Annotated in this window: 57 protein-coding genes (1 of these 57 cut by a window edge); 27 read left to right on the top strand and 30 right to left on the bottom strand. The window is 49.9% G+C overall.

What is annotated here, in order from left to right; genetic code table 11:
* The 3 genes in view from fliD to ACW73I_RS17430 are tightly spaced (at most 46 nt apart) and all read left to right on the top strand, a layout consistent with a single transcriptional unit that may run on beyond the window.
* Positions 1–1,828, top strand: the 3' portion of a protein-coding gene (fliD, locus tag ACW73I_RS17440) for a flagellar filament capping protein FliD (protein WP_458030707.1). It extends 170 nt beyond the left edge of the window; only the last 1,828 of its 1,998 coding nucleotides appear in the window; its start codon lies off the left edge, out of view; it ends in the stop codon at positions 1,826–1,828.
* A 17-nt stretch (positions 1,829–1,845) separates the two neighbouring features.
* Complete coding sequence (gene fliS / locus ACW73I_RS17435) at positions 1,846–2,256, top strand: flagellar export chaperone FliS (protein WP_458030706.1); 411 nt, start codon at positions 1,846–1,848, stop codon at positions 2,254–2,256.
* 46 nt (positions 2,257–2,302) lie between these two features.
* Positions 2,303–2,560, top strand: coding sequence for a flagellar protein FliT (locus ACW73I_RS17430; RefSeq protein WP_458030705.1), 258 nt, complete (start codon positions 2,303–2,305; stop codon positions 2,558–2,560).
* A 2-nt stretch (positions 2,561–2,562) separates the two neighbouring features.
* On the opposite strand, the gene ACW73I_RS17425 is transcribed toward ACW73I_RS17430, so the two are convergent.
* Positions 2,563–3,363 (bottom strand): cytochrome C assembly family protein, encoded by an 801-nt coding sequence (locus ACW73I_RS17425; protein WP_458030704.1) that lies wholly within the window; start codon positions 3,361–3,363, stop codon positions 2,563–2,565.
* Between the two features lie 126 nt (positions 3,364–3,489).
* On the opposite strand from ACW73I_RS17425, the gene ffh reads away from it, so the two are divergent.
* From ffh to ACW73I_RS17380, 9 genes are all read left to right on the top strand, one after another.
* On the top strand, positions 3,490–4,845 hold the full coding sequence (ffh, locus tag ACW73I_RS17420) for a signal recognition particle protein (protein ID WP_458030703.1): 1,356 nt from the start codon (positions 3,490–3,492) through the stop codon (positions 4,843–4,845).
* Positions 4,846–4,930: 85 nt separating this feature from the next.
* The gene (gene rpsP / locus ACW73I_RS17415; protein WP_458030702.1) at positions 4,931–5,182 is read left to right on the top strand and encodes a 30S ribosomal protein S16; all 252 of its coding nucleotides are present in this window, start codon (positions 4,931–4,933) and stop codon (positions 5,180–5,182) included.
* 5 nt (positions 5,183–5,187) lie between these two features.
* Positions 5,188–5,697, top strand: coding sequence for a ribosome maturation factor RimM (gene rimM / locus ACW73I_RS17410; RefSeq protein ID WP_458030701.1), 510 nt, complete (start codon positions 5,188–5,190; stop codon positions 5,695–5,697).
* A gap of 6 nt (positions 5,698–5,703) precedes the next feature.
* Positions 5,704–6,465, top strand: a complete 762-nt coding sequence (trmD, locus tag ACW73I_RS17405; RefSeq protein ID WP_458030700.1) for a tRNA (guanosine(37)-N1)-methyltransferase TrmD — start codon at positions 5,704–5,706, stop codon at positions 6,463–6,465.
* Positions 6,458–6,805, top strand: coding sequence for a 50S ribosomal protein L19 (gene rplS / locus ACW73I_RS17400; RefSeq protein ID WP_458030699.1), 348 nt, complete (start codon positions 6,458–6,460; stop codon positions 6,803–6,805). Before trmD ends, rplS begins: the two co-directional genes overlap by 8 nt.
* A gap of 96 nt (positions 6,806–6,901) precedes the next feature.
* Entirely contained in the window at positions 6,902–7,411 is a 510-nt protein-coding gene (locus ACW73I_RS17395) for a methylated-DNA--[protein]-cysteine S-methyltransferase (protein ID WP_458030698.1), read from the top strand.
* Positions 7,408–8,295, top strand: coding sequence for a site-specific tyrosine recombinase XerD (gene xerD / locus ACW73I_RS17390; protein WP_458030697.1), 888 nt, complete (start codon positions 7,408–7,410; stop codon positions 8,293–8,295). Before ACW73I_RS17395 ends, xerD begins: the two co-directional genes overlap by 4 nt.
* 3 nt (positions 8,296–8,298) lie before the next feature.
* Positions 8,299–9,072 carry an acyl-ACP--UDP-N-acetylglucosamine O-acyltransferase gene (lpxA, locus tag ACW73I_RS17385; protein ID WP_458030696.1) on the top strand — a complete coding sequence of 258 codons (774 nt, stop codon included), beginning with the start codon at positions 8,299–8,301 and terminating at the stop codon, positions 9,070–9,072.
* Positions 9,073–9,124: 52 nt separating this feature from the next.
* Entirely contained in the window at positions 9,125–9,544 is a 420-nt protein-coding gene (locus tag ACW73I_RS17380; protein ID WP_458030695.1) for a DNA-binding response regulator, read from the top strand.
* On the opposite strand, the gene ACW73I_RS17375 is transcribed toward ACW73I_RS17380, so the two are convergent.
* From ACW73I_RS17375 to msrB, 5 genes are read right to left on the bottom strand one after another with little or no spacing between them, the layout of a single operon-like run.
* The gene (locus tag ACW73I_RS17375; protein ID WP_458030694.1) at positions 9,541–11,694 is read right to left on the bottom strand and encodes a TonB-dependent receptor plug domain-containing protein; all 2,154 of its coding nucleotides are present in this window, start codon (positions 11,692–11,694) and stop codon (positions 9,541–9,543) included. The two genes, ACW73I_RS17380 and ACW73I_RS17375, sit on opposite strands and share 4 nt — an antisense overlap.
* A gap of 8 nt (positions 11,695–11,702) precedes the next feature.
* On the bottom strand, positions 11,703–14,063 hold the full coding sequence (locus ACW73I_RS17370) for an EAL domain-containing protein (RefSeq protein ID WP_458030693.1): 2,361 nt from the start codon (positions 14,061–14,063) through the stop codon (positions 11,703–11,705).
* Positions 14,056–14,604, bottom strand: a complete 549-nt coding sequence (locus ACW73I_RS17365) for a YfiR family protein (protein WP_458030692.1) — start codon at positions 14,602–14,604, stop codon at positions 14,056–14,058. The genes ACW73I_RS17370 and ACW73I_RS17365 overlap by 8 nt, the downstream gene beginning before the upstream one ends.
* 54 nt (positions 14,605–14,658) lie before the next feature.
* Positions 14,659–15,963: a M18 family aminopeptidase gene (locus ACW73I_RS17360; RefSeq protein WP_458030691.1), complete on the bottom strand. Its 1,305-nt coding sequence runs from the start codon at positions 15,961–15,963 to the stop codon at positions 14,659–14,661.
* Positions 15,964–16,021: 58 nt separating this feature from the next.
* Positions 16,022–16,429, bottom strand: coding sequence for a peptide-methionine (R)-S-oxide reductase MsrB (gene msrB, locus ACW73I_RS17355; RefSeq protein WP_458030690.1), 408 nt, complete (start codon positions 16,427–16,429; stop codon positions 16,022–16,024).
* A 222-nt stretch (positions 16,430–16,651) separates the two neighbouring features.
* On the opposite strand from msrB, the gene ACW73I_RS17350 reads away from it, so the two are divergent.
* Both ACW73I_RS17350 and ACW73I_RS17345 read left to right on the top strand, forming a co-directional pair.
* Positions 16,652–17,929: an NAD(P)/FAD-dependent oxidoreductase gene (locus tag ACW73I_RS17350; RefSeq protein WP_458030689.1), complete on the top strand. Its 1,278-nt coding sequence runs from the start codon at positions 16,652–16,654 to the stop codon at positions 17,927–17,929.
* 9 nt (positions 17,930–17,938) lie between these two features.
* Positions 17,939–18,139: a YgaP family membrane protein gene (locus ACW73I_RS17345; protein WP_458030688.1), complete on the top strand. Its 201-nt coding sequence runs from the start codon at positions 17,939–17,941 to the stop codon at positions 18,137–18,139.
* Positions 18,140–18,261: 122 nt separating this feature from the next.
* Here the strand turns inward: ACW73I_RS17345 and ACW73I_RS17340 are convergent, their stop codons facing one another.
* On the bottom strand, positions 18,262–18,987 hold the full coding sequence (locus tag ACW73I_RS17340) for a UDP-2,3-diacylglucosamine diphosphatase (RefSeq protein WP_458030687.1): 726 nt from the start codon (positions 18,985–18,987) through the stop codon (positions 18,262–18,264).
* Between the two features lie 75 nt (positions 18,988–19,062).
* Positions 19,063–19,575: a peptidylprolyl isomerase gene (locus ACW73I_RS17335; protein WP_458030686.1), complete on the bottom strand. Its 513-nt coding sequence runs from the start codon at positions 19,573–19,575 to the stop codon at positions 19,063–19,065.
* Positions 19,576–19,756: 181 nt separating this feature from the next.
* Here ACW73I_RS17335 and cysS point away from each other — a divergent pair, with 181 nt between their 5' ends.
* Together cysS and fchA are read left to right on the top strand one after the other, a co-directional pair.
* The gene (gene cysS / locus ACW73I_RS17330) at positions 19,757–21,130 is read left to right on the top strand and encodes a cysteine--tRNA ligase (RefSeq protein ID WP_458030685.1); all 1,374 of its coding nucleotides are present in this window, start codon (positions 19,757–19,759) and stop codon (positions 21,128–21,130) included.
* Between the two features lie 7 nt (positions 21,131–21,137).
* Positions 21,138–21,767, top strand: coding sequence for a methenyltetrahydrofolate cyclohydrolase (gene fchA, locus ACW73I_RS17325; RefSeq protein ID WP_458030684.1), 630 nt, complete (start codon positions 21,138–21,140; stop codon positions 21,765–21,767).
* Positions 21,768–21,823: 56 nt separating this feature from the next.
* Here fchA and ACW73I_RS17320 read toward each other — a convergent pair whose 3' ends face one another.
* From ACW73I_RS17320 to ACW73I_RS17250, 15 genes are all read right to left on the bottom strand, one after another.
* A complete protein-coding gene (locus tag ACW73I_RS17320; protein ID WP_458030683.1) occupies positions 21,824–22,579 on the bottom strand; it encodes a CAP domain-containing protein in 756 nt (251 codons plus the stop codon).
* Between the two features lie 338 nt (positions 22,580–22,917).
* On the bottom strand, positions 22,918–23,424 hold the full coding sequence (gene tpx, locus ACW73I_RS17315) for a thiol peroxidase (RefSeq protein ID WP_458030682.1): 507 nt from the start codon (positions 23,422–23,424) through the stop codon (positions 22,918–22,920).
* A gap of 47 nt (positions 23,425–23,471) precedes the next feature.
* A complete protein-coding gene (gene der, locus ACW73I_RS17310; RefSeq protein ID WP_458030681.1) occupies positions 23,472–24,863 on the bottom strand; it encodes a ribosome biogenesis GTPase Der in 1,392 nt (463 codons plus the stop codon).
* A gap of 2 nt (positions 24,864–24,865) precedes the next feature.
* A complete protein-coding gene (bamB, locus tag ACW73I_RS17305; protein ID WP_458030680.1) occupies positions 24,866–26,080 on the bottom strand; it encodes an outer membrane protein assembly factor BamB in 1,215 nt (404 codons plus the stop codon).
* 13 nt (positions 26,081–26,093) lie between these two features.
* Complete coding sequence (locus ACW73I_RS17300) at positions 26,094–26,750, bottom strand: YfgM family protein (protein ID WP_458030679.1); 657 nt, start codon at positions 26,748–26,750, stop codon at positions 26,094–26,096.
* Positions 26,751–26,770: 20 nt separating this feature from the next.
* Positions 26,771–28,069, bottom strand: coding sequence for a histidine--tRNA ligase (gene hisS, locus ACW73I_RS17295; protein WP_458030678.1), 1,299 nt, complete (start codon positions 28,067–28,069; stop codon positions 26,771–26,773).
* 20 nt (positions 28,070–28,089) lie between these two features.
* On the bottom strand, positions 28,090–28,860 hold the full coding sequence (gene pilW, locus ACW73I_RS17290; RefSeq protein ID WP_458030677.1) for a type IV pilus biogenesis/stability protein PilW: 771 nt from the start codon (positions 28,858–28,860) through the stop codon (positions 28,090–28,092).
* Positions 28,850–29,965 (bottom strand): 23S rRNA (adenine(2503)-C(2))-methyltransferase RlmN, encoded by a 1,116-nt coding sequence (rlmN, locus tag ACW73I_RS17285; protein ID WP_458030676.1) that lies wholly within the window; start codon positions 29,963–29,965, stop codon positions 28,850–28,852. Before rlmN ends, pilW begins: the two co-directional genes overlap by 11 nt.
* Positions 29,940–30,371 (bottom strand): nucleoside-diphosphate kinase, encoded by a 432-nt coding sequence (gene ndk, locus ACW73I_RS17280; protein ID WP_458030675.1) that lies wholly within the window; start codon positions 30,369–30,371, stop codon positions 29,940–29,942. Before ndk ends, rlmN begins: the two co-directional genes overlap by 26 nt.
* Positions 30,372–30,426: 55 nt before the next feature.
* Positions 30,427–32,274 carry a protein translocase subunit SecD gene (secD, locus tag ACW73I_RS17275; protein ID WP_458030674.1) on the bottom strand — a complete coding sequence of 616 codons (1,848 nt, stop codon included), beginning with the start codon at positions 32,272–32,274 and terminating at the stop codon, positions 30,427–30,429.
* Between the two features lie 79 nt (positions 32,275–32,353).
* The gene (yajC, locus tag ACW73I_RS17270; protein ID WP_458030673.1) at positions 32,354–32,701 is read right to left on the bottom strand and encodes a preprotein translocase subunit YajC; all 348 of its coding nucleotides are present in this window, start codon (positions 32,699–32,701) and stop codon (positions 32,354–32,356) included.
* A gap of 122 nt (positions 32,702–32,823) precedes the next feature.
* Positions 32,824–33,681 carry an archaetidylserine decarboxylase gene (gene asd / locus ACW73I_RS17265; protein ID WP_458030672.1) on the bottom strand — a complete coding sequence of 286 codons (858 nt, stop codon included), beginning with the start codon at positions 33,679–33,681 and terminating at the stop codon, positions 32,824–32,826.
* Positions 33,678–33,962, bottom strand: coding sequence for an EscU/YscU/HrcU family type III secretion system export apparatus switch protein (locus ACW73I_RS17260; RefSeq protein WP_458030671.1), 285 nt, complete (start codon positions 33,960–33,962; stop codon positions 33,678–33,680). Before ACW73I_RS17260 ends, asd begins: the two co-directional genes overlap by 4 nt.
* A gap of 7 nt (positions 33,963–33,969) precedes the next feature.
* Positions 33,970–34,359, bottom strand: a complete 390-nt coding sequence (gene queF, locus ACW73I_RS17255) for a preQ(1) synthase (RefSeq protein ID WP_458030670.1) — start codon at positions 34,357–34,359, stop codon at positions 33,970–33,972.
* Positions 34,360–34,737: 378 nt separating this feature from the next.
* Complete coding sequence (locus ACW73I_RS17250; RefSeq protein ID WP_458030669.1) at positions 34,738–35,310, bottom strand: methyltransferase family protein; 573 nt, start codon at positions 35,308–35,310, stop codon at positions 34,738–34,740.
* A 55-nt stretch (positions 35,311–35,365) separates the two neighbouring features.
* On the opposite strand from ACW73I_RS17250, the gene ACW73I_RS17245 reads away from it, so the two are divergent.
* The gene (locus ACW73I_RS17245; protein ID WP_458030668.1) at positions 35,366–36,064 is read left to right on the top strand and encodes an ABC transporter ATP-binding protein; all 699 of its coding nucleotides are present in this window, start codon (positions 35,366–35,368) and stop codon (positions 36,062–36,064) included.
* Positions 36,061–38,475, top strand: coding sequence for an FtsX-like permease family protein (locus ACW73I_RS17240; RefSeq protein WP_458030667.1), 2,415 nt, complete (start codon positions 36,061–36,063; stop codon positions 38,473–38,475). The genes ACW73I_RS17245 and ACW73I_RS17240 overlap by 4 nt, the downstream gene beginning before the upstream one ends.
* A gap of 250 nt (positions 38,476–38,725) precedes the next feature.
* On the opposite strand, the gene ACW73I_RS17235 is transcribed toward ACW73I_RS17240, so the two are convergent.
* From ACW73I_RS17235 to corA, 7 genes are all read right to left on the bottom strand, one after another.
* The gene (locus ACW73I_RS17235) at positions 38,726–38,887 is read right to left on the bottom strand and encodes a hypothetical protein (protein WP_458030666.1); all 162 of its coding nucleotides are present in this window, start codon (positions 38,885–38,887) and stop codon (positions 38,726–38,728) included.
* 170 nt (positions 38,888–39,057) lie between these two features.
* The gene (locus ACW73I_RS17230) at positions 39,058–39,273 is read right to left on the bottom strand and encodes a cold-shock protein (protein ID WP_458030665.1); all 216 of its coding nucleotides are present in this window, start codon (positions 39,271–39,273) and stop codon (positions 39,058–39,060) included.
* 350 nt (positions 39,274–39,623) lie between these two features.
* The gene (locus tag ACW73I_RS17225; protein ID WP_458030664.1) at positions 39,624–40,013 is read right to left on the bottom strand and encodes a hypothetical protein; all 390 of its coding nucleotides are present in this window, start codon (positions 40,011–40,013) and stop codon (positions 39,624–39,626) included.
* A gap of 1,055 nt (positions 40,014–41,068) precedes the next feature.
* Positions 41,069–42,559: a phytoene desaturase family protein gene (locus tag ACW73I_RS17220; protein ID WP_458030663.1), complete on the bottom strand. Its 1,491-nt coding sequence runs from the start codon at positions 42,557–42,559 to the stop codon at positions 41,069–41,071.
* A gap of 2 nt (positions 42,560–42,561) precedes the next feature.
* Positions 42,562–44,154, bottom strand: coding sequence for an aldehyde dehydrogenase family protein (locus tag ACW73I_RS17215; protein ID WP_458030662.1), 1,593 nt, complete (start codon positions 44,152–44,154; stop codon positions 42,562–42,564).
* The gene (locus ACW73I_RS17210) at positions 44,151–45,680 is read right to left on the bottom strand and encodes a phytoene desaturase family protein (RefSeq protein ID WP_458030661.1); all 1,530 of its coding nucleotides are present in this window, start codon (positions 45,678–45,680) and stop codon (positions 44,151–44,153) included. The genes ACW73I_RS17215 and ACW73I_RS17210 overlap by 4 nt, the downstream gene beginning before the upstream one ends.
* 92 nt (positions 45,681–45,772) lie before the next feature.
* The gene (corA, locus tag ACW73I_RS17205; RefSeq protein WP_458030710.1) at positions 45,773–46,738 is read right to left on the bottom strand and encodes a magnesium/cobalt transporter CorA; all 966 of its coding nucleotides are present in this window, start codon (positions 46,736–46,738) and stop codon (positions 45,773–45,775) included.
* Positions 46,739–46,969: 231 nt separating this feature from the next.
* On the opposite strand from corA, the gene smc reads away from it, so the two are divergent.
* From smc to ACW73I_RS17160, 9 genes are all read left to right on the top strand, one after another.
* Positions 46,970–50,473 (top strand): chromosome segregation protein SMC, encoded by a 3,504-nt coding sequence (gene smc, locus ACW73I_RS17200; protein ID WP_458030660.1) that lies wholly within the window; start codon positions 46,970–46,972, stop codon positions 50,471–50,473.
* Positions 50,473–51,171 (top strand): cell division protein ZipA C-terminal FtsZ-binding domain-containing protein, encoded by a 699-nt coding sequence (locus tag ACW73I_RS17195; RefSeq protein WP_458030659.1) that lies wholly within the window; start codon positions 50,473–50,475, stop codon positions 51,169–51,171. Before smc ends, ACW73I_RS17195 begins: the two co-directional genes overlap by 1 nt.
* Positions 51,172–51,237: 66 nt before the next feature.
* The gene (lepA, locus tag ACW73I_RS17190) at positions 51,238–53,037 is read left to right on the top strand and encodes a translation elongation factor 4 (protein ID WP_458030658.1); all 1,800 of its coding nucleotides are present in this window, start codon (positions 51,238–51,240) and stop codon (positions 53,035–53,037) included.
* A 12-nt stretch (positions 53,038–53,049) separates the two neighbouring features.
* Positions 53,050–53,826, top strand: coding sequence for a signal peptidase I (gene lepB / locus ACW73I_RS17185; RefSeq protein WP_458030657.1), 777 nt, complete (start codon positions 53,050–53,052; stop codon positions 53,824–53,826).
* A 27-nt stretch (positions 53,827–53,853) separates the two neighbouring features.
* Positions 53,854–54,231 carry a DUF4845 domain-containing protein gene (locus ACW73I_RS17180; RefSeq protein WP_458030656.1) on the top strand — a complete coding sequence of 126 codons (378 nt, stop codon included), beginning with the start codon at positions 53,854–53,856 and terminating at the stop codon, positions 54,229–54,231.
* Complete coding sequence (rnc, locus tag ACW73I_RS17175) at positions 54,228–54,908, top strand: ribonuclease III (RefSeq protein ID WP_458030655.1); 681 nt, start codon at positions 54,228–54,230, stop codon at positions 54,906–54,908. The genes ACW73I_RS17180 and rnc overlap by 4 nt, the downstream gene beginning before the upstream one ends.
* Positions 54,908–55,795: a GTPase Era gene (gene era / locus ACW73I_RS17170; protein WP_458030654.1), complete on the top strand. Its 888-nt coding sequence runs from the start codon at positions 54,908–54,910 to the stop codon at positions 55,793–55,795. Before rnc ends, era begins: the two co-directional genes overlap by 1 nt.
* Positions 55,796–55,801: 6 nt before the next feature.
* Positions 55,802–56,506, top strand: coding sequence for a DNA repair protein RecO (gene recO, locus ACW73I_RS17165; protein ID WP_458030653.1), 705 nt, complete (start codon positions 55,802–55,804; stop codon positions 56,504–56,506).
* 87 nt (positions 56,507–56,593) lie between these two features.
* Positions 56,594–56,827 (top strand): pyridoxine 5'-phosphate synthase (locus ACW73I_RS17160; RefSeq protein WP_458030652.1); only part of this gene is annotated, 234 nt, incomplete at its 3' end.

Raw genomic sequence — 56,827 nt, 5'->3', positions numbered from 1 at the left:
TTTTAGGGCTTCTTTAGCTGGACTCAGAGATAGCGCCAAGTTTTTGTCACTAAAGGCAACGACCAGCGACAGCAGCGTTATTTCCGCATCTGTCAGCAGTAATGCCGATGCCGGCAAGTTTAATCTGGAGTCTAAACAATTAGCGCAAGCACAAAGTCTGGTATCTGCAGGCTTTACCGATGCCAGCGCCACAGTCGGTACCGGGACGTTAACCATCAAGTTTGGCCAAACCGATTACGATGCGGATACGGACACTTATAACGGTTTTAACCAGAATGCCGAAAAAGGCACGCTGACACTGAATTTGGATTCCAGTAATAATACGCTGACTGGCTTGCGTGATGCGATCAACGACGCAGACGCGGGCGTGAATGCCAGCATCGTTTACGATGGAGAAGCCTATCGATTGGTTTTAGCGTCTGAAGATACCGGACAGTCCAATAGCATGCAGATTTCGGTAAACGATGCCAGCTTGGCCGGATTTGAGTTTAATGCCGGCTCTACCAATATGACGCAAACCCAGGTTGCTCAGGATGCGATATTAAGTATCAACGGTCTAGATGTAACGAATTCCAGCAACACCTTCAAGAACACTTTAAAAGGGGTGACGCTGGATTTGGCAACGGCGCAGCCTGGACAAAAAATCAGTCTTGATATTTCGAAATCTTCTGAAGGCGTGGTTGATTCTATACAAAGTTTTGTCGATAGCTACAATGAATTGATTGCCAATGTTAAGCAACTGAGCAGTTACAATCCGGACACGAAAACCGGCTCGACTTTGTTAGGCGATGTGACCTTGAGAACGGCGATGTCGCAGATCCGCGGCGTTTTAGGCGGAGTAGTAAGCGGTCTTGAGAGTTCATCGTTTAGAACCTTGGTTGATTTAGGTTTAAAGACCGAAACCGATGGTTCTTTGAAGCTGGATACCAGCAAGTTAAACGCAGCCTTGAAAGACGACCCGGAAGGTGTCGCCGCAGTATTTACTCAAATGGGGCGGCCGAGTAATCAGAACGTGCATTTCGTGTCTAGTACCAGCGATACAAAAACCGGAAAATATGCTGTAAATATTACGCAAGCGGCCAGTCGGGGCGTGCTATCCGAGGCGAACAATAGTATAAACTCGATGGTTGTTGCCGCGGGTGTCAATGATACCTTCAAAATTAAAGTGGATGGCACAACGTCCGCAAGTATTACCTTGGGCGCGACTACTTATGCAAGCGCGGATGCTTTAGCGGCGGAGATACAGGCAAAAATAAATGGCGATGCGTCGTTGAAGGCAAAGGGGGCCGCTGTCGAAGTTAGTTTTGACAGTGCTAATAATCGTTTTGTGATCAACTCGAAAAGTTATGGTGCCGACTCTAATGTTGAGATCGTTGAATCGACGGCGTCGGATGTCGGGTTGGGGGTTGCTGCTGGAGTAGCAGGCACTGATGTTGCCGGTACGATTGGCGGCATATCCGCCGAAGGCGATGGTCAGTATCTTACCTCGACTACCGGATTAAAGTTGTTGGTAGAGGGTGACGGTATAGGTGATTTAGGCAATATTAATTTTTCTCGCGGCTTAATTGAAAGACTGGATAATGCGTTGGGCGGGGTTCTAAACGCCGGCGGAGCGCTAGCGGCTAAAACGGAAGGTTTGCAGAAAAGCCTTGATTTGATTGATGAAGAACGAACAAAGTTGGATGTTAAGATCGCTGATTATGAGAGTCGGTTGCTAAGTAAGTTTAATGCGATGGATGCCTTGTTGGGGCAAATATCGAGCACCAGTTCTTATCTGACTCAGCAATTGGCATCGCTCCCTTACAATAATTTGTCGAAAAATAAATAACACCAGGGTAAATGATTATGAATTCAGTAGCTTCTCGCGCCATGGGGCAATATAAACAGGTGGGGACTCAAATTGGTGCGGATTCGGCTGATCCGCATCAGTTGATAGTAATGTTGTTTGATGGGGCGCTGGAGAGGATTGCTATAGCAAAAGGCGCGATAGAAAGAGGCGATATAGAGGAGAAAGGCCAAAAAATAGGTCGAGCGATTGCGATTATCGACGGTTTAAGAGCATCTTTGGATAAACAAGCCGGTGGGGAAATTGCTGAAAATCTAGATAGTCTTTACGATTACATGCAAAGAAGGCTTTTTGATGCCAATTTGCAAAGCGATATTGCAGCGCTGTTTGAGGTGGCTGATTTAATCAAGGAAATCAAGTCGGCGTGGATGGAAATACCTTTGGAATTACGTGCAGTTACAAATGGCTGAACAGCAAAGCTTGGCGTTTGCAAGATTGTTGGAATTGTCCGATTTGATGTTGGGCAGTGCAACGCATGGTCATTGGGAGGCTGTGTTTGAATTGCAAAATAAAAGGGATTTATTGATAGGCGAGTTCTTTACGCAAGCGCTGTTTTTAGACCCGCAGGCAGTGAGAGAAGGTATTCAATACATTTTGGATTCGGATGCCAAGCTTGCCGAGTTTGCTGCCGCGGAAAGGAAATCGCTCCAAAAACAAATGCATGCTGTAAAACAAAATCAGCAAGCTGCGCGAGCTTATAATGCGGCGCGTTAGACTCAGGTTTTATTCAATATCAGTTCCAGCACTAATTTGCTGCCGAAATAGGCCAATAACAATAACACAAAGCCGATCAACGTCCACTGGATGGCGGTACTGCCGCGCCATCCGTATCTGAACCTGCCTAATAGTAAGCTTGAAAAAATAAACCATGCGATGATCGATAGCACTGTTTTATGGACTAAGTGCTGGGCGAATAAATCTTCGATGAATACAAATCCGCTAAAGAGTGACAAGGTTAAGAAAAATAAACCTGTTCCTATCATCTGAAACAACAAGGTTTCCATGGCTTGTAAAGGCGGTAGTGCCAGGATTAAGCGTTTTGGATGGTGGCTTCTTAGTTGCTGGTCTTGTATTGCCAATAAAATAGCTTGGATTGCGGCAATATTAAGGAGGCTGAATGACACAATGGAAGAGAGGATGTGTAGGCCCATCTGCCAGTTATGAGCTGAAAGACGATGGGTTTTCTCAGGGAAAATGATGTCTAGAGTCAAGAGGATCGCGGCCAGCGGAAAAATCGCAATACCTAATTTCTCAACCGGTTTGTCAATCGCCGCAAATAGCAGCAGCAACACGATAAACAGAGCTACGAGTGCCGCGGTATTGAAAAAGCTAAAGTTGAATCCGTTCGGGTTTTGTAGAGCTAATATCAGGTAGGTACTGTGTAATCCTGTTCCCAGCCAAGCCAATCGAACAGACCTGATGTGTTGTTCGCTGTGTTTTAAAATTTCGTTGATCATCACAATTGAAGCGATGAGGTAACATAAAACTGATGGAATGCCGACAAAGATGCTGTTCATTGCGTTTTGCTGAAATAATCAAAAGGCGTTGCGGGTTGCTTATGTTAAACTATGAGGTCCGATTGTTCTAACCTGTTTAAGGTTGGTGTCCGTCAGCCTCAATCATAGAAAAACAAAGACGCAGATATGTTTGACAATTTAACCGACCGCCTTAGCGGAACCCTGAAAAAACTGAAAGGCCAAGGTCGTCTGACCGAGGCTAATATTAAAGATACCATGCGGGAAGTGCGTATGGCTTTATTGGAAGCCGATGTTGCATTGCCGGTGGTGACTGCATTTATTGAGCAGGTCACGGAGCGCGCATTGGGGCAGGAGGTTCAAAACAGTCTATCACCAGGTCAGGCTATGATCAAAGTGGTGAATAGCGAGTTGGTTAAGGTTATGGGCGAGGTTAATGAAGAGTTGAACTTGCGTACTCAGCCTCCGGCCATCGTGATGATGGCGGGCTTGCAGGGGGCGGGTAAAACTACCACGGTAGCAAAGTTGGGTCTTCATTTAAAGGCAAAGAAGAAGAAAAAGGTTGGCGTGGTCAGCGCGGACATTTATCGTCCTGCAGCGATCAAACAATTACAAACCTTGGCTGAAGATAACGACTTGAAGTTTTTCGAGAGCGATGCGTCTGAAAATCCGGTAGATATCGTGAATCGTGCGCTCGATTTGGCCAGGCGCCAGTTCATCGACGTCTTGATCGTCGATACGGCAGGGCGTTTGCATATCGACGAGGAGATGATGTCCGAGATCAAAGCGCTGCATGCGGCGATCAAGCCGATCGAGACTTTGTTTGTGGTCGATAGTATGACAGGGCAGGATGCGGCCAATACCGCGAAAGCGTTTCACGATGCTCTTCCATTGACAGGGGTCATTTTGACCAAAGCCGATGGTGATGCGCGTGGCGGTGCGGCGTTGTCGATTCGCCATATCACCGGTAAGCCGATTAAATTTATCGGTGTCGGTGAAAAAGCCGACGCGTTGGAGCCGTTTTATCCGGATCGGATGGCGTCCCGTATCTTGGGGATGGGTGACGTGCTGTCGTTGATCGAAGATATCGAAGATAAGGTTGACAAGCAAAAAGCGGAAAAGCTGGCCAAGAAGATCAAAAAGGGTAAGAGCTTCGATTTAAACGATTTGAAAGAGCAGTTGCAGCAAATGCAGAACATGGGTGGGCTCACGGCCATGATGGATAAGTTGCCGGGGATGGGCAGCGTACCGAAGGAAGTCAAAGAAAAAGTCAATGATAAGGACTTGGCTAGACAGATTGCTGTGATTAATTCCATGACGCCGCAAGAGCGACAATACCCCGGGCTGATTAAAGGCAGTCGGAAGCAGCGCATTGCCGATGGCTGCGGTTTGGATTTGCAGGCGGTAAACCGGGTGCTGAAGCAACACCAGATGATGGAAAAGATGATGAAAAAGTTTTCTAAGGGCAATATTGCCGCCATGATGCGCGGCATGAAATCCAATATGCGCGGCATGAGAATGTAAGCGTTTGTAATTAGTGCTTCACATCTGCGTAAAATCGCGTAGAATAGATCAATTAAATTTTGATTCAATGTTTTAAGGTGTCCAAATGGTAAGCATTCGTTTGTCCAGAGGAGGCGCGAAAAATCGCCCTTTTTACCACGTTGTAGTGACTGATAGCCGAAACAGCCGTGACGGGCGTTATATCGAACGTCTAGGTTTTTTTAATCCGCTGGCGCGCGGCGGTGAGCAAAGACTTGTTTTAGATACTGACCGGGTTCAATACTGGCAAGCAAACGGTGCACAACCTTCTGACCGTGTGGCCAGATTAATCAAAGACGCCGCTAAAGCTGTTGCGTAAGCGACTTGCCTGGTAGTGATTATCTGAACGCTGGTGAAATATCCGGCGTTTTCGGTATTAAAGGTTGGGTGAAAGTTTACTCTTTTACAGAACCGCGCGAGAACATACTGCGATATTCGCCGTGGCTTTTGCGAAAAAATAACCAAACCAGGGAAATCAACGTTTCCAAAGGCCAGCTTCATGGTCATGCGGTCGTTGCCCAACTCGAAGGCGTTGCAGCCCGAGATGAGGCGATGGCATTGATAGGGGCGGAGATTCTGATCCGCAAAGAGCAACTACCCAAGCCCGAGCCCGGTGAATATTACTGGGCGGATTTGGTCGGTTTACGGGTCGAGACTCAGACTGGTGTGTATCTGGGTAAGGTTGATCATATATTGGAAACCGGCGCGAATGACGTGTTGGTGGTACGTGATGCCGGAACTGAACGCTTGATTCCGTTTTTGCAGCAGCAAACGGTTTTGCATATCGATTTGCAGGCGGGAGTTATGATTGTCGACTGGGAACCGGATTTTTGAGTCGGGATGCGATTTGACGTCGTTAGCCTCTTTCCGGAAATGGTACTGGATGCCGCATCTTACGGCGTTACCGGACGGGCGATAGAAAAAGGGTTGGTTGGTTTGTCGGTGTTTAATCCGCGTGATTACACTCAAGATAAACATCGGACCGTTGACGACAGGCCGTACGGAGGCGGGCCGGGCATGGTGATGAAATACCGGCCGATATTGGATGCGGTTGTTGCGGCAAAACGGCTTGGCCAATCCGTAAACAAGCGCGTTGTTTATCTAAGCCCTCAGGGCAAATTGATTTCTCAGCGAATGTTGCAGGAAGCCAGTCGAATCGAGCAGTTGATTTTGGTTGCCGGACGTTACGAAGGGATAGATGAGCGATTCATCGAGTGTGTTTGCGATGAAGAGTGGTCATTAGGCGATTACGTGATCAGCGGCGGCGAATTAGCGGCTTTGGTCGTGATAGATGCAGTTACGCGCTTGATTCCCGGAGTGCTGGGAGACGGGGATTCCGCCAAGCAAGACTCCCATTATCATGGCTTGCTGGACTGTCCGCATTATACCCGGCCGGAACGGAGCGAGTTGGGTGATGTGCCTGAAGTATTGTTAGGCGGACATCATGCCGAAATAGAACGTTGGCGAATGAAGCAAGCATTAGGCCGGACTTGGCTAAGGCGTCCGGATTTATTGAAGAAAGTACAGTTAACCGCAGAGCAAGACGCTTTGCTAAGTGAATTTAAAACTGAAGTTGATACATTAGGGTGTGGCAATGAGTAATATTATTGAACAATTGGAAGCGGCGCAGCTGAAGAACGATGTGCCGGAATTTGGTCCCGGTGACACCGTCGTTGTGCAGGTACGCGTGGTGGAAGGCACCCGCGAGCGTCTACAGGCATTTGAAGGAGTGGTTATCGCTAAGCGTAACCGCGGCTTGAATTCTGCGTTTACTGTAAGGAAAATCTCCCACGGTGTTGGCGTTGAGCGTGTATTCCAAACCCATAGCCCTGCGGTCAGTAGTATCGAAGTCAAGCGGCGCGGCGATGTGCGTCGCGCGAAACTATATTACCTGCGCAACTTGACCGGTAAAGCCGCCCGCATCAAAGAGAAGCTTTCTTGATATTGCGGTGTTGAACCGGATTCGTTTCAATGGCGAATCAATGTTGAAAAGGCAGCTATAAGCTGCCTTTTTTTACGCCTTATATCGGTAGAATTGATGGCGATTCAAATTCTTTGGCGATCGGCGACCGATGGAGAGCGAGTTAGTAATGAAACTCGGTTTTTAGGGGAGTTTTTCGTATTAACCCAGGTTGGTGGGGTCATCGTTGATACTGCCTGGAGACTTCCGCAAGATTGCTTTCAATGTAACGGCTCAGCGTCGATTGAAGCGCTTGTACAAGGTTTAACCGCGCGGGATGCTGATCCCATTCAAATCAGATTATTAGGACGCGGAAGCGATTTTAGCCGGGCCGTATGGCAAGCCTTGATTGAAATTCCAATCGGGCAAGTCAGGACGTATTCCGATGTGGCCCGGCAGCTGCATTCGGGGCCGAGAGCCGTGGCGCAGGCTTGCCGAAATAATCCTTATCCAGGCATAATCCCTTGCCACCGCGTGGTATCCACAACAGGAATAGGTGGATTTGGTGGGCAAAAACAGGGGGCATGGGTGGAATTAAAGCGGCGCTTATTGAGCTATGAGCGAGAAATCATACAGCGAGAACGATGAGCGGCTCGGTAAAAATCATTGAGGCGTTTTTAAACGCATTATGGTTGGAGGATGGACTTAGCGATAATACCGTATCGGCCTATGGCAGCGATTTGAATCAATTCGATAATTGGTTAAAGGGCGTAACGATATCCGAGGTCGGCGAAGACGATATTTCGCGCTATTTATTGCATAGGCAGCGCCAGGGTCATAGTAGCCGGTCTTCCGCCCGGATGTTATCTAGTTTGAGGCGGTTTTATGCTTATCTTCTGCGAGAAAAACAGATTAGGTCAGATCCTACACAGCTAATCGAGGCACCGCATATAGGTCGCTCATTGCCTGACTCTTTATCGGAATCGGATGTCGAGAAGTTGTTGCAGGCGCCTGAAATCGTGCATGCGTTGGGGTTTCGGGATAGAACAATGCTGGAATTGCTTTATGCGGCTGGCCTGCGCGTGTCGGAATTAGTCGAGATTACCTTCCAACAGCTTAATTTTAGGCAGGGCTCCGTTCGAATAAGCGGGAAAGGTGAAAAGGAACGCTTGGTGCCGGTCGGTGAAGAAGCCATGCTATGGTTGGAGCAATATCTCGCCGGAGCCAGACAGGATATCCTTGGTGACAGGCAAAGCGACTTTTTGTTTGTGACTGCGCGTGGAACAGGTATGACAAGGCAAGGGTTTTGGCATATCATCAAGCGATATGGCAAAAGAGCCGGGATCGATAAGCACTTATCTCCGCATACGTTACGGCATGCATTTGCAACGCACTTGCTCAATCACGGTGCGGACTTGCGGGTGGTGCAGATGCTGTTGGGACATTCCGATTTATCGACTACTCAGATCTATACGCATATTGCGCAACACCGCCTGAAGACCTTACATTCAAAATTTCACCCTAGAGGATAATTCATGTCAGATATTATTCACGCTTCCGCCTGTATTGCTGCAGATGCCACACTTGGTAACAATGTCAGGGTTGGACCTTTTGCCGTTATCGAAAGCGGCGCGGTGATTGGCGATAATTGTCAAGTTGGGGCGCATGCCGTGGTGCACGGACAGGTGAGAATGGGTTCTGGCAATATACTACACCCCCACGTCGTATTAGGTGGTTTGCCGCAGGATGTCGGTTTCGATTCGCGGACTGAGTCATGGTTGGAAATTGGCGATAATAATAACTTTCGGGAAGGGTTTACGGCACACAGAGCAACCGTAGCCGGGACGGCAACCAAAATCGGATCCGACTGTTATTTCATGAATAACAGTCATGTCGCCCACGATTGCTCGGTTGGCGACAAGACTATATTTGCCAATAATGTGGCTATCGGCGGACATGTTGAAGTGGGTAATAATGTGTTCATGGGCGGCGCTGTCGTTGTGCATCAGTTCTGCCGTATAGGCTCCTATGCGATTGTGCAAGGCACGACCGGTATCAATATGGACGTCATTCCGTATATGTTAATAGGAGGGCGGCCGGCAAAACATTACCGGCTCAATATCGTTGGCTTAAGAAGAGCGGGCATCGTAGGAGAAAACTATAAGGTGCTGTCACAAGCTTTTCGCTTGCTCAAAAATAAAAAAAGTTTGGATGACTTGCAATTAACCGATCAACTGCTTTACTTAAAGAACTGGTTGGCTAGAGACTCGAAGCGTGGAATACATGGTTTTGTTGAATTAACTAGCTAACTAGCCGATGTTTTTCAAGGTTCGTTAAGTTTGCATATGCGGTAAAGTCAAAATGAAAATCCTTATAATAGATAATGCCGAACAGTCGTCTGCGTTATTCGGTGGTAATGTCGACGCACTGTACTTTTCCGATGAAATTCAAGCGCTCAATGCGGCGGAGCAGTATCAGCCTGAACTGATACTTCTTAACTATGTGGTGCGTGGTGAACAGACGCCGGAATATATTCAGCTGTTACTCGAAGTCACCAAGGCTTCTAAACTAGTGGTGATTGGCAATAATACGAGCGAAGATGAAATTTTTCGTTGTCTACTGACCGGGGCTAAAGGGTTTCAGGACAAAAAACAGTTACCGCGGTACATTAATAAGTTAGTGCAAGTTGTTACACGCGGCGAGGCATGGGTTAGTAGAAAAATGGTTGCGCGTATTGTTGATGCGATCTGGCACCATGATGCGCAAACGATAGCCGCTTAAAAATGTATTGACGCTTCGACGTAAAAGCTTTGGCCCTGAATAGGGATATTGTCGGGATAGGCATTGACAGCAGGTTCTTTGCCTTGGCTATCGAAAACGTTACGCGCGGATGCTTTAAGATCGACATAGCCCATCAAGCGTTTGGCGTTTAAAGTGATGTCAACGGTTTCATAGTCATCTAAGGCCCTAGAATCACCCGGCGCAACGGTTCGGTGTCCTATCCAGTTAACCTGAGTTTGAATTTTCCACTTCGGCATGAAATTCCAGGCTAGTGCGCTATAAACGTGATGTTCCGGGACATAGGGCACCCGATTGTTTGTGTTTTCGTCACGGGCAAATTGCCATGCATAGTTGCCTTGTAAATTCCAGTCGGGGTGGAATTGCCAGTTCCACTCAAACTCACTGCCATAACCATTCTGCCCGGCGGTGTTTTGCACAGTCAAATCATTGCTGTTAATGTTACCTCCAATCAGATCTTGTATTTCATAGTGGTACAGATTTAGAGCGGTTCTTAGATTCTGAGCCGGTCGGTAATCAAATGCTAATTCTGTCGTTTCAATGGTTTCAGGCTGCAACGAAGGGTTGCCGGTAAAAAGCGGCGTGTTTTTTTGATATAGTTCCAGAAAGCTTGGTGCGCGGTAGGCATGACCGTAAAGTAGTTTTCCGGTCAATTTAGTCGTTATATCCCAGACTAATGCTGCACGCGGATTCCAGGTGCTGCCGAAGTCGGAATAGTGGTCGTAGCGCACGCCGGTGGTTAGATGCCAATTTTCAGCGATTTGCCACTCGTCCTGTAGCGCCATCGACCAAATATCGCGCTGGTGGTTACCAATGAACGTGTATGGAGTGTCGGTGACATTCCGCATGTTAGGGGCTAAATTGACATTAGGAGGAGGAAGTAACGCCGCGCCGTCTATTACGCCGACCCCGAAATTTCGAACTTCCGACGTGTCTAATTCTTCGTAGCGAAATCCTGCGACCATGCGTAATAAATGATTCGAAAAACCTTTGTAGATGCTGGTCAGCTCGAAGCTCGGCATGGTGGTTTTAAAACCGGGATTGAAGCGCATGCCGTCAGGAAACAAAACCAGTCCGGCAGTCGATGACAATTCCTCGGTCACATTACCGTTTGCATCGATAGGCAGCAGCGACCCCGCAGGGAAGTTATAAATGTTAGCGGTACTGTCGGTATACAAGAAACTTGCGTGAGCCTGTAGCTCCCAATCTTCAATAGCATCCTCGGTAGAATAGCGGATATCGCCGAGATAGTTGCTACCGTTACCTTGGCCGCGATTATCTAATGCGCCGGCCGCGCCGGCGCGCATACCGTAATCCGTTTCGTTAAAGGCCCAAAAGCTTAAATCCCAATGTTTTCGTTGTAAATTCAGGTGTCCGTTCCAGCGCTGGTTTTGGGTTTGCATTGGACCGGGAGCCAATGATGCATTCGTGCCTAATGCGGCGTCAATTTGGCTTTGCGCATCCGCAGCGATAATACGGTTTGGATCGAAGTCGTTATGGTTGAATTGTAAACTGGCGGCGATATTCCAGCCTTGCCATTGTCCGCCATATTGTCCCCAGGCACTTGTTGTATCGGCGTTGCCGCCACGGGCACCAACAGTTGCGCCATTTAAGTCGGATGCTTTTTTAGTGATAATATTGATTACGCCTACGAAGGCATCGGCACCGTAAAGTGCCGAGCCTGGCCCTCTTATCACTTCTACTCGTTGTATATCTTTAACCGGAATGATCATTCCGGCCATGTGGGTGCCCTGATAAGGTGTCGAAAAACGGGACCCGTCCATTAACAATAGCACTTCCGCATTAGTGTCATTGCTGATGCCGCGCATTGAATAACTGTAATCGTAGGTCACCGGTTGCAGATTGGCATGTAGACCCGGAATGGTTTCCAGAACTTGATACAGTTCGGTTGCCCCCATTTCTTCAATTTGTTCCGCTGTGATGACACTGGTTACGGCAGCCGAATGCGACAGCGTTGTCGCGGTCCCGGACGCAATGCTGACTGAAATGTCTGATAGCTCGGCAGGCGATAATGCCATGAGGTCGTCCATACTCTGCTGAGCATAAACATTACCGGTCATGCAATTCAGAAATAGCAAATGCATAAAGTAATGTCGCTCCAGATTTCGCATGTTATTTCTCAAAGCTCTTGGAGGGGAACTGGTTTTGCGATGCCGTAGCCTTGGGCGTAATTTACGCCTAATTTTTTCAGCAAATCGAAAATGTCTTTGTTCTCGACGAACTCTGCAATGGTTTTTTTACTCATAACATGCCCCACTTCGTTAATTGATTTCACCATCGTCAAGTCGATTTTGTCCTCTAGAATATCTTTAACAAACAAACCGTCGATCTTTAGAAAATCCACCGGCAGGTTTTTCAGATATGCAAACGATGATAAACCGCTGCCGAAATCGTCTAAAGAAAATAAACAGCCCCGTTTGTGTAATGTGTCGATGAAATCTCTAGCATAGGACAGATTGCTAATTGCTGCTGTTTCTGTGATCTCGAAACAGATCTTATGGGCCGGGATTTGCCAGTAGTTGAATTGTTCGCTAATAAATTCCAGCATGTTTTCGTCGGATAATGATAGACCAGACATGTTGACGGAGCAGAGTTCGAGGCGTTCAGTAAATCCTGGAGTAGTACTTAAATATTTGAATAAGTTGGTAATTACCCAGCGATCCAGTGCCGGTGCCATATTGTAGCGTTCCGCAGCGGGTAAAAAAGCGCCCGGAGGAATGATATTGCCTTGTTCGTCACGATAACGTAATAAGCATTCGAAATGCAGACCCTCGTTTCGGTCAATTGTCGGCACGATTAGTTGTCCGTATATTTCGAAACGATTTTCGTCGATACCTAATCGGATTTTTTCTACCCACTGCATTTCACCCTGTCGTTCAGCTAGTTCCTCGTCGGTCGAGCTGAATACGTGAACACGATTGCGACCTTTTTCCTTAGCGGCATAACAGGCGGCGTCGGCTTCTTTTAAGATATCCACCGCGTTACCACTCGTGTGATCGATCAGCGTAATTCCGATGCTGACACTGATACTGAAACTACGGCTTTCCCATGCGAACTGAAAATCGGCAATAGCGTTCCGTAGCTTATCTCCCGTAATTAAAGCTTGCTCTCTGGAACAGTGGGCCATCAAAATACCGAATTCGTCGCCGCCCAAGCGCGCTAATATGTCCGTTTTGCGTACGTGTTGCCGCAGTAACTCGCCAAGTTGTCTTAGTAATTCATCGCCTGCTAAATGGCCGCAAGTGTCGTTGACAACCTTGAATTGATCCAAATCCAAATAACACATGATATGCGAACTTTTGTCCGCGTGTGCTTGTGCTACTAGGTCTTGAACATAAATATCGAACTGGCGTCGGTTGGTTAAGCCGGTTAATTCGTCGTGACTGGCTTGGTAGGCAATTTTATCGGCAAGGCGCTTTGTTTCAGTAATGTCTTCGCAGACCAGCAGGAAATGCTTGTTTTGATGCTTGGTGTTAACTAACCGCGCTGTTTCTCTGACCCAGATGATGTTGCCGTTGTTGCAAATAAAGCGTTTTTCCTGTTTATGGACTTGGCGCGGATAAGTAACGCACTGCTCGAAAAACAACTGGCTGCTGGCGATATCATCCGGATGGGTGAAATTTAATATTGATAAGCCATACAAATCGTCTACGTTCAGACCAATTTGTTTAGCTCCAAATTGGTTAACGGATAAAATTTGTCCCTGCAAATTAAGATCGAAGACCATGGTCGGATTGTTGTCGTAAAGCGCCTGGTAGTTGTTTTTAAGATCGACTAAGCTCTTGTTTTTGCTTTCGACGGTTTCCAGCATATCGTTGAAGGCATCGACTAAAATCCCGATTTCGTCACGACTATATTTTTTTGCACGTAACGAATAGTCGTAGTTCTGGCTGATTTTTTTTGTGGTTTTCACCAGCGAGGTGATTGGTTTTGCAACCTTGTTGAGCATCGGTATGGTTAGCAGAAATGCTGCGCATAAAGCGATGAACAACACAATCAAGACTAGGCCGACAAGTTTTAATTGGCGCGTGAGAGCCGAGCTTAAGTCGGAAATGATGAAAACCGAGCCGATCTTATCTTTGTCCGCAATCATGGGTTGATGGACAAAGAGTGTTAATTGATCGACTTCGGTGCGCAGTCCGGTTGAATCATTTGGACAGGCCGTTTGAGTAATATCTAAACTGGCAAACAAGTCGCCTTGTCTGTCATAGACGCAGGCATTTTGCAAATTCGGCAAATTTGTTAGCGAATTGAGGTTTTCCTTGGCAAGCAAAGGGTCGTCAAACATTACCGCTGCAACACTGCGATTCGCAATCAGATTTGCTGCGGCTAATAAGTCGTCATGAGCCTTACGTTTAACTTCGCTAACATTGATCACAACTAGGATTAAAAAAGACACTAGCATAGCGAAGAAACTGGAAGCCAGAACAATCGCCAGCAATTTGGATTTGATGGAAACAGGCGAGAATAAGTTACTCATTTCCATCCCCTTCGACTAGCGTCGCTACTTCGATCAGTTTAGCGCTAATTCCAAGGCCATTCTGTTTTAAGGCTTTAAGGTTGATTTGTAATTTGACTTTTCCATTTTCCAATACGAAACCAATCATTCCGCCTGATTCGGCAAACGAAGGTTGACTACTCACGGTTAAGCTACCAAATACTAAAGTATTAGCGGGTGCGGGCGACGTATCGAAATAGACGATATGGCAGTCTGCTGTCTGTTTGGCATCACTATAGCGAAACACACGGATAGGTTTACCCTGCGCCGTTTTGGTTTCCAGGCTGTCTAGTAAATTTTGAAATGGATCTTGGCCGACGATGCAAATATTGAACGTCGTAGTATTCTTATCCGGCCAACTAATGAATTTGGTAAAGTTATAAAGATAGGCTGCTTTGATTTTGTATTCGAGATTTTCGCTAGCGTAAGTTATGCCAAAACTGAGGGTGAGCAATAAAGCTATTTTAGTAGTAGCGGCTATTGGTCTAGCAAATAAGCCAAAGCGCTGAAAAAATACCAACATAGCTCCCTATCAGACTGAATCATCCGACAATAATAGTAGAAAATTTCTTTTAAGCTAGTCTGTGCAAAAGAAGTGATTCAGTACTTTGATCATATAACTATGGTCCGTTGTGCCGGCACTTTCTCTTGCACTGTGCATGGCCCACATGGGGTTGCCGACATCGACGGTCGGAATGCCTAATTTGGCGGATGCGATAGGCCCTATGGTACTGCCGCAAGGCAGGTCGCCTCGGTGAGCGTATTTCTGGAACGGTATTTCAGCCTGACGGCAAAGATCCGCGAATACCGCTTCCGAAATGCAATTGGAAGTGTACCGATGGTTGGCGTTGATTTTAATTACGGGACCCTGGTTGACGAAAATTTTATGATTGGGTTCGTAAGCACTTGGGAAATTTGGCTGATAGGCATGCGCCATATCGGCGCTGACCATCATGCTGTTGGCTAACGCGCGTCTATAGCCCTGCTGATCCAAGTCCACGGCCAACGCAATACGCTCTAATACGTCGGGTAAAAAACTACTTGCTGCGCCTTTGCAACTTTCACTCCCGATTTCTTCGTGATCGAAAAAAGCACAAACCAATGTGTTGCCACTTTTAAGTGCCGATTCGTCCAGCAGCGCAGTCAGTCCTGCATGGCACGACGCTAAATTATCCAATTGACTATCGGCAATAAATTCTTGGTCGGCGCCCCAAAAGGCTCCTTTTTGTGTGTCATAGACATTAAGCTCCCAACTTAAAATTTGTTCGGAACTCAACCCGGAGACTAGCTCCAAGAGTGCTTGGAAATTGTCGGCAGCCAGTTGCTGCTCGGTTGCTGTTGAAAACAACAAAGGTAATTCGGTTTGCTTATTTAATTTAAGGCCCTCTTCGTTGACAGTCCGGTTCATGTGAATCGCAAGATTGGGTAAACGCAACAGAGCCTGTTCAAACCGTAATATCCGACTACTTATGCCGCCTTCCTGTGATCGGTACGCAATACGTCCGGCCAGGCTCAGGTCGCGATCGGTGAAAGTAGCCAGAATGGGACCGCCATACACTTCTACTGACATGCGTATCAATTTGTCGCTGTTTAAAACCGGATTCGGTTTAATGCGCAAACCGGGAGAGTCGGTATGAGCGCCAAGAATTTTAAAGCCGGTTTGAGCTAAATCTTTTGAGCCTGCCACAAAAACAATGATGGATGAGTCATCTCGGATGACGTAATAGCGTCCTCCCGAGTCGAGTGACCAGACCTCTTTTTCATTCAATTGATGAAAGGACGAATCCTGTAACCATTGCTCTAAACTGGCAACTGCATGCCAAGGACTTGGACTGACGTCGATAAAATCCAGTAAATCTTGGGCTTGTTCTTTAGCACTCATGTTTCATTTTTCAAGTTATTGAAAGTAATAGGCGTTAAGTTTGTGGTTGAAGTGTGATCTACGTGGATGATAATGTTTCTTTTAGAATTAAAGATACAGAATTGATGCAATAGCGCAGACCGGTTGGCGGCGGCCCGTCGGGGAATACATGGCCCAAATGGGCTCCGCAACGACTGCATGTTACTTCTATTCGGTGCATGCCATGGCTAAAGTCTTCATGTTCCCGCAGGGTTTCCGGGGCGATAGCTTGCCAGAAGCTCGGCCAGCCGCAGCCCGAATGAAACTTATGCTCCGATGAAAACAAGGCTTGTTCGCAACAGACACAATGATAAATTCCCGGCGTGGTACAGTCAGTGTATTTTCCGGTAAATGCCGGTTCAGTGCCTTTCTGACGGCAAACGTAATATTGATCGGGCGTTAACTTTTCCCGCCAATTCGGTTGTTCGTTATCTTTTTGTTCGGGCATGGTCTTTTCCCTCGTTAAAATGATGAAGATATAAGGTATTGTACGCGCAAGGACTTTTTCTTACTAACGAGGTATTATTGAAAAGCAAGAATATTTTAGTTGCAAATATTAATAAATGCTAATATTCTTGAGTCGCGGGTTTTGAGGCCGAGTAAAATAAAAAAATAAGTGAGGGACGCACAGCTTCAAAATCAATCTTTAAACATCAAAGAGGTAATGGTCATGGCTAAAATTGTTGTATTGGGAGCAGGTATCGGTGGCGTTCCGATGGCTTTTGAAATGAAGGAAACAGTAGGCAAGAATGATGAAGTCGTGGTGATTTCCGACACCCCCACCTTTCATTTTGTACCGTCTAATCCTTGGGTGCCACCCAAATGGCGCAAGCCTGAAGATTTGAAAGTCGAGTTGGCACCCGTAATGAAGAAAAAGGGTATTACTTTCATCCAACAGGCCGCTACCAAGGTCGATCCGCCGAATAATAAAGTTGATCTGGAAGACGGTTCATCCGTCGAGTACGATTATTTGATTATTGCTACCGGTCCACGTTTGGCTTTTGACGAAGTGCAAGGTTTGGGACCTCATGGCGGTTATACTTCTTCCGTTTGTCATGTCGATCATGCGGCGGTGGCCGCTCAGGATTGGGATAAATTCATGGAAGAGCCCGGGCCGATTGTTGTTGGTGCGGTGCAAGGCGCGTCTTGTTTCGGTCCCGCTTACGAATATCTGATGATTCTGGAAACGGAATTGCGGAAACGTAAAATACGCGACAAAGTTAAAATGACTTTTGTGACTTCCGAACCTTACATAGGTCATTTGGGGCTGGGTGGTGTCGGTGATACCAAAGGTTTGTTGGAAAGTGCGTTGCGTGACAAAACGATCAATTGGATCACCAATGCCAAGGTCGATCGTATCGAAGAGGGCATGATGTATGTTACCGAACTCGACGAAGATGGCAACGAAAAGAAAAAACACGAAGTGCCGTTCAAACATTCAATGATGTTGCCGGCGTTTACCGGCGTCGATGCCGTACGCAACAGTGGCGCCGAAGGCTTGACTAACCCGCGCGGTTTCGTGATCGTTGACCAACACCAACGTAACCCGACCTATAAGAATATCTATTCGGTGGGTGTTTGTATCGCTTTGCCTCCATTCGAGAAGACTCCGGTTCCGGTTGGTATGCCCAAAACCGGTTATATGATCGAGTCTATGGTAACCGCTACCGCACACAATATCCGCGATGAACTGGCCGGAAAAGAACCGTCGGATGTGCCGAGTTTGAGCGCATTGTGCCTGGCTGATATGGGGGATACCGGAATAGCCTTCCTAGCCGTGCCGCAAATCCCGCCGCGCAACACCACGTGGTCCGCCAAAGGCGCTTGGGTGCATATGGCGAAAATCGGATTCGAAAAATATTTTATGCGCAAAATCAGAAAAGGTATCAGCGAGCCGTTTTATGAGCGCATGATGCTGAAGTTGATGGGTGTGGTACGTCTGAAATAGGAGGTTATTATGTCGATCGACCGCATGGTGATGGCCTTCGCCGGCAGTTTTATATTGATCAGTTTGGCGCTAGCTCACTGGCATTCTCCGTATTGGCTCTGGTTTACCGCATTCGTCGGCGCGAATCTGCTGCAAGCGTCGTTTACCGGGTTTTGTCCTTTGGCAATGATATTAAAAAAGTTAGGCGTTAAACCCGGTAATGCGTTTTAAAAAGTTGTTTTCCGACTGAACTTCTGGGTAATTTCAGCGTCCATTTTAGCGGAGATAGTAACAGATCCGGCAGTGCAAAGAGGCGACTTAATGGGCTGCCGGATTTTTTCTGCTCTGTGTTTTCAGACAGACTCAATTTGAAAAGCGTTGCCGTTCCAACACAAACATTCCGCACTGTCTTTTTTCCAATCCGCTAACACGATGCGCTGTGCCGGATGGCCGGCTATGGTCAAGTCATGAATAGCCGGTCTATGCGTATGGCCATGTATTAAGGTATGGCATTGATAGCGCTGCATGGCGTCTTTCACCGATTGTTGGTTGACATCCATGATGTCTTGCGTTTTCTTGCGCTTATGAAAATGGCTGCGCACACGATACCAGCGCGCCGCAAGCAAGCGCAACCACAAAGGTTTAGCCAACACATTTTGTTGCCATTCCGGACTGTGCGATTTGATTCGGAAGGCTTGATAAGGCAAATCGTCCGTGCATAACAAATCCCCATGCGTCAGCAAAACCAGTTTGCCGGCTAATTCTATCACTGCGTATTCATCCAATAAGGTCACTCCGGTTTCCTCGGCGAAGCGTTGGCCTAATAGAAAATCGCGGTTACCTTGCAGCAGAAAAATCTCTGTGCCGGCATCAGACAACGTTTTTAACGCCTTTTTAACGGCTTTATTGGGTGGGGTATTGTCATCGTCGCCTATCCAGGCATCGAATAAATCGCCCAGTATGTACAACGCTTGGGCCTGGCGAGCGCGGCCATTCAGAAAATTAAGAAAACGCCGGGTAATCTCGGCCTTTTCCAGCGAGATATGCAGGTCGGAGATGAATAAGATGTCTGGTTTCAACGGAGCGCAATTGCTTTAAAGAAGGGCAGTTGGTAGGTCGGGTTAGCCCAACGGGCGTAACCCGACAACCGGTTTTTATTCGACGATTTCGGCCTTTTCGATGACGATGTCGGTTTTAGGCACATCCTGATGACCTCCGCGGTTACCTGTCGGTTGTTTGGCCATTTCGTCGACCACGTCCATGCCTTCGACGACTTTGCCGAATACCGCGTAGCCCCATCCGCTAGGGGTCGGGCTGGTGTAATTCAAAAAGCCATTGTCTTTATAGTTGATGAAAAACTGCGCGGTGGCTGAATTGGGATCGTTGGTGCGGGCCATCGCGATGGTGCCGCGATCGTTTTTCAAGCCATTGTCGGCTTCGTTTTTGATGGGGGCGTTAGTGGCTTTTTGATTGAAGCTGGTATCGAATCCGCCGCCTTGCGCCATGAAATCGGGAATCACCCGGTGAAAAATGGTGCCGTCATAAAAACCGCTCTTGACGTAATCGGCAAAATTGGCCGAGGTAACCGGGGCCTTGGCGTTATCCAGTTCGATGACGATAGTGCCCAGCGATGTGGTCATTTTTACTTTGGTTTGGGTGTCGGACATTGATTTTTCCGTTGCAAATGAAAGGGTTGAAAACAAAAACAGCATTAAATAGACAAAGGCGTTACGCATAAAAGCTCCTTAAAATCGCTGCAAGCCCTAAATTCTAGGCGTTTTCAGCTTGAAAGAGAAGCCGAAATCTTGATAGATTGCTTAGTCTTTTGCAGTATTTATTGCCATTCCCATGCTGAAAATTTACAACACCCTGACTCGAAGCAAACAAGAATTCGTTCCCAGGCAGCCCGGTAAAGTCGGGATGTATGTCTGCGGCATGACGGTTTACGATTATTGTCATATCGGTCATGCCAGGGTGATGGTTGTGTTCGATACCGTTGCTCGTTATTTACGCCATGCCGGTTACGAACTGACCTATGTGCGCAACGTGACGGATATTGACGACAAAATCATCCAGCGTGCCAACCAGAACGGAGAAGATTTTACTCATCTTACCGAGCGTTTCATCGATGCCATGCACGAAGACGAACGTGCATTGTCGGTATTGCCCCCGGACATCGAGCCGAAGGCGACCCATTCGATTACCTCTATCATCAATATGATTCATAAGCTGATCGAGCGCGAATACGCCTATATCGGCAGCAACGGCGATGTGTTCTACGCGGTGAACCGGTTTGACAACTACGGCAAGCTATCCGGCAAAAACATCGATGAGCTGAATGCCGGCGAACGCGTCGATGTCGACGGTGCCAAACGCGACCCCTTGGATTTCGTATTATGGAAAATGGTCAAGCCTGGCGAGCCGTATTGGGATTCGCCGTGGGGTAAGGGCCGTCCCGGCTGGCATATCGAATGTTCGGCCATGTCGACCTGCTGCCTGGGCAACCATTTCGACATACATGGCGGCGGCATGGACTTGCAGTTTCCACATCACGAAAACGAAATCGCCCAATCCGAGGGGGCTACGGGCGAACCCTTCGTCAATTACTGGATGCATAACGGCTTCGTGCGGGTCAACGAAGAAAAAATGTCAAAGTCCTTGGGCAATTTCTTTACCGTGCGCGAGGTATTGAAGCAATACCGCCCCGAGATCATCCGCTTCTTCATCCTGTCCAGCCATTACCGCAGCCCGTTGAATTACTCGGACGAACATTTGGATGAGGCCGCAACGGCTTTAACGCGTTTATATACGGCGCTAAGAGGCGTTGAAATGGTCGAGGCCGAAATCGATAAGGCGTTCAAGCAACGTTTTGAACAAGCTATGGACGACGATTTCAATACGCCGTTGGCGATTTCCGTGTTATTCGATTTAGCGCGCGAATTGAACAAAGCGGACGATAAAACTGTGTTGGCGGCGAGCTTGAAACAACTGGCCGGGATTTTGGGTTTGTTGCAGGATGATCCGGAAAATTTCCTGAAAGGCGGTACAGGAGAGGGTGTCTTGGCTGAGGCTGAAATCGAACGATTGATCGAAGCCCGCAAAAATGCAAAAGCCAATAAAGACTGGGCTCAAGCCGACAATATTAGAGACCAATTAAAAGAGCAAGGCATCGTGTTGGAAGATGTCGCCGGCGGCAAAACCATCTGGCGCCGCGAAAATTAGAAAGACTATGACCGAAATCAAAGACAAATCGATAACCGATTTTTTAGACGAACTTGCCAGCAAGCAAGCAACGCCCGGCGGCGGCAGTGCGGCAGCCTTGATGGGAGCACAGGCCGCGGCCCTGGTCAGCATGGTTTGCAATTTGACGATAGGCAAGCCTAAATATGCCGGAGTCGAATCAGACATGCGGGCGTTGTTAGCCGAAGCAGAAGCGCTACGCCAAACTTTGACCGGCATGATCAAAGCCGATGTCGACGTGTTTAACCGCTTAATGGCTTGTTACGGCTTGCCTAAGGCAACGGACGAAGAAAAAGCCCTGCGTAGCGCCCAAATCCAGCGAGTATTGCGCGAAGCGACCGAGGTGCCGTTAGACTGCGCCAGAGCCTGCGCCAAGGCTATAGTCTTGAGCCGGATCGCGGCGGAGAAAGGCAATCTAGGCGTCATCAGCGATGCCGGTGTAGCGGTGATGTCGGCTTATGCCGGTTTAAAAAGCGCGGCACTGAATGTTTACATCAATGCCGCCGGTTTGAAAGACCGCGAATTTGCCGGCGCAAAACTAGCCGATTTAGACGGCATCATGCAAGCCGCCGATTCTGAGGCGGCGGCGATTTACGATATCGTCAAAAATAAGTTATGAAGCAAACAGCCAAGTCGGCCGTTCTCCCCGGAACATTTATCCGGCTTCGCTGCGACTCATGACCGAAATAAATGGCGCTTGCTGCCGTTCAGACCCAGTACGCCGAGGCCGCTGACGAATAGCCACAATGCCGCCGGCAAGGGTACGGCGGCGGCCGTGTCACCTGCCGCGAAATTTTGGGTCCAATAAGTAAAGAATGGTCCGGAGCCGTCGATGAGCACTCCATCGTTTTCATCGATAAACAAGCCGACTCCGATGTCGGTAAAATGCGTGGAGAGAATATTTTCCCGGTGACCGCTGCTGCCCATCCAGCCTTTGTCCCACATATCCCATAACGCGCCGTCCCAAGCGGTTCCTACCGATCCCCAGGAAGCAAAGGCGCCTTTGCCGTGAGTGACGGAAAAGTCGCTGATTGTTGTCAGCGACGTGGTGCCGAACATCACGTCTCGCGCTGCATCTATGTCGGCTAAGTTTTGGCCGTATCCGGCAGCTATGTTTTCACCCCATGCACCGCCCGGTTGATTCCAGTTATATCCGGCTGCTTGTTCGCGCTGACCGGCGTTGGAGCCGTCGCTGCCGGTATGAGAAAAATAATTATTGATTCCCATGTCTTCGGAATGAGATAGCGCCGATTGGTGCAGACGATCATCGGTGGTCAACGCCGCAACGTTGTGTATAGCGCGTTGCTGATTGACTAACTGGAAAACCTCAATTTCGGCATCGGACCAGACCGAGCTAATCGATGCTGAGGCTGAAATACTGAAGGTGGATACGAAAAGTAATAAGACTGGTGTAAGGGAATTATTTTTCATGCCTGATTATGTCCTCGAAGTTTTCAGATAAAACCGTTTTATCAATGTCCCTGTGTAAAAGACTAGCAGCTTTTCCACGCCGGTTCTGCTGAATTATGATTTGCCGCCGGGATTTAATCATTTCTTAACTTTTGACGGAACCAGTAATAATGAACTGTTTAGGATTTGACCAAAAACAACTTTCCGTTTTGCCGGTGCGAACCCTGGGGCATACCGAATGAGGAACGCCGTGAACCCTTCCATGGGGGCTTGACGGCAGCGTCCTTGCTGCCGACATCCTCACTCGGTACGTCCCCAGTGACTATGGCCATATCGGGAAGTTATTTTGGACGATATCCTTATTTATTCTGAGTAAGTATGGCCAAAGCGGACGCATAATCCGGCTCATCGGCAATTTCCTGGACCAGTTCGGTGTAAATCACGTTGTCGTCTTCGTCTATGACGACGATGGCGCGGGCGGTCAGGCCGGCTAGGATGCTGTCCAGTAGTTCGACGCCGTAATCGCGGGCGAAGCCGGAGCGGAAGGACGATAAGGCCGTGACATGCTTGATGCCTTCGGTCTCGCAAAAGCGGGCTTGGGCGAAAGGCAGGTCGGCTGAGATTGCCAGCACCACGGTGTTATCCAAGCGCGTCGCCTTTTCGTTGAATTTGCGGGTCGAGGTCGCGCAGGTCGGCGTATCCAGGCTAGGCACGATATTCATGACTTTGCGCTTGCCGGCAAAGGCGTCTAAGCCGACATCCTGCATTTTGCGGTTGGTCAACTTAAAAGCGGGGGCTTTGCCGCCGACGGCGGGCAGTTCGCCGCAAGTATGAATAGGTTTGCCTTGGAAGGTGATGGTGGCCATGAATTCCTCCGAAATATATTGGGCGAAAGCCGGTTTTCCGCTAAGTTTTATTTTTTCCGCTTGCTGAACGCTATCAAGCGTTTGCGTTTTTTGACCTGGCGTTCGCTGAGTTTGTTCTTCTGCCCGTGGAACGGATTTTCCGGCGACTTGAATACCAATCGTACCGGCGTGCCTTTCAGCTGCAATTGCTCGCGGTAATAATTCATCAAATAGCGTTTATAGGCGCCCGGAAGCGAGTCGGTTTGCACGCCGTGGACCACGACGATAGGCGGGTTACGTCCGCCCTGGTGGGCGTATTTCAGTTTGATGCGGCGGCCGGCCACCAACGGCGGTTGATGGGCGCGCACCGCATCGTTCAGGATGCGGGTCAATTCCGGCGTCGACATGTCTATCATTGCCGAATCGTAAAGACTGTGTACGACATCGAACAGCTTGCCGACGCCGCTGCCGTGCAAGGCGGAAATGGGGTGTTTCTCGGCGAAATCGAGGAACGACAACTTCATTTCGATTTGCTTTTTAACGAAGTCGCGGTGCTCGGCGCTGAGTCCGTCCCATTTGTTCAGTCCGATGATCAAGGCGCGTCCGGCTTCCAGAATCAAACCCAGTAGATGGGCATCCTGGTCGGTGACGCCTTCCCGAGCGTCGATCAGGTAAATCACGACATGGGCTTTCTCGATGGCCTGTAGCGATTTGATAATGCTGAATTTTTCAACGGCCAGAGATACCTTGGATCGGCGCCGCATGCCGGCGGTATCGATCAGGGTGAATTTTTTGCCGTCGCGCTCGAACGGAATGTAGATGCTGTCGCGGGTGGTGCCGGCCTCGTCGAATACGACGACGCGTTCTTCACCCAGCAATCGGTTGACCAAGGTCGATTTTCCGACATTGGGGCGACCGACGATGGCGATGGCGATGCCGGGGTCTTCCGCTTCGATTTCCTCGGTAGCGGGCGGTATCAGTTCGTCGATACGGCCCAGCAATGTATGGATGTTACGCCCGTGCGCGGCGGCGATGGCAACCGGCTCACCGAGCCCTAAGCCAAAGAAATCCGCCGTCACCGTGTTGCTGTCGATACCGTCGATTTTGTTGACGACCAACACCACCGGTTTGCCCAGTTTGCGCAGCATATCGCCGATCGCTTCGTCGGCGGCGTTGATGCCGTCACGCGCGTCCACCAGAAAGAACACGACATCCGATTCTTGCAATGCGATTTCCACTTGTTTCTTGGCGAACGCGTCTATGCCCGCCAATTCATCGGTGATGCCGCCGGTGTCCACGACCAAACAGTCGCGTTCGCCGCGCTTGACTCGCCCGTATTGGCGGTCGCGGGTGAGACCCGGATAATCGGCGACGAGCGCCTCGCGGCTGCGCGTAAGATAATTGAATAAAGTGGATTTGCCGACATTGGGGCGGCCGACCAAAGCAATAACAGGTAACATGGTTATCTCGCTCTCAAGGCCGCTAGAGTGCCGTCTTTTGCGTATATATACACAGTGCCGTCAACGATGACCGGATTGGCTACGATAGGCGAACTGCTCACTTGGGTACGGCCCAGCTGCCTGCCGTCAATGACGGATAACCAATGCACGTAGCCTTCAAAGTCGCCGACTACGACATAATTGTTGTAAACCATGGCGGCCGTCAACTGCCGATTATGCAAGTCTTTTTGCTTCCATAACGAAGCGCCGTTGCGTTGATCCAACTGAGATACTTCGCTGTGAACGTCGGTAACGTATAAATAACGGTAATCGGCGCTAATGCCGGCATAAGACGAAATTTCCGGGTTGCGCCAGATGACATCGCCGTCGACTTCGGATATCGACGAGGTGCCGCCGGTAAAACTGGAAATAAATAGGGCACCACGGCTTTGTATCGGGTCGACGTCTAAATCCACCAAGCGCTCGACTTCCGAGCGGCCAGTGGGTATGGCGATGGTCGATTCCCATAAATTTTTGCCGTCGCTCAGTTGCAATGCTTGCATTTTGCCATTGGCTTCGCCGATAACGACGGCATTATCGGTAACCAGCGGCGAACCCGCGCCGCGTATGCTCAAAGCCGGCACACTGTTTTCGGAGAGCCATATACGCGAGCCGTCGGCTTCTCGCAGTGCGATGACCTTGCCGTCGGTGGTGCGGATGATGACGATGCCCTTGGCGATGACCGGTACGGCTTGCACCTCGCTGGGTACATTGCTTAGCCATTTTTGTTCGCCGGTCGCCAGATCGTAGGCGACCACCTCGCCGGAAGTGCAGCCCATCACCAGAACATCGCGGCCTAGCCCCGGCCCCGCCGAATAAGCAAGATCGTTATCTTGTTCCCAAATCAAGTCGCCGTCGGCTGTATTACGAGCCTGCAATATGCCGTAGCGGTCGGCTGCATAGACACGGTCGGTTTGAACGGCGGGAATCAGTTTCAAGAACTGTTTGTCGGCGCCGTCGCCGACGGACTTGCTCCATATTGTATCGATTTCTACTTCGGCTTGATACTCGGTCAGTTGAGCCGGCGGATCGGCGCTATCTTCATCGCCGAAAATCGATTCCGACAGTCCGGACATCAAATCGCGAGCGGCATCCAATGCGGTACATCCCGACAGTAACGGCAGGCAAATAAGCAAATTCGCTAATGCGCGAAAATTTTTTGACGAAACTGTCAACATGCAATCTATGAGTTTAAGGAGTGGCGGCGGTTGGATTGAATGCCGGCGCGGCAATGTCGTCCAGCTTGAATTGGGTCAGGGCAGTGGCTTGTCCGGTTCTGATCGCATTTTGATACGCGTTGCGCGCTTCGTCCAAACGATCCATTGCTAGGTATAAGTCGCCTTCCAACTCGTCATAACTCGCGGCGAATCCCTCCAGTTTAGCGGGGTCCACGGCCGCTATTAATTTCAAGCCTTCTTCGTATTGGCCGGTTGCCAGCATCAACTGTATTAAACGCAGGCGAGCAACGTGCTGTAACACCCCGCCGCCGGAATTCTGTACTTGCTGCTGCAAAATGGCCTTTGCGGCCTCCGGATCGCCTTGTTGCACCTTGCTTTTGGCTTTTTCCAATGCAGCGAAGCGGGCATAAGCTAAGGAACCGTAGTCGACCGCTAATTGATCGGCCAATTTTTCAACGGCCGCGTTGTCGTCCTTGGAAGCACTGTCCAGCAGATTTTGATAAAGCCTGGAAGCTTCGTGGCGTTGCTCCAAACGATGGTTTTGCCAGAGATTCCACCCGGTTACCAGTACGATAGCGGTGATTACGCCGGCAATTAGCGAAGTGTTATTGGCATCCCACCATTTTTTAAGCTGTTCGAGTTGTTCTTCTTCGGTATCGTAAATAGCCACGGTATTTCTCGGGTTAGGGTTTATACAAAAGGTTTGTTGTTGCGCCAATCGGTCAGAGTCCGGATAAGAGCGTCATGACTCAAGTTGATTTGTTCCTGCTCGGCGCGTAGCGGCTTTAACGCGACTTCTCCGCGTTGCGCCTCATCGTTGCCGATGATAATCGCAAATTCGGCGCCGGATTTATCGGCCTTTTTCATCTGGCTCTTGAAGCTACCGCCGCCGCAATTAACCTGTAGTTTCAAGCCATCGATCCGGTCGCGTAATTTTTCGCTCAACATCAGGCCGGCTTTTTCGGCTTCGTCGCCGACGCGTACCATGTAAACGTCTACGCCGGGTGCTATGTTCACGCTGTCGAGTTGTTCGACCAAAGCCAGAATGCGCTCCATGCCCATCGCAAAGCCGATCGCGTGGTTTGCTTTGCCGCCTAGTTGTTCGATCAGGCCGTCGTATCGGCCGCCCGCGCATATGGTGCCTTGGGCTCCGAGCTCGTCGGTGACCCATTCGAACACGGTTTTGCCGTAATAGTCCAGGCCTCGAACCAGGCGGGTGTTCAATTCGTAGGCTATGCCCAAGTCGCCCAGCATGGTTTTCAGCTTGTCGAAATGGTTCAGGCTGTCTTCGCCCAAGTGTTCCAACAGAACCGGCGCTTCGCTGAGCATCAATTGCATGTCCGGATTCTTGCTGTCGAGAATGCGCAAAGGATTGGATTCGAGGCGGCGCAAGCTGTCGTCGTCCAAAACGTCGATATTGCGCTTGAAATACTCGACCAGATGATCGCGGTAGGCGGCGCGTTCGTCGGTAGTGCCTAGCGAATTTAATTGCAGCACGACTTTGTCGCGTATGCCGAATTTTTTCCATAGCCTGTCGGTCAGTTGGATCATTTCCGCATCGACATCGGGGCCCGGCATACCGTAGGTTTCGACACCCAGTTGATAAAACTGGCGGTAGCGGCCTTTTTGCGGACGCTCGTGCCTAAACATCGGGCCGTAATACCATAAACGGTGGCTTTGATTGTGCAGCATGCCGTGTTCCAGACATGCCCGAAGACAGCCGGCCGTGCCTTCCGGACGCAAAGTTAAAGAGTCGCCGTTTCTGTCGTCGAAGGTATACATTTCCTTCTCGACGATGTCGGTGACTTCACCGATAGAGCGTTTGAAAAGCTCGGTTTTTTCAACGATAGGTAAGCGGATTTCCTGGTAGCCGTATGCGGCCAAGACTTGACGTGCAAGATGTTCCAGCCACTGCCAATACGGGGATTGTTCGGGCAGAATGTCGTGCATCCCGCGGATGGCTTGAATAGCCTGTTGATTTTTTGCCATAAATATTTGTTGCCGCTAAGTTACTTGCTAATTGCGGATTTAACTTGCATCGCCTCGGTCGAGGTCGGGAAGGCGTAAATTAAGCGTTCTTTGTAATCCTCGGCGTTTTGCTGATTGCCCAAAGCGCGTTCTGTTTGAAAACCGAGCCATAACGTTTCGGGAGTGTGTTTGGCAGTCGCCGCGTAACGTTCCAGAAAAGCGCGTGCCGACATGAATTCCTGATTGTTATAGCTGATCTTTGCCATTTCCTTCAGGGCGAGCGTATAGCTTGGATTTATCTGTAACGCCTTGCGGAAATAGAGTTCGGCTTGAGCCGGGTCGTTTCGCTGTAATTGACATACGCCTATATTGCTCAGGGTCAACCAGGAGCGTTTGTTGTAGGGCGACTCGAGCGATTCCTGCAGTAGAGTTAAACCTTTTTCTTGCTGGCCGCGTTCACACAGAAAACGGCCGTAATTATTTTTGGTGTCATAGTTGTCGGGCGCGCGTTTAATGGCGGATTGATAGAAATTCGCCGCTTCTTCGTCGTTCTTCACGCGCTCATTATAGATCGCCAAGGCATTCAGGATTTCCGGGTTGCCGGAGTCGAGGTCGTAAGCCTTTTCGAGTTTTTCCTGAGCCACGTCCAGCAGGTTTAGTTCCATGTAGCGCACGCCCATTTGCAAATTCAGGTTGGCTTCTTCCTCGTTGCTCATGCCATCGCCGCCGAAGTCGGGTAGAAGAGCGCACGAGCCGGTAGTGACGCAAGCGATTACAAAAACCAGAAAACGCAAACGACGTTTAAACAGCATGGTTCGGATTCCTTGCCGCTTGCAATTTTAACTGGCGGCGGCTTTTATCCCGGACCTGGCCGACCAGTTGGCCGCAGGCCGCGTCTATATCTTCGCCGCGGGTTTTGCGTATGGTCGTGACGATGCCGGCATTATGCAATATGTCCCGAAATTTCAATATCGTTGCCATATCCGAACAGCGGTATTGCGACTGCGGGAACGGATTAAACGGGATCAGATTGACTTTTGACGGCACGTTTTGTAACAGCTTGACTAAGGTCTTGGCGTCCTCCCGGCTATCGTTGACGCCGGCAAGCATGACATATTCGAAAGTGATATGTTTGCGCGGACCTATTTTGGCGTATTCGCGGCAGGCTTCCATCAACTCCGATAGAGGATATTTTTGATTGATCGGCACCAGTTGGTTGCGCAAGGCGTCGGTTGGCGCATGCAACGATACGGCCATACTGACGTCGCAGACCTCGCCCAGGCGGTGCATGGCGGGCACGACGCCGGAGGTGCTGACGGTTACCCGGCGTTTGGACAAGCCGAACGCGAAGTCGTCCATCATCAGATTCATCGCCGCAACCACGTTGTCGAAATTCAACAGAGGTTCACCCATACCCATCATCACAACGTTGCTGATGCGGCGTTCCGGGCCCAAGCGCTGCTGGGCCAGGTAAAGCTGGCCGATGATTTCGCCGGTCGTCAGGTTGCGGTTGAAGCCCTGCTGGGCGGTGGAGCAAAAACTGCAAGCCAATGCGCAGCCGACTTGCGATGAGATGCACAGGGTGGCCCGGCGTTCTTCCGGGATGAAAACGGTTTCGATCCGATTGCCGCAATAGGTTTGCATGGCCCACTTGCAGGTGCCGTCGGACGCCAGTTGTTCGGCCACGATTTCCGGCGTCTTGATTTCACAGTGTTCTGTCAAATGCGTGCGCAACGTTTTGCTCAGGTTGGTCATCTGGTCGAAATCGGTGACGCCTTCCTGATAAAGCCACTTCAGCAATTGCGTGGCGCGGAACGGTTTTTCGCCGAGTTCGACAAAAAAGGCCTGCAGGCCTTTTCTGTCGAAATCCAGCAGATTAATCAACGCCGGTTTAGCGGATGCGGTCGCAGAGTTCATCGGCGGAGAAGAAATAAGCGATTTCCCGTGCGGCGGATTCAGGTGCATCGGAGCCGTGAACGGCATTTTCGTCGATGCTGACCGCAAAGTCGGCGCGGATGGTACCGGGAGCGGCTTCTTTAGGGTTGGTAGCGCCCATCAGGTCGCGGTTTTTCAATACCGCGTTTTCGCCTTCCAACACTTGTACAACAACAGGGCCGGAGATCATGAAGCTGATCAAGTCTTTGAAAAAACCGCGTTCTTTATGCTCGGCATAAAAGCCCTCGGCTTGTTCTTGGCTCAGTTGCATCATTTTCGATGCGACGACGCGCAAACCATTTTTTTCGAAGCGGCTGACAATTTCCCCAATCACGTTTTTAGCGACTGCATCAGGCTTGATGATTGAGAAAGTGCGTTCAATTGCCATTAGTTAAACTCCAGTTATTAAGGTTAAGGATAAAAATCGGTACATTATAACGCGTTTAGATAGACAGTTTTTCCACGCGTTTGTCGCCGCCGTAAAACCAGTTTACCAACATGCGGGAGCCGGTAATCGCGGAGAACATCGAGGTCAAAATACCGAGCGATAGGACTACCGCGAAGCCTTTAACCGGACCGGTGCCGAAACCGAACAGGAGCAGGGCGACCAGCAGCGTAGTGACGTTGGAATCCAAAATCGTTCCGAAGGCTTTTTCATAGCCGACATAGATACTGGCTTGCGGGCTGTTACCGTTACGCAATTCCTCGCGTATGCGTTCATTGATCAGCACGTTGGCGTCCACCGCCATACCTACGGTCAATACAATGCCGGCCATGCCCGGCAGGGTGAGGGTGGCTTGCAACAGCGACAGAATGGCGATCAACATGACCAGATTCAAAATCAGGGCAAAGTCGGCGATCAAGCCGAAGCTACGGTAGTAAATCGCCATGAATATCACAACCAGCAGGAAGCCGATATTGATCGACAACATGCCTTGGTCGATATTTTCTTGGCCTAGGCTGGGGCCGACGGTACGTTCTTCGACGATTTCAACCGGGGCGGCCAAGGCGCCTGCTCTCAGCAGCAATGCCAAGTTGCGGGCGTCGTTGGTGCTATCGAGGCCCGTAGTTTGAAAACGCTTGCTGAAAGAGTCGCGTATCGTGGCGACGCTGATGACTTTTTCGATTTTTTCTTTGTGTTGGACTTTTTGGCCGTCGACGACGCGGGTTTCCGATTTGTGTTCGATGAACACGACCGCCATCGGCTTGCCGATGTTTTCTTGGGTGATTTTGCCCATCTTCTTGGCGCCGACGCCATCCAGCGTGATAAATACAGCAGGATGGCCGTCCTGATCCAGGCCGGAGGACGCATCGGTGATTTGGTCGCCTGTTACGATGACCGAGCGTTTCAATAGCACCGGCAGGCCGTTTTTGTCGTAATACAAGCGGCTGCCGACCGGCACGCGGCCATTGACGGCGGATTGAACGTCATGCTCTACATCTACCAGCCGGTATTCCAATGTGGCGGTGGTGCCCAACAATTCTTTTGCGCGGGCGGTGTCCTGTACACCCGGAAGCTGCACGACAATGCGGCTACTGCCTTGTTGCTGAATGATGGGCTCAGCCACACCCAACTCGTTGACTCGGTTGCGTAATGTCGTGATGTTTTGTTCCAGCGCCGACTTTTTGATCGCGGCGATTTCGCGCTCCGACATAGTCAACAAAAATTCGTTCGGTCCGCTTTCCACCATGTCCAGATTACGAAAGTCCTTGTTCAACACCTCGGCGGCAGCGGCCCGGTTTTCTTCGTCCGGCAGTACCACTTTAATACCGTCGGCTTCTTTGCTGACGGATTGATAACGGACTTTGGCTTGGCGAAACGCGCTACGTATATCGTTGTTATAGCGTTCGTCGGCTTGTTTCAACGCGGTATCCATGTCCACTTCCAACAAGAAGTGCACGCCGCCGCGCAAGTCCAGGCCCAGATACATGGGCTCCGCGCCCAGCGCTGCAAGCCAGCTTGGGGTAGAAGGGGCTAGATTTAACGCGACAGTGGCTTGACCGGACGTTTTGTTCCTGAGCAAGTCGGCTGCCTTTAACTGATCATCCGTGTTATTAAAGCGGGCCAGGATTTTTCCATTTTCAAATTCGATGGCTTTCGCGGTTAAACCCGCTTGCTTTAAGTTGCCGGCCACCTCATCGGCTTGGCTTTGCTGTAATGGGGTGGTGGTGCTGGATGCCAGCTGCACTGCCGGATCGTTACCGTAAATATTGGGGAGGGCGTAAAGAATACCGAATATCAAAACAGTCAGGACCAGGATATTCTTCCAAAGCGGGAAATGATTTTGCATAGGACTATATTAAAAAGCAGTGACAGCTTTGCGGTAAGCAAAGATCAGAATGTTGAGTGTCTAAGCGTATAGCTGCAGATTAAACTTTAGGTTTTTTATTAAGCGTTTTGTATGTGCCTTTCGGCATCATGTTTGCTATCGCGTGGCGCTGAACCTGAATGAAGCTGTTTTCCGCGACTTCCAGTTTGACGAAGTTGTCGTCTAATTCGGCAACTTTGCCCAAAATGCCTCCGGTGGTGACTACTTCGGAACCTTTAGTCAGCGCCGCGAGCATTTGTTTTTGTTCTTTGTTGCGTTTGGATTGAGGGCGAATGAATAAAAAATAGAAAAAAATCAAAATACCCAATGGGAATAACATGCCCTCGAAACCTGGTTGTTGAACGGCTGGTGCGGCTTGGGCCATTGCATCAGAGATAAAAAAGCTCATCGTTAACCTCTTAAAATTATTATCGTCGTGTTGTAATAGATGTTTGGCCGGCGGCCAGAGAGTTGGCCATTATGCCATACTCGCAAGGATTCTCGCATGTCGGTTTGATTTTTAAGTTGTCATCAAAAACAATGACCTATGTGTTCGCCTAGTTTTACCGGCTTGCCGGCAGTCAGATTCCGATCCCAAGCGCATTTATCCTCGCCGAATAGCATGATAACGGTCGATCCCATATTGAATCGCCCCAGCTCCGCGCCTTTTTCCAAAACCGGTGGATTTTCTTGGTAATGCCAGGTTTTCGTTTTGCTGATGGTCGGCGGCGTTACGACGCCATGCCAGACCGTTTCAACGCTGGAAACGAAAATCGCGCCGACTAGCACCAGCGCCATAGGGCCGGCCTCGGTATCGAACATGCAAACGACGCGTTCGTTACGGGCAAATAGATTGGGTACGCCTTCCGCCGTCGCATTGTTGACGCTGAACAGACGGCCGGGGATATGTACCATTTCCTTTAATGTGCCGGTCAGCGGCATGTGTATACGGTGATAATCTTTCGGTGACAGATAGATGGTGGCAAACAAGCCGTTTTCGAATACTTTAGCGCGTTCGGCATTGCCGCCTAGCAATTCCAATGAGCTGTAGCTGTGACCTTTGGCTTGAAAAATCCGGCCGTTTTCGATTGGCCCGGCCTGGCTGACGGAACCGTCGGCGGGGCAGGCAATGGCATCCGGGGCCGGCGCAATTGGACGAAGGCCGTCTTTTAATTCGCGAGTAAAAAAGTGGTTAAAGCTGGCATAGTGGTCCGGATTTGGATATTTCGCCTCGTCCATGTCGACACCGTATAGGCGGATGACGCTCTGAATAAACAGATTTTTCCACAGGGTGTTTTCGCAATGGGTCAATTTGGACATCAGCGCGGATAAGGCATGATGCGGTAAGGCGTATTGCGGTAGAACAGTCAAAAGATGTTTTAAGTTCATAGTTCAGAGTCGGGCGTTTTCCCGCTAATAAAATAAGCAAAGGCAATGACTTCGGCGACGGCTATGTAGAGTTCCTGAGGGATTTCGTCGCCAAGGGGTATTTGCGCCAAGACCCGCGCGAGTTCCGGCTCATTTTGCAGCGGCACGCCGTGTTTCTCCGCGATGGCCAGGATTTGCTGAGCGGTAAAGCCTTCGCCTTTGGCGGTGACTTTAGGGGCGTTCTTGCCGTCGTACTGCAGGGCGACGGCGATATCGGCGTTATAAAAGGTTCTGCCGCTCACGCTTGAATCAAGGGAGGTTGACTAAAACCGGTGCCTGCCAACCGGGATTGCGGTGCTCGGCGACCACAGTGGTATAAATGCCTCCGCGCACGTTGAAATCAGCGCGCAGGCGCATGAAATTGGGTGAAATCGCGGCGGCGATGTGATCCAAAATCTCGTTGGTGACCGCTTCGTGAAAGGCGCCGCGTTCGCGGAAGGTCCACATATACAGTTTCAAGGATTTCAACTCGACGCACAGTTTGTCGGGCACGTATTCGATAAGCAATTTCGCGAAGTCCGGTTGACCGGTCATCGGGCATAGGCAGGTAAACTCCGGAATGTCGATGCGGATCGTGAAATCGCGTCCGGGTCTGGGATTTTCAAAAGTGGTGAGGTCTGAACTAGGTTTTGTGGTCATTGCATTGTTTGTTAACTCGAATGGTGTCGGCCGCTCAATTGTGCATCGGCGGCCTCAGAGCCGGAATTTTACCAGCTATCGGCGCGGAAGAAATTAAAGTTTGATTTCCATGATTTGTGGAAAAAGCATATCGCTGTCGAGCCTGGCGCTTTCATTCGAATGAATTGAGATCGCCTATGGATTCGTCCCCGATCAATAATCAAGTCCAAATTCGCAGCCGAGATCAAGCCGAGGAGGCAGGCGGTAAAGAATATCAGGGTAAGCCAACACCGGACAAAGTTAGCCTTCGTTTTGTATCTTCGCCAGATCCGGGGTGAATGTTGAACGAAAATGTCGCGATCGCGTAAATAAAGCCAAAAAGAAACGGAACCGATCGTCCTAAAATATCCAGGGCAGCAGGTTCCAGCTTCTGTTGCAATAGTCCAGATAATCAGTTCCGAATGCCCGTAAAAGCATTTTCTCCTCGATGTCGATACGGGTTTTGATCGACCAAAAATTAGCGGCGGTCAGCGACAACATGCTAAGGACATCTCCCATCGCCAAACCGGCTGCCGTTAATGCCAGTAATAATCCGGTGTACGTCGGATGCCGGATCCGCCGGTAAAGTCCTTCGGTGATCAAACGGTGTTGCCGATGTATCGTCACATCGGTCGAAAAAAAAGATCCAAGCTGACGAATTGCCTGGTACCTTATTGTCAGGCCTGCGGCGAACAACAGTAAGGCCACCAGTTGCCGCGGTAGGTAGTCTATCGGAATCGGCAGCCAAGCTCGCTGTTTAAACCATAAAGCAAAGCCTAAACTGATCACTATGCTGAACCGGATTCGTGTTTGCGAATTTTCCTCGCGCTGCATCCAGTTTGGCTCATCTCGGCCGGAATTAAGCGACAGCTTAATTTCCGAAAATATCCAAAGCAGACAAAGCGTAAGCCATAGTAAGCGTATCGAAGTCATGTAATACCCGGATCCATGATAAGCCTTCCATAACATAACCGATTTTGCCGGTGCCATGAAAAAGATCATCGAGTTAAAACATGTATACAAACATTATCCGCAGGCCGGCATTATGCAAACCGTGTTGCACGACATCAACCTGGACATTTTTGCGGGCGAATTCGTTGCCATAGTCGGCCCCTCAGGAAACGGCAAGTCAACCTTGTTGAATCTGATGGCAGGCATCGATCATCCCAACCGGGGTGCGGTCATCGTCAACGATTCGGCCCTGCAAAGCCTTGGCAACGAAAAACTGACCCTGTGGCGCGGCGCCAATGTCGGTATCGTGTTCCAGTTCTTTCAATTATTGCCGGCCTTGAATCTGCTGCAGAACGTTGTGTTGCCGATGGATTTTTTGGGTAAGTTATCTAAACGCCAGCGGCGGGAGAGAGCGCTGCAATTACTGGATCGAGTCGGATTGGCCGAAGCCGCCGACCGTCTACCCGGCCAAGTTTCCGGCGGTCAGCAGCAGCGGGCGGCGATCGCCAGAGCGTTGGCCAATGATCCGCCCTTGATCGTCGCCGACGAACCGACCGGTAACCTGGATGCGGCCACGGCCGGTACGGTATTCGATTTGTTCACGCATCTGAAAGACCAAGGCAAGACCTTGGTCATGGTGACGCATAATGAAGATTTGGCCGATGCCGCAGACCGTAAGCTGGAGATTCGCGGCGGTAGAATTCATGCCGACATGGCGGCTGGAGAAATCGGTTGAATGTTTTGCGGCATAAATTGTGGGCCGACCTTTGGCAAGACAAGGCCGGAAGTTGGCTGGCGATCGCCAGTATCGCAGCCGGCGTGTTCTGTGTCGGCACCTTGTTCGGTATGATCGATCTACAGCTCAGCCAAATGGATGAGTCGCACCGCCTGTCGCAGCCATCGCATATCAGCCTGATTTTGCGTCGGGATGCGGAAGTAACGCTGCTGGATAAAATAAAAGCCTTGCCCGGTGTGGCCGGGGTCGATTATATGACGCAGCTGAGCGTGCGTTTTCGTAAACCCGGCGGCGGCGATTGGCAATTGGGCACCTTGATCGTGCGGCCGGATTATGGCGGGCAGCATTACGATATCAGCAGCTTAGAGGAAGGAAACTGGCCGGATAAGGGGCGAATCGCCGTTGAGAACCTGTCGGCGAGTTATGCCGGCATTGTTATCGGCGACGAATTTGAGTTCGAAACCAATCAAGGCTCAAGCATCTTAAAGGTAAACGGCATCGTGCGGCATCCCTTCGTCAAGCCTCCGAAATTCGGCGGCCAATTGCATTTTTTCGCCGATGCTGCGACAGCCGAAGCTTTCGGTGTTCCTGCCGAAAGTTTTAGACAACTATTGGTACGCGTGCTTGAACCTTATGGCGAAGATAGGGCCAGAAAGCTTGCAAGCAAAATTCGGCTATTACTCAGTCAGCACGGCATCGCAGTTAACGTGACTTTATTGCAAGACCCGGAGCGGCATTGGGGCAGGCCGTTTATGGCCGGCATCAATTTTGTGTTGCAGGTCATGGCGGTAGCGTCCTTGGTTTTAGCTTGCGTGTTGATCTTCAATACCGTGTCCGCACATGTCGTCCGACAAACCGATCAAATTGGCGTCATGAAAGCCTTGGGGGCTCGTTCGATTACCGTTGCCGGTTTATATTTGTCGGAAACCTTGCTGTTGGCGTTTTTGGCGATTGTATTGGCCTTGCCTGCAGCATTGTTTGCCGCCCATTTCAGCTCCTGCAAAGTGCTGAGCCTGTTCAATGTCGCTTGCGATAATTACAGCTATTCGGAACGTGCCGTCGCATACACGGTGTTCGGAGGCCTGTTAATGCCTCTTTTTGCGGCAATAGGCCCTGTCGTGCGAGGGGCTTCGATGACGGTCAGGGTCGCGATTGCCAGTTACGGCTTGGGCGGCGAATTCGGCCGAAGTCGGTTGGACAGGATGGTCGAGTGGTTCGGCATGCGTTTCTTGCCGACCATCTACGCGGCGGCACTCGGCAATCTGTTCCGGCGGAAAGCCAGGCTGCTGCTGACCCAAAGCGTATTAATCGTGGCGGGCGGCGCGTTTTTGTTGTTGACCAGTCTCGTCGCATCGTTGAATTTGATGCTGGATAGGGAAATGGCCCACAGCCGCTACGCGGTGCGCCTGGGGTTTAGTACGGACCAATCCGCGGCCCGAATCGAAGATGTGCTTGATGATGTCGATTCGTCCGCGACGTTCGAAACCTGGCTGCGTCAGCCGCTGGAGTTAAGCAAAAACGGCGAACAGCTGAGACAGAAGGGTAGCCTCGGTTTGCAGTTGATGGCTTTGCCGGCGCAAAGCCGGCTGTATGAGCCGCTGATTCAGCATGGCCGTTGGTTTCGGGCCGGCGATATGGGCGACAAAGTTTTGATCATCGGAGCCGACACCGCCGCGGCGAACGGCATCCGGCCCGGCGATGAGGTCGGGCTACGTATCGGTTCCTCGTGGCAAACTTGGAAGATAATCGGTCTATATCGCTGGCTGGCCGGCAACGGTTACGCAGTGGAACCGGTTTATGCGCCGCTGGAAACCGTGCAAGCGCTTAGCGGACGCGCAGATCAAGCTTCTTTTGCGTTGATAGCCGCGGACGTAAACAATCCGGCGGACGAAGCCGACTATTTGCGTCGACTGCGGCAAGCCTTCGAAAAGCAAGGCGTCAAGCTTGACGCCTACACGACCCAGGGCAAGCTGGAACAACGGCAATTCGTCCGCAATCAATTCGATTCGGTCATCGGCACCTTGTTAGGGTTGGCGGCGATGATAGCGGCTGTCGGCGGCATAGGTCTGTCCGGTACGCTAGCGATAGGCGTTTTGCAACGCCGCCGCGAGATCGGCGTACTACGCGCGGTCGGCGCGCCGGCCAGAGCGGTATTTAGTTTGTTTTTGTTGGAAGGCTTGTTACACGGCGTCGTTGCCTGGTTGATCAGCGTGCCGCTGGCTTACTTGGCGGCGGAACCGATTGCCAAAGAATTGGGCAAGATTTTGTTTGGTATAGCATTAGATTTCGTGTTCGATTTCAATGCTGTTTTTTACTGGTTAGGCGTCGTCTTGCTGCTGGCTTGGGGTGCGTCGTACTGGCCGGCACGGAAGGCTGCTCGGATGACGGTTAGAGAGAGTTTGAGGTATTGAGTCGGTTTTGCTTTACAACGGAATATGTAGAACTCCAGTGAGCAGTATGCCGCCGTTTGGGGGAGTGTAGGCACGAAAAGCCGGGAGCGCTGGTCTAGTGATCTGGGTTCGGATGTCCGATGAAACCATCTGCGGCCAACAGCAGATGTAAGCCGGGTAACTTTGCCCACCATTTCAATCCGCACGGGTACAAGCAGCGGTGCCTACCGGGCTTTATGGTTTTCCATGCGATACCTTCGTCAGGACACGGTCAGTTGGTTTTTAAAGGGGCGCCGTTTTTGTCTTGGTGTTTTTTCTTGTTTTTATTGATTTGAGCCAGGAAATATTGATCGTAGCTCCAGTCTTGGCGCGGTAAGGGTGTTGCTGGTGTTTGTAAGGTCATTAGCATGCCTTTTTGGGATGGATGTGTCATAGATAAGATGTTTGAATTGGCTTTTGGACTGACGCCGAAATGGGCGATAGGATGTTAGATTTATTGGTCCGTCATCTGTTCGGCTAACGTTTAAGTTAGTCATCGATGGGTGCGCGGTTCGGAATTAGGTAGGCCGGAATCTTTGCGATATAAGATTCCGGCCTTCACATTTAGATTATGGTGACTTCTTCAGCCTGCGGGCCTTTAGGGCCGCGGCCCAGTTTGAATTGTACATGTTGACCTTCATTCAGCGTTTTGTAGCCGCCATTGGAAGCCAGAATATTTCTGAAATGTACGAATACGTCCGGACCTTGTTTTTGTTCGATAAAGCCGAAGCCTTTGTCTGAATTAAACCATTTAACGATACCGGTAGTTGTTGTAGACATAATAAGTCCTATAAAAATTAAATATTTGGATAAACCTTAACTCAATTAAGGCGAATAAAGCTGGTAAATGCGTGAATTACGAAATGAAAAACAGGACGAACAACTACAGACGAGAGATCGAATTGGTAAACAAAGGTAAAGCGTATTTTCTAGCCGAGTTCCATTGTAGGCTAATTCGCATGGTTGTCAATCTAATCTATGCAAATGCCGGCATTCCTTTATTCTCGACGCAGAAACGCCGACATTTTTTGTAAGCCGCGAAATAACTTAGGTTCATAGCCTAACCATAAAAATGGTCAAATCCAACGCATGCATTTCAGATGGGTGCTGCCGTCAAAAGCGCTAAAAAACTATTTTTTAGTAAAAAAGTAAATGTCACCATATTTGCCTTTTAGCGTCATGCTTTTATCGTCTTTTTCTATTAAAGTAAATGTGTCAAATTTATCCGACCGTCCTAACAACGCTACCTTTAACTTACCGTCCTCAATCTCATAATTGACGGGTGGTTGGTCATAATAAGTTCCGTCACGAGGAATATGGGTAATGGTGACCGAGCCATTCTTGAAAGTCCAAGTGTCCTCGCGCTTGATGATTTCAGTGCTGGTCGTTGATTTTTTAGTGTGGTCCAATTTCCAAGAACCGATAACATCCTCTGTGGATTTCAAAAGGCTTTCGGCTATTACGGAAGAGGTTAAGAAAGATAAGCTAAGGAAAAGTAAGGCAAAATTTATTTTTTTCATTATTATTCTCCAAATGCCAAAATAGGCTTATCCGATTCTACTCTCTAATTAAGGGTGCTAAAGGAAATTTGTTAAATCCTTATTTAACGGTGTTTCTGATGGGAGTAGGGTTGAGGGTTGGGCGAATGCCGTTAGGCGTTCCGCCTTGCGAGGATTATGTATTTGTGTGAAATAACACACCATATGGGTTATTCACATATATTTGCCGAATTGCCTTCTCCGTTAAGATCAAACCATAGGCGTATTACGTAATTGTTGTTGGCATATTATTAGCTTCGTTTGGACATCGAGCCTGACGAGTGAGAGCAATGCAGATGTTGCGCGACCGCTGTTTGGAACGGTTAATAATTTTACTCTGATGAACGGTGACATTCCACGACACAGTAACGTCTGGGCCGTTGCGCCTGGTAATGTTGCTGCGGTAACCATACCTTCACCTATCTGCTTGTTCGGTGGTGTCATTGCCAGCCTCATTGGATTTGGCCGTCGTAAATCCGCCTGATTATCAAAGGTACGCGCATAGCAATTGCCAAGGACGGTTACCTTCCATAACTTTCAATTCATTTCGTTTCGACCGTCGTTGGAATCGTTTGGTCTCCAACGCGCTTGATCGCAGACACTGGATTACAAAGTTCGGCGACTACTAAAGTTCGTTTTTTGCAATTGCTGGTCAAAATTAGAAAGTCCCCGTTTGTCGAAGCACCGGGCGCCGGATGTTTGACAGGATAACTTTTTGGGGCGATGCAAACATGCATGGCGTTCTACTTACGGGTTGGGAAGTCTATTCGAAATCTCCGTTCAAATCTGACGAGCGCAAATTTGCCGGGAGCGAATTTAACGGTTAACGGCTGGCTAGGGTGCGGGAACTAGTAACGGTTTTCGTAATGAAAGTATCCAGGCCGTTGGCCCGGCAGATTGTCAGAACAGATGCTTTGCATGTGACGGAGTGAGAAGTATGGATGTTTTGTTGAAAACCGACTCAAACATCATCGCGATAGTTACACAAACCTCGCCTTCGCTCAGGCCTCTTTCCTCAGCGAGAGGGGTTGTAAAGGTTATTTCAAATCCGCCAAAATCTTGTCCCTGACCAATTGCCCCGACAGCACCACCATGGGCATGCCGCCGCCGGGATTCACGCTTCCGCCAACGAAATACAGGTTGGAAAACCGGCTGCTGCGTTGCGGGGCTTTGAAGCCCATATTTTTCCAGCGGTCCGCGACGACGCCGTAAATCGAACCCAGGTTGGAATAGTATTTGGACTGAATATCCGGAGGCGTCCAGCATTCCTCGCTGACGATGTGTTTGCGTAAATCGCTCAGGCCCATGCGCTCCAATTTGATCAGCACTCGTTCGCGCAAGGCCCGATAATCGTTGGCCGCCAACGGTTTTTCCGGGTCGATGTGCGGGATGTGCGGCAGGATTTTGATGATTTCGTGGCCTGCCGGGGCTTGGGTCGGATCGGTCTTGCAAGGAGCGACGAGGTAGATGGTCGGATCGTCGGACAGGCGATGGTTTTTGAATACCGCATCGAAATGTTCGCGCGGACGGGCCGAATAGAAAAAGTTGTGGTGGGCCAGCTGCGGGTAGATGCGGTCCACGCCCAAATGCAGCACCAGGCCCGAACAGCTGGGCTCGAAGCGGCGCATTTTTTTCAGCTCGCTTTGCGGGCTGTGCAGCAGGTGTTGCATGGCCGGAATGACTTCCATGTTGGATACGACGATGTCGGCTTTCAGCATTTCGCCGTTTTGTAACGCAACGCCGCTGACGCGTCCGCCATCGACTTGTATTTCGGCGACTTCGCTATTCAATCGAATGCTTATCCCCAGTTCCAAAGCCAGTTTTTCCAGAGCCTGGGCCAAGCCGTACATGCCGCCTCGCACGTACCACAGTCCGTATTCGTATTGGATATAGGGTAGCAGGTTCATCAACGCCGGCGCGTCGTAAGGCGAAGAGCCGACGTATTTGATGAAGTAGTTCAGGATGTCGACCAGTTTCGGGTTGGAGATGAAACGCCGGACGCCTTGATCCATGCTGCGGAACACGTCGAACTTCAGGCTGCGCAAGGGGCCGTAGAATTTGAACAGTTCCCAAAAGGAATCCAGGCCCTTGGCGAAATAGCCGGCTTCGGTTTCCTGGCCGAGTTTTTTCGCATAAGCCATGAAACGTTCGAATTCGGCGGCGGTATCGGTGCCGAGTTTTTCCAGTTCCAGCCGCTGCCTGACTGAGTCCGTGCACAAGTCGACGACCGTGCCGTCTTCGAAGAAATTGCGCCAATGCGGTTCGACTCGTTGGATTTCGACGTAATCGGCCATGTTTTTGCCGGCGCGTTCGAACAGCGCCTGGAATATGTGCGGCATCGTCAGGATGGACGGTCCCAAGTCGAAGGTAAATCCGTCCTTGCAAAGGACGTTAAGTTTGCCGCCGACTTTATCGTTTTTTTCCAGCAGATCGACCTTAAAACCTTCGCTTGCCAACGAAATCGCAGCCGACAGGCCGCCTAGGCCGGCACCGATCACGACGATTTTAAGCGCTTCGGATTTTGGCATTTTCATTCTCTCCATTTCCAAGGCAGCATCAGTTGCAGGTTATGCCAGGCCTGATTCCAATCGATGGCGGAATATTCCCTAAAGGCTTGCAAGGTTTGCGAATTGCGGCGGGCGCGCTGCAGCCAGATACCGCCGCCGTAGACGAAGTCCAAATAACTCTTGAATTGTTGGTAACGCCGGCCGCTATAAGGAAACCAGTTGGGCTCCTTGGGCAGGCGGCTGCGGTTGGTGACGCCCGCTACCGGATAGGTGAAATTGAGTAGGCCTTCGGCGCCGTGATAACGGCCGAAGCCGCTGTTTTTGACGCCGCCGAACGGCAGGCCGGCGTGACCTATGTTTTTCAAAACGTCGTTGACCACCCAGTTGCCGGTTTCGATGCGCTTGGCGACTCGCTCCGCCTTGCCGATGTCTCGACTCCAAATGCTGGCATTCAAACCTTGTTCGCTATCGTTGGCCAGTTGCACGGCCTGGTCCTCGTCGTCGAAGGCCATGACCGGCAGCAAGGGGCCGAAGGTTTCCTCGCGCATGACTCGCATGCCGTGGTGCACGTTCCGCAGTACGACCGGTTGAACGTACGAACCATTGCATAGCAATGGCCCCGAAGCCACGGCGCCTTGGGCAAGGGCGTCGTTGTAATGAGCCCTGACCACCTCTATCTGCCCACTGCTGGTCATGGCGCCCAAATCGCCGAACTCGCCGTGTCCGACACGTAATTCGGCGACACCGTTAAACAGTAATTGCAAAAATTCTTCGTGGCATTCCCGCTGCACATACAGGCGTTCGACCGAAACGCAGGCTTGGCCGCTGTTGGAGAAGGCGCCGTACAACGCCGCATCCGCCGCCCGGTTTAGGTCCGCATCGGCAAACACGATCATTGGATCTTTGCCGCCCAATTCCATGATGACCGGTATCGGGTGCCGGGCTGCTCGTTTCATAACGGAGCGGCCGGCGGTCAGAGTACCGGTAAACAATACCAAGTCGGGTCTTGCGTCTATTAACTGCTGTCCGGTTTGGCCGTTGCCCGCGGCCCATTGCACCAGATCGGGCGGGAGATTCAGCTTGCTGAATAAATCGATGATTAATTGTCCAAGAGGCAAGGACAGTTCCGAAGGTTTCAATATGACCGCGTTGCCGGCGAATAAGGCCGTCAATGCAGGTGCCAACGACAATTGAAACGGATAATTCCACGGCGAAATGACCGCGACGACGCCGTAGGGTTTGCGATCAATCCGGGCAGTCGAGGCCGGAAAACTCTTGGGAGAGGTAGCGACATTGGCCGGAGCCAGGATGGTTGAGGCGTGTCGTTGGTAATAACGACATAAATCCAAAATCGGATAAATTTCGCCTAACAAGGCTTCGGTGCGGACCTTGCCGGTGGTTTGTACGATCAGATCGCAGATATTGTCCGTTTCCGATAACAGCAGGGGGATCAATCCGGCCAATATTTTCGATCGACGTTTGACCGGCACTTCGGCCCATTCGACGCTTGCTTGGCGAGCGGCCTGCATTTTTTGCCGTATCGCCTCGGCCGACGTGATTTCGAATTCGCCGATCAATGAGCCGTCGATAGGCGAGATGGCTTTGATTGCGCTCATGTGTTCTTCAGCCAGCGGCTTTGGCCGATTTCCTTGAACGCCACGCGATGTTTTTTGCTGATCAAATTACTGGAAATCCGCGCCGATTCGTAGATAGTCGGCAGGCCGCTGCCGGGATGAGTTCCGCCGCCGACCAGATAGCAGTTGGCCAGCTCCTCGAAACGGTTATGCGGCCGCCAGTACAACATCTGGCTGAATTTATGCGACAGGCTGAAGGTCGCGCCTTTGTAGACGTTTTCTTTCGTTTCCCAGGTTTGTGGCGTGATGATTTTTTCGCATTCGATATGCCGGCGAATGTTGTTGAGTCTCAGGCGGATACTCAGCATGTCCAACACGCTTTCGCGTACGGCCTCTACCCGGGTAGGCCAGTCCAAACCGCTGTCGTTGTTCGGCATAGGCACCAATACGTATAAGGTGGATTTGCCGGCTGGTGCCAAGCTCTGGTCGGAAACGCACGCGTTTTGCACGTAAAACGAAAAATCGGAGCTTAAGGTTTTGTTTTTGAATATGTTTCGGATATTGGTGTGGTAATCCTTGGCGAAAACGATGCTGTGATGCGGGAGATCGAAAATCTTATCCAGACCGAGATACAGCATGAAAGTAGAACAGGAATATTCGAGTTTTTTCAAACGTTGATGGTCGTATTTGTTCAGCGTGCCGGGGATCAACAAATGGCTCATGGCATAGGCAAAGTCGGCGTTGATCACAACTTCATCGCCGCGAACCTGATCGCCGTTCGTTAACGTAACGCCTTTGCACGCATGGTTCTCTACGATCAACGATTCCACCGGACTGTCGGTGTGAATATTGCCGCCGTTTTCGACTATGACCTTGGCCATCGCGGCCGAAATACGGTTCAAGCCGCCTTTGACGTGATAAATGCCGTAATCATGCTCAAGATAAGGCAACATCGTGAACAAGGCCGGACACTCCCACGGCGACATGCCTAGGTACTTGGATTGGAATGAAAATGCCAGGCGCATTTTTTCCTGATTAAAATATTGTCCCAAATTGTCGAATACGGTTTTGGGGAATGCCAGCCAAGGCAATGCCTTGATCAAGTCCAGCGACAAAAACGACGCCAGGCTCGAGTAATCGCGGGTGATGCAGGGATAAAGATGGCTAAAGCGCCTACGTTCGTTGACAATAAAATGATCGTAGCCCGAGCTGCCTTCGTCGAACACCCGGTTCAATTCTGCGCGCATTTGATTACGGTCGGAATAGACCGACAAGGCTCTGTCGTCATAGACCAGCCTATACATCGGGTTCAAGGCTTGAAACTCCAGATAGTCCTCACTGCGCCGCTCGCATAATTCGAACATTTCGTCGAGGACGCCCTTCATCAATAGAAAGGTCGGACCGGTATCGAAGGTGAATCCGTTTACCTTTATCGCGCGGTTGCGGCCGCCGACTTCGGCGTTTTTGTCGAATACTGAGACTTTAAAACCGCGCTGGCTCAACAGCATGCCTGCGCAAAGACCTCCGGGGCCGGCGCCGACGATGATGATGTGTTTCGAGTTAGACATGATGATTATTGTATCTGGAGGGCTGCTCAAATTGCCTTAATCTACCAGCGAAAGCGGAAATTACGATGTCTTTTTTTGGCAAGCCGTTTTGGTTACAGCCAGCCAGCATGCTTCAAGCGCCAATACAGTAATAAACTAATTAAGGCGACGCCGCCGACCACGGTCGGATAGGCATATTCGCCGCCCAATTCGGGCATATGTTTGAAATTCATGCCGTATAAGCTAAACACCATGGTGGGTATGGCCAGAACCGCTCCCCATCCGGCCAAACGTTTGACGACTTCGTTCTGGCGCACGGTTTCGAAGGTCAAATGAACTTGCATGGCCGCCACCAGCATTTCCAGCATGCTGTGAATGGAGCGGTTTATGCGGCTGATATGGTCGGCGACGTCGCGAAAATATACGCGCACGTCTTTGGGAATGTTGATGTCGGCTTGATGCATCAACACGTTACAAATGTCGGCCACCGGTAATATGACGGCCTGCATTTGGATCAGCGAGCGCTTCAATTCGTAAAGACCTTCCATAGTCTGGCGGCCGGGGTGGTTTGCAAAAATAGCCGACTCCAGCTCGTCAAAACGTTCCTGCAAGCCATCCAAGACCGGCATATAGTTGTCGACTATGAAGTCCATCACCGCATATAGTGCGAAACCGGGACCTTTGGCCAATTGCTGCGGTAAGGCTTCGCAATGGGCGCGGACCTTTGTCAGGCTGTGCGAAGCGCCATGACGAACCGTTACCAGGAATTGATTGCCGACGAAGAAATGGGTTTCGCCGAATTCGATGCCGTGATCGGTCAAGGTTGCCGTATGCAATACCAGAAACAATGAGTCGCCGTATTCGTCCAATTTCGGTCGTTGATGTGCCGAGCGGGCGTCTTCGATCGCAAGCTCGTGCAGGCCGAAGGCTTTTTGGATCTCGCTGAGCAATTCGGGGTCGGGTTCGCGCAAGCCCAGCCAGACAAAAGTATTGGCTTGTTTGATGACGTCGACGACGTCTTCTATGCGAATGTCGCCTTGGCTTTTGCCGGATTTATAGGCGACGCCTTTCATGATCATGTTGTGGCCGGCTGCTTTCGTCAAAGTGGTTCTCCTAATCGGGCAGACTGCCGCCAAGTTGTTTAGCGTAAAAGATGGAAAAATTCTATCAGTCGCTTATTTTTGACAAAAAATAAAATGGTTTGCACGGTTACGAAGAAGTGCGCTTAAAATAAAAACCATTCCAAAATTATCCCGATTTCGTTAATAATAACGGATTTTATTAAAAGGCACCGAGCGCGTTCAGTCTTTATGAAGCTGGAAAAAATTAAACTGTCTGGTTTCAAATCCTTTGTCGATCCTACCACAATACCGATCAACGGCAACCTAACCGCGATTGTCGGCCCTAACGGATGCGGTAAATCCAACATCATCGACGCGGTGCGTTGGGTGATGGGGGAAAGCTCGGCAAAGCATTTACGCGGCGGCAATATGGCCGACGTCATTTTTAACGGATCGTCCGGGCGCAAGCCGGTCAGTATGGCGTCGGTGGAACTGGTATTCGATAACAGCGAAGGTAAAGCCGGCGGGGAGTATTCGAAATACGCTTCGATTTCGATCAAACGTCAAGTCAGCCGCGACGGACAGTCCTTGTTTATGCTGAATGGTTCTAAATGCCGACGCAAGGATATTACCGATTTGTTTTTGGGTACGGGGCTGGGGTCTCGAAGCTACGCCATTATAGAGCAGGGTACGATTTCGCGTATGGTTGAGGCCAAACCGGAAGACCTGAGGATACATATCGAGGAAGCGGCCGGTGTGTCCAAATATAAAGAGAGGCGCTCGGAAACCGAAACCCGCATGCGCCATACCCGCGAGAACCTGGAACGTTTGAACGATTTGCGCGATGAGGTCGAAAAGCAATTAAAAAATCTGGCTAAACAAGCCGAGAAGGCTGAAAAGTACACCGATCTAAAAAAACAGGAACGCCAATATAAGCAGGAATTGCTGGCGATGCGTTGGCAGAGTTTCCAACAAAATGCCCAGCAATTGGAAGCCAAGTTGCAGGCTATCGCCGAAGAACACAATCGTCTGTTCGTGCAGTTGCGCGACACGGAAAAAGCTATGGAATTGGAGCGCGGCGAACAAAAAGCGCAGCAGCAGCATTTGGACGCGGCCCAGGCCGAATATTATGCGGTGGTCGGTGAAGTTAGCCGTTTGGAACAAGCCATCAAGCACAGCGAAAAAACGCAAGAGGAAACCGCAATCGAGATTCAGCGCTTGAAGCAGCAGGCCGAGCACGCACAAGAGGAATGCGAGCTGGATAGGCAACAACTCGAAGAGATTCGGTACACTTTGGTGGAAGCCGAAGAGACCTTAATTGCAGCCAAAGCCAGAGAAGAAGATTTGCTGGGCCTACAGCAGGACGCACGCGACCAGAAACAGCAATGGCAGCAGCAATGGGAAGCTTTTTTGGCCGAGAATGCCGGCTATCGGGAACAGGCGGAGGTGCAGCGCACCAAGCTGGCTCATCTGCAGAACCAGAACCGGCAATTGCAAATACGCTTGGATAAATTACAGGGCGAACGCGGCGGTTTGGCGGATGAGCAAATGAAAATTGAGCTGGAAGCCTTGGAAGGCAGTATCGAAGCGATAGAATCCGAACGCGATCAATTACAACAACAGCTGGACAATGTATTGCAGCGTATTGCCGATCTCAGGCCCGAAATTAAGCGCTTACACGATCAGTTGCACGATAGCCGCGCTCAGTTGCAAAAGATAAACGGCAAAATCAGCTCGTTAGAGCTGCTGCAGCAGCATGCGATGGGCAAGGATAAAAAGGAGCTGATCGCTTGGCTTGAGCAGGTCGGCCTGGAGCAGCAGCCGCGGCTTGCGGAGTTTTTGGAAGCTGAAGAGGGCTGGGAAACGGCGGTGGAAACCGTATTGGGTAGTTATCTGGAAGCGATTTGTATCGATAGTGCCGAAAGTATTTTGACCGAGCTGCAGGAGCTCAATAAACAATCCTTGGTCGTATTCGAGACTAGGGCGGCTGCAAAAACGGGTGGGGTCGCGGATAAGGTAACTCTGGCCGGCAAGCTGCGCAGCGCCTGGGATTTATCCAGCCTATTGGACGGAATTTATTGCGCCGAATCGATGAAAACGGCCCGGCAAATGGAACTACGGGCGCATGAGTCTGCGGTATTGGCCGACGGTACTTGGGTTGGCCGAGACTGGATTAAGATTAGCCGAGGCAGCGACAGCAAAGCCGGCGTGTTGCATAGGGAAAAAGAATTGCGCGAGTTGAAACAGTGCCAGAACGATTTGCAATTGCTTATAGGCGAAGACGAACAGCGCTTGGAAGACTGCGAACACGCATTGAAAACGGCCGAAAGCAGCCGCGAGCATTACCAGCAGCAGGAAAAAAGGCTGGCGGCGGAATATTCGGCCAAAAGCGCGGAATTCAGCGCACAGTCGGCCAGGTTCGAACAACATAAGCGAAGATTGGAACAACTGGATCATGAAATCGCCGAAATCAGCGAGCATCTGGCCGAAAACGCCGAAAACATATCGGAATCTGAATTGCTTAAACAGGATGCCGAACTGTCTTTGGACGAAATGGCTGAAAAAAAGCGGCAATTGGAACAATTGAGCCAACAGATCCAGTCGCAGCAGCAAGATACCGATGCGTCGGTAGATGAAGCCAGACAGCATTTGCAGCGCTTGCATGCTCAGATCGAATCGTTGAAGACTTCGGAAGGGTTGACGCTCAAACAGATAGAGCGATTGCAGGTGCAACATCAACAATCGGCCGATCGCATTGCTGAACTGAAAAATAAATTAGAATTTACACTATCGCCGCTTGACGACGAAAAAATGTTGCTGGAACAATTGCTGCAAAAAAGGCAATTGTTTGAGGCCGAGTTAGCGGCCGAACGTCAGGCCCAACAGGCCAGCGAGCAATCCGTTAGCCAGTTGGCCGATCTGTACGCGACCACGCAACGGGAGTTGGAAAAACAAAAAGAAGCGCTGGATAAGATTAGATTTGAACAGCAGGATAGCCGAGTTCGACAACAGACCATGGCCGAGCAATTGACCGAAATCGATGCGGAACCGCAGGCTATTCTAGCCAACCTGCCGGAACAGGCCAATGAATCGTCATGGAAGCGCCGACTGGACGAGATTGACGACCAGATCGAAAAATTGGGTTCGATCAATCTGACGGCAATAGAAGAATATAAAACTCAATCCGAACGGATCAAGTTTTTAAATGAACAACATGACGATTTGGTCGAAGCGCTAAACACCTTGGAACAGGCAATCAGTAAAATTGATCGAGAGAGTCGTCAGCGTTTTCGCGAAACTTTCGATAAAATCAACAGCGGTTTGCAGGAAAAATTTCCGCGTTTGTTCGGCGGCGGCCAAGCCTATCTGGAGCTGACCGAACCGGACGTGCTGGAAGCGGGTGTTAATATCATTGCTCGACCGCCCGGCAAGCGGAATAGTTCGATACATTTGTTGTCGGGCGGAGAGAAGGCTTTGACCGCCGTGGCCTTGGTGTTTTCTATCTTCGAACTCAACCCCGCGCCGTTTTGTCTGTTGGATGAAGTGGATGCGCCACTGGATGATGCTAACGTGGTACGATTTTCGAAAATGGTGGAGGATATGTCGACGGCGGTTCAGTTCCTATACATTTCCCATAATAAGGTCACTATGGAAATTGCAAAACATTTGGCAGGTGTTACCATGAGAGAACCCGGGGTATCTAGAATGGTGGCGGTGGATATTGATGAAGCGGTGAGCATGGCGGAAAGCTAATGGATAAAGAATTATTGAGAGTCGTGATTATTTTGATCGGCATGCTGGTGATGATCGGCATGTTGATATGGCATTTCTTTAAATCCTTGCGCGAGCGTCGCGACGCCGATGACTACTTTGAGGACTCTGAGTATGATTTTCCCGGTGGAGAGTTTGAAGTAGACGAAGACGAAGACGAAATGGATCTTTTTCCATTGGATAACATAGTCGATGGCGACGCCTTGCTCGATGAAGAGACGATTAAGCCATTACATAAAGAATCGCCTAAGGCGGCCGCTCCCAAACCGGCGCCGGCAAAAAGAACCTTGCCTGCGCTGATCGAGTTCAGCCTCGTCGCTCGCGCCGATGAAGGATTTAACGGAGAGGATTTGTTTGAGGCATTTGAAAGAGTCGGCCTGGTCTACGGCAGCGTCAAGGTGTTCGAGCGAATCGATGACAACCGTTTGGTTGATTTCGCAGTTGCCAGCATGATCGAGCCGGGCACTTTTCCTGATACCGGTCTCGACCGGTTTTATTGTCCCGGCATTGTGTTTTATATGCAGCCGCGCGAAGTCGATGATCCGCTGACCGTGTTTGATGATTTCATGGAAACCATCGATATTTTAGCTACCGAGTTAGACGGTGTGGTTTGGGATAATCAACGGCAACCGTTAACCGCCGAAACCATAGCCCAGTTTCGCCAAATGTTGGCTGAGTAAGGCCCATTTACGGAATCATCGAGAGCAGTCCGCTCTCCTAATCACAGTCACAATAGTAGTCAATCAGTGGATCAAAAACATATTAGAAACTTTTCGATCATCGCCCACATCGATCATGGAAAGTCGACATTGGCGGATCGCTTCATTCAAATCTGCGGAGGATTAAGCGAAAGGGAAATGGAAGCGCAAGTGCTCGATTCGATGGATTTGGAAAGGGAGCGAGGCATTACGATAAAAGCTCAAAGTGTTACACTCAATTACAAAGCCGCTGACGGCGAAATCTACCAACTCAATTTCATCGATACGCCGGGCCATGTGGATTTTTCCTACGAAGTTTCGCGTTCTTTAGCCGCTTGCGAAGGGGCGTTGCTGATTGTTGATGCGGCGCAAGGCGTAGAGGCGCAAAGCGTGGCCAACTGTTATACCGCTATCGAACAGGGATTGGAGGTCTTACCCGTCCTTAATAAAATCGATTTGCCGTCGGCGGAGCCGGAACGGGTCATGTCTGAGATAGAAGACGTGATCGGAATTCCTGCCGACGAGGCCTGTCAAATCAGCGCCAAGACCGGGTTGAATGTGGAATCGGTTCTCGAGCAGTTGGTACGTAAGATTCCGCCGCCGACCGGCGATGAAGACCGGCCTTTGCAGGCATTGATCATAGATTCATGGTTCGACAACTATCAGGGAGTGGTGTCGCTAGTGCGCATCGTCAACGGTAGTTTGCGGCGCAAACAAAAGATTACCGTGATGTCGACCGGCAAATCTTTCCTGGTCGAAAAGTTGGGCGTCTATACGCCCAAGCAAACGGAAAAGCAGCGATTAGGTACCGGTGAGGTGGGCTTTATTATTGCCGGTATAAAGGATATTTTCGGCGCGCCGGTGGGGGATACGATTACGCTTACCGACTGCCCGGCTTCTGCGGCATTGCCGGGCTTTGAAAAGGTGCAGCCTCGGGTATTCGCCGGGCTATATCCGGTCAGTTCCGACGATTTCGGCGACATGCGCGAAGCGCTGGACAAATTGAGGCTGAACGATTCGGCGCTGAATTATGAAGCCGAGACGTCGCAGGCTTTGGGTTTCGGTTTTCGTTGCGGCTTTTTGGGTATGTTGCATATGGAAATCGTGCAGGAGCGATTGGAGCGCGAATACGATATCGATTTGATCACGACTGCGCCGACCGTGGTGTACGAGGTGGAAACCAATAACGGCGAAGTGATCATGGTGGACAACCCGGCAAAACTGCCTGATCCGGGCACGATAAAGGAAGTTCGCGAACCCATCATCTTGGCCAATATTCTGGTGCCGCAGACTTATCTGGGTAATGTCATTAACTTGTGCGTCGAAAAGCGAGGCGTACAGAAAAACATGCATTATGCAGGCGCGCAAGTTTCGCTGAATTATGAATTGCCGTTAAGCGAGGTGGTGTTGGATTTCTTCGACCGTCTAAAATCGGTCAGTCGCGGCTATGCGTCATTCGATTACGAGTTTTTGCGCTTTGATCCGGCGCCGTTAGTCAAATTAGATGTCTTGATCAACAGCGACAAAGTGGATGCGTTATCGATTATCGTGCATCGTGATCAAAGCCAGAGCCGTGGTCGGGATTTAGTCGAAAAAATGAAGGACCTGATTCCGAGGCAAATGTACGAAGTGGCCATTCAAGCGGCAATCGGTTCCAAGATTATCGCTCGCTCGACGGTCAAAGCGATGCGCAAAAACGTCACGGCCAAGTGTTACGGCGGCGATATCACCCGTAAGAAAAAATTGTTGGAAAAACAGAAGGCGGGTAAAAAGCGTATGAAACAGGTCGGAAGTATCGAAATTCCGCAGGAAGCGTTTCTGGCGGTGTTACAAGTCAACAAAGAATAACGGCAGTCAAACATGGATTACGATTTTTCTTTTTTTCTAGTGGCGGCCACAATGGTGACCGGTGTGGTTTGGGGCGCCTATTGGCTTTATTTGAAATGGGCGCACCAATCGTATGAGCTCGAGAAAGAGCCGTTGTTGGTTGAATACGCCCGCTCATTCTTCCCGGTAGTGCTGATCGTGTTGTTGTTGCGTTCCTTTTTGGTTGAACCGTTTAGGATTCCATCGGGATCGATGATGCCTACTTTATTAATCGGCGATTTTATACTGGTCAACAAATTCAGCTATGGCGTACGGTTACCGGTGCTTAACGATAAGATCATCGAGCTTGGGGAGCCGGAACGGGGCGATATCGTGGTCTTCCGCTTTCCGAAACAGCCGACGGTCGATTACATCAAAAGAGTCATCGGTTTGCCCGGCGATCGAATTGCTTATTTCGATAAGAAACTCTATGTAAACGGTCAACCGATTAAGCAAACGTCTTTAGGCCGTTATCAGGGCGTGGGCCAAGGCACAAGCATGACCGGGGCCGAACTTTTGGAAGAGAATTTGACCGGGGTTAATCATCAGATTTTGATTAGCAACGGTGTTCCGACCGTCGAGGACGTATTTGTCGTACCTAAGGGACAGTATTTTGTCATGGGCGACAATCGCGATAACAGCAATGATAGCCGCTATTGGGGTATGGTGCCCGAAGCTAATCTGGTCGGCAAGGCATTCTTAATTTGGATGAATTGGGATTGGCAGAATAACGGCATTGCTTTTAATCGGCTTGGGACTATTCTGCAATGAGTAATTTAGCTGACATGGGAGGGCCGAATGCAATCTTTGCCGAATAAACAACGCGGTTTAACTTTTATTTCTTTGGTTTTTATATTAGGTCTAATCGCTTTTTTTACGTTGCTGGTGCTGAAAATTGCGCCGATCTATTTCAATAACAGCAAAGTAAAAAACGCCTTGGCAGCGGTCGAGCAAAGCACGAATATTACCAGTAAAACCAGGCAGGAGATTTTAACCAGCATCGATAAGCGCTTTAATATGAATTACGTTGAATATGTGACCCACGACGATATCAAGATTGTCGCTCAGCCGGGTTATGTCAAAGTGAATGTCGATTACGAACGGGTCGAACCAATTATGGGTAATCTAAGCGTATTGGTGGAGTTTCACGAGGGGTTTGAAGTTGGTGATAAGTGATTAAAAAGCCGGAAGTACTTGCCGGAAAGTTGGGGCTGACATTTAGTCAGCCCCAATTGTTTAGGACGGCATTAACTCATCGCAGCGCGAGTGGCCATAATAACGAACGCTTGGAATATTTGGGCGACTCGGTACTGGGCTTTGTTATTGCCGAGAAGCTATATGCACAATTTCCGGAGGCTGGGGAAGGCATTTTAAGTCGTCTGCGTGCCAGTCTCGTCAACCAGAGCTCGCTAGCCGAATTGGCTAGGCAGCATAATATAGGCGATTACTTGATCCTAGGTTCGGGAGAACTTAAGAGCGGCGGCTACCGGCGCGACTCCATTTTGTCGGATGCGCTGGAAGCAATTATGGGTGCCCTGCTGTTGGATCAAGGGGTGGATGTCTGTCGGCAGTGGATATTGGATTTGTTTGCCGACAAATTAGCCGGTATTAAGCTGGATAGCTGGAACAAAGATCCCAAGACTCGCTTACAGGAATTGATGCAAGCCCGGAAAAAGGAACTACCTGTGTACGAACTGATCAGCATGTCGGGTGCCGATCATGCCCAAATTTTTGAAGTTAAATGCCGTGTACCGCTTATTATTGAAACTACGGTCGGTACCGGTATTTCGCGTAAAAAAGCAGAGCAGGCGGCCGCAGAGAACATGTTAATTCTGTTGGAAGATCAAGACTAATGCATTGCGGATATGTCGCGTTAATCGGTAGGCCTAACGTTGGTAAGTCGACCTTGATGAATCATCTATTAGGACAAAAGCTGAGTATTACCTCGAGGAAGCCGCAAACGACTCGGCACCGGGTCTTAGGGATCAAAACCACCGAAGCAGGCCAGGCGGTTTTTATGGATACGCCAGGCATGCACGGCGACGAAAAGCGGGTGTTGAACCGTTATTTGAATAAAACCGCCGAAAGCACTTTGCTTGGAGTGGATGTGGTCGTATGGTTGCTCGACGGTTTATTTTGGGATGAATACGATGAGCGGATTTTCGAAAAATTAAAACGCGCCGGTTTGCCTGTGATTTTGGCCGTGAATAAAATCGATAAAGTTAAGGATAAGGACGCGGTACTGGCGTTTTTTGCGGGAGCCAAAGAGAAATACCCGTTTGAACAGATCGTACCGATTTCGGCATTAAAAAATATCAACCTGGATGTATTGGAGCGCCATATTATGGCACTGTTACCCGAAGCGGAACCCATCTATCCGGAAGATCAGATCACCGATAGGCCCGAGCGCTTCTTTGTTGCCGAAATCGTAAGGGAAAAGCTTACGCGCCGATTGGGAGACGAACTGCCTTATGCGCTCACCGTCGAGATCGAGATGTACGAAGAGCACCCCAACCTGACCAAAATATACGCCAATATCTGGGTCGAGCGTAGCAGTCAGAAAAGCATCGTCATCGGTAAACAAGGTGAGATGCTGAAAAAAATCGGTATCGAGGCGCGTGCCGATATCGAGAAACTACTCGACCAAAAGGTTTATCTGCAATTGTGGGTGAAGGTAAAAAAAGGCTGGTCCGACAGCGAGCGCGCCCTGCAGAGCTTGGGGTTTCTCGACAGCGAGTAACACGCAATGGTCGAATCTGCGGTGTATCTGCAGCCGGCATTTATTCTGCAACACCGGCCGTATCGAGAGAGCAGTGTGCTGCTCGATGTATTTACCCGCGACTTTGGTATCGTTTCTATCTTGGCTAAGGGCGTGCGGAAAAACAAGTCGAAGACAGTTGGGCTACTTCAGCCTTTTTCATTATTGCGGCTTACCTACCTCGATAAAAACGAGCTAAAAGTCCTAACACATGCCGAATATGTCCTCAGCTATTCCTTGGAAAGGCTCGGCTTGTATTGTGGCTTTTATGTCAACGAATTAGTGCAGAAGTTTTTGCATAAACACGATCCGCATCCACATCTATTTTGTTGTTATCAGGGTTGTCTACAGGCCCTGCTGGACCGGGAATGTATAGAACAAAGCTTGCGTTATTTTGAATTAGATTTGTTAAATGAAACGGGTTATGGTGTTCAGTTGGATATAGAACAAGTCGGCAATAGTAAAGTCGGCGTTTATCGTCGCTATAAATTTCTTTCCGGCGTTGGTATAGTCGAAGATAGTAACGGCTATGTCGGAGGAAATACCTTGCTGGCGCTGAGCGCTAAACGGGCTTTGGTCGGAGAAGCGTTGGCCGAGACGAAACGTTTGCTGCGCGAAATGTTAGATGTGCATTTGCAAGGGCAGCCATTGAAGAGCCGCGCGGTTTTGGCGAGGATCGTAAAATATCTATGAGGGTAAGTCAGCTGTTTAGCGGGGCCGAGCTTAGTTCCTTGCCGCTATATTCGATTATTTAAACATCCATTTGTGAATCAGGATTCAATGGAAAAACAAATTATTTTATTGGGTGTAAATATTGATCATGTTGCGACCTTGCGTCAAGCTAGGGGCACCCGTTATCCGGATCCGATACAAGCGGCTCTGATTTCGGAACAGGCGGGTGCCGACGGCATTACCGCGCATTTGAGAGAAGATAGGCGTCATATTCAAGATAGGGATATCCATTTGTTGAAAGATCTTTTGCATACCAAGCTGAATTTGGAGATGGCGGTTACC

Source organism: Methylomonas sp. MgM2, from assembly GCF_054172045.1.
The sequence above is the reverse complement of the archived record's forward strand: the minus strand, read 5'-3'. Positions and strand labels throughout refer to the sequence as shown.

What these genes read in the sequence shown, in the direction of transcription:
- fliS (WP_458030706.1), top strand. Translation starts at nt 1,846, where the DNA reads ATGAATTCAGTAGCTTCTCGCGCCATGGGGCAATATAAACAGGTGGGG.
- ACW73I_RS17430 (WP_458030705.1), top strand. Translation starts at nt 2,303, where the DNA reads ATGTTGGGCAGTGCAACGCATGGTCATTGGGAGGCTGTGTTTGAATTG.
- ACW73I_RS17425 (WP_458030704.1), bottom strand. Translation starts at nt 3,363, where the DNA reads ATGAACAGCATCTTTGTCGGCATTCCATCAGTTTTATGTTACCTCATC.
- ffh (WP_458030703.1), top strand. Translation starts at nt 3,490, where the DNA reads ATGTTTGACAATTTAACCGACCGCCTTAGCGGAACCCTGAAAAAACTG.
- rpsP (WP_458030702.1), top strand. Translation starts at nt 4,931, where the DNA reads ATGGTAAGCATTCGTTTGTCCAGAGGAGGCGCGAAAAATCGCCCTTTT.
- trmD (WP_458030700.1), top strand. Translation starts at nt 5,704, where the DNA reads ATGCGATTTGACGTCGTTAGCCTCTTTCCGGAAATGGTACTGGATGCC.
- rplS (WP_458030699.1), top strand. Translation starts at nt 6,458, where the DNA reads ATGAGTAATATTATTGAACAATTGGAAGCGGCGCAGCTGAAGAACGAT.
- ACW73I_RS17395 (WP_458030698.1), top strand. Translation starts at nt 6,902, where the DNA reads ATGGCGATTCAAATTCTTTGGCGATCGGCGACCGATGGAGAGCGAGTT.
- xerD (WP_458030697.1), top strand. Translation starts at nt 7,408, where the DNA reads ATGAGCGGCTCGGTAAAAATCATTGAGGCGTTTTTAAACGCATTATGG.
- lpxA (WP_458030696.1), top strand. Translation starts at nt 8,299, where the DNA reads ATGTCAGATATTATTCACGCTTCCGCCTGTATTGCTGCAGATGCCACA.
- ACW73I_RS17380 (WP_458030695.1), top strand. Translation starts at nt 9,125, where the DNA reads ATGAAAATCCTTATAATAGATAATGCCGAACAGTCGTCTGCGTTATTC.
- ACW73I_RS17375 (WP_458030694.1), bottom strand. Translation starts at nt 11,694, where the DNA reads ATGCGAAATCTGGAGCGACATTACTTTATGCATTTGCTATTTCTGAAT.
- ACW73I_RS17370 (WP_458030693.1), bottom strand. Translation starts at nt 14,063, where the DNA reads ATGAGTAACTTATTCTCGCCTGTTTCCATCAAATCCAAATTGCTGGCG.
- ACW73I_RS17365 (WP_458030692.1), bottom strand. Translation starts at nt 14,604, where the DNA reads ATGTTGGTATTTTTTCAGCGCTTTGGCTTATTTGCTAGACCAATAGCC.
- ACW73I_RS17360 (WP_458030691.1), bottom strand. Translation starts at nt 15,963, where the DNA reads ATGAGTGCTAAAGAACAAGCCCAAGATTTACTGGATTTTATCGACGTC.
- msrB (WP_458030690.1), bottom strand. Translation starts at nt 16,429, where the DNA reads ATGCCCGAACAAAAAGATAACGAACAACCGAATTGGCGGGAAAAGTTA.
- ACW73I_RS17350 (WP_458030689.1), top strand. Translation starts at nt 16,652, where the DNA reads ATGGCTAAAATTGTTGTATTGGGAGCAGGTATCGGTGGCGTTCCGATG.
- ACW73I_RS17345 (WP_458030688.1), top strand. Translation starts at nt 17,939, where the DNA reads ATGTCGATCGACCGCATGGTGATGGCCTTCGCCGGCAGTTTTATATTG.
- ACW73I_RS17335 (WP_458030686.1), bottom strand. Translation starts at nt 19,575, where the DNA reads ATGTCCGACACCCAAACCAAAGTAAAAATGACCACATCGCTGGGCACT.
- cysS (WP_458030685.1), top strand. Translation starts at nt 19,757, where the DNA reads ATGCTGAAAATTTACAACACCCTGACTCGAAGCAAACAAGAATTCGTT.
- fchA (WP_458030684.1), top strand. Translation starts at nt 21,138, where the DNA reads ATGACCGAAATCAAAGACAAATCGATAACCGATTTTTTAGACGAACTT.
- ACW73I_RS17320 (WP_458030683.1), bottom strand. Translation starts at nt 22,579, where the DNA reads ATGAAAAATAATTCCCTTACACCAGTCTTATTACTTTTCGTATCCACC.
- tpx (WP_458030682.1), bottom strand. Translation starts at nt 23,424, where the DNA reads ATGGCCACCATCACCTTCCAAGGCAAACCTATTCATACTTGCGGCGAA.
- der (WP_458030681.1), bottom strand. Translation starts at nt 24,863, where the DNA reads ATGTTACCTGTTATTGCTTTGGTCGGCCGCCCCAATGTCGGCAAATCC.
- bamB (WP_458030680.1), bottom strand. Translation starts at nt 26,080, where the DNA reads ATGTTGACAGTTTCGTCAAAAAATTTTCGCGCATTAGCGAATTTGCTT.
- hisS (WP_458030678.1), bottom strand. Translation starts at nt 28,069, where the DNA reads ATGGCAAAAAATCAACAGGCTATTCAAGCCATCCGCGGGATGCACGAC.
- pilW (WP_458030677.1), bottom strand. Translation starts at nt 28,860, where the DNA reads ATGCTGTTTAAACGTCGTTTGCGTTTTCTGGTTTTTGTAATCGCTTGC.
- rlmN (WP_458030676.1), bottom strand. Translation starts at nt 29,965, where the DNA reads ATGAACTCTGCGACCGCATCCGCTAAACCGGCGTTGATTAATCTGCTG.
- ndk (WP_458030675.1), bottom strand. Translation starts at nt 30,371, where the DNA reads ATGGCAATTGAACGCACTTTCTCAATCATCAAGCCTGATGCAGTCGCT.
- secD (WP_458030674.1), bottom strand. Translation starts at nt 32,274, where the DNA reads ATGCAAAATCATTTCCCGCTTTGGAAGAATATCCTGGTCCTGACTGTT.
- yajC (WP_458030673.1), bottom strand. Translation starts at nt 32,701, where the DNA reads ATGAGCTTTTTTATCTCTGATGCAATGGCCCAAGCCGCACCAGCCGTT.
- asd (WP_458030672.1), bottom strand. Translation starts at nt 33,681, where the DNA reads ATGAACTTAAAACATCTTTTGACTGTTCTACCGCAATACGCCTTACCG.
- queF (WP_458030670.1), bottom strand. Translation starts at nt 34,359, where the DNA reads ATGACCACAAAACCTAGTTCAGACCTCACCACTTTTGAAAATCCCAGA.
- ACW73I_RS17250 (WP_458030669.1), bottom strand. Translation starts at nt 35,310, where the DNA reads ATGACTTCGATACGCTTACTATGGCTTACGCTTTGTCTGCTTTGGATA.
- ACW73I_RS17245 (WP_458030668.1), top strand. Translation starts at nt 35,366, where the DNA reads ATGAAAAAGATCATCGAGTTAAAACATGTATACAAACATTATCCGCAG.
- ACW73I_RS17235 (WP_458030666.1), bottom strand. Translation starts at nt 38,887, where the DNA reads ATGACACATCCATCCCAAAAAGGCATGCTAATGACCTTACAAACACCA.
- ACW73I_RS17230 (WP_458030665.1), bottom strand. Translation starts at nt 39,273, where the DNA reads ATGTCTACAACAACTACCGGTATCGTTAAATGGTTTAATTCAGACAAA.
- ACW73I_RS17225 (WP_458030664.1), bottom strand. Translation starts at nt 40,013, where the DNA reads ATGAAAAAAATAAATTTTGCCTTACTTTTCCTTAGCTTATCTTTCTTA.
- ACW73I_RS17220 (WP_458030663.1), bottom strand. Translation starts at nt 42,559, where the DNA reads ATGCCAAAATCCGAAGCGCTTAAAATCGTCGTGATCGGTGCCGGCCTA.
- ACW73I_RS17215 (WP_458030662.1), bottom strand. Translation starts at nt 44,154, where the DNA reads ATGAGCGCAATCAAAGCCATCTCGCCTATCGACGGCTCATTGATCGGC.
- ACW73I_RS17210 (WP_458030661.1), bottom strand. Translation starts at nt 45,680, where the DNA reads ATGTCTAACTCGAAACACATCATCATCGTCGGCGCCGGCCCCGGAGGT.
- corA (WP_458030710.1), bottom strand. Translation starts at nt 46,738, where the DNA reads ATGATCATGAAAGGCGTCGCCTATAAATCCGGCAAAAGCCAAGGCGAC.
- smc (WP_458030660.1), top strand. Translation starts at nt 46,970, where the DNA reads ATGAAGCTGGAAAAAATTAAACTGTCTGGTTTCAAATCCTTTGTCGAT.
- ACW73I_RS17195 (WP_458030659.1), top strand. Translation starts at nt 50,473, where the DNA reads ATGGATAAAGAATTATTGAGAGTCGTGATTATTTTGATCGGCATGCTG.
- lepB (WP_458030657.1), top strand. Translation starts at nt 53,050, where the DNA reads ATGGATTACGATTTTTCTTTTTTTCTAGTGGCGGCCACAATGGTGACC.
- ACW73I_RS17180 (WP_458030656.1), top strand. Translation starts at nt 53,854, where the DNA reads ATGCAATCTTTGCCGAATAAACAACGCGGTTTAACTTTTATTTCTTTG.
- era (WP_458030654.1), top strand. Translation starts at nt 54,908, where the DNA reads ATGCATTGCGGATATGTCGCGTTAATCGGTAGGCCTAACGTTGGTAAG.
- recO (WP_458030653.1), top strand. Translation starts at nt 55,802, where the DNA reads ATGGTCGAATCTGCGGTGTATCTGCAGCCGGCATTTATTCTGCAACAC.